Consider the following 55,263-nt stretch of genomic DNA (forward strand, 5'->3'; position numbering starts at 1 on the left):
TGGTATTATCAAGTAAAAAATTTTTTTTTGATTCAAAAGAATAATTTTTAGTAAGGGGAGTTTTTTTTTAACCCTTAAATCATTAAAATTCCTCTACAAAATTAAAAAATCTCAGCTTAAAATAATATCATGTCTTCAGTCATATCAAGTGACTCATTTATCCGAATTGAAACTTCTGTTTCCACACATAACCATCGGATAAAACAACTTCATGTCATTACACTGATAATTTCAACAGTCGTTATAGGGCTATTAACTTCTGGACTGTTTGCAGTTTCTTCCATATCTATGCAATTATTGATTTGGATTGTTAGCTTCTGTTTAATTTTAATAGCATGGGCTTGTGCTTGTTACAGATACTTCCTATTAACTTCTTCTCAAAATATTAAGATGCTCGGAAACAAAAGATGATAACACAACCGACTTTTCAAAAACCTTCCGAATTTACACTAACAACCCTAGCACGTTTGCGACAATCTGTTGATTACTCTCCTCAACCAAAATTGCCTGGACATGTAAGAATTTTTTATAGAGTAATGACCCTATTATTAACACTGATTACAATCCTAATGGCTACGGTTCTTTGTATTGGAATTTCCAATACATCTCATCTGGCTCTTTGCATAGCGTCATTTTTAGCTTGTTGTGCCCTATTGAGCGCCGTGATCTTTTTAATCTCCCATGCTCTATTTCAACTGCCTTCAGGAAAACAGTTAGAAAAAGAGTATGTTATTCGTCACAATGCATTGGTAAAAAATGCCTCTGTTATTGAGTCGAAGGCATCTTAGTTACTAACTTACTTTTTCTGCTTTTAGTTGCTTTCACTTTTTGTACTGTAGACTTCTTTTCTTTTAGAGAAGCAGCTTCTGTTTGCTCATTATCTTCAAAAAATGGTGTTTTTTTAGCAGAAGGCTGTGCAATATCAATTCCTGTAAGGCTCATAAAGGCCATAGCCATAAGTCCTGTTGTAATGAAAGATATTCCTATTCCTTGAAGATTTTTCGGAATATCTGAGTAGGCTAGCTTTTCTTTAATAGTTGCTAGAAGTACTATTGCTAGCCACCAGCCACAGCCTGCTCCTAAAGAGAAAATTACCATAGGAATAAATGGATAATTTCTTGTGATTCCAAACAAGACTCCTCCAAGAATGGCACAATTTACAGCTATTAAAGGAAGAAATATCCCTAAAGAAAGATAGAGCTCTCTAGAAACCTTCTCTAAAAAAAGTTCTAAGATTTGTGTAAATGCGGCAATGACAACAATGAAAATAATGAGTTCTAGGAATCCTAAATTTATAGAAGAAAAAAGTGATGGAGAAATCCAAGTCAGAGCTTGGGGTCGTGTAAGAAATTGATGAATAACCCAGTTTAAACTTCCTGTAACAGTAAGAACTAAGGCTACAGACATTCCTAAGCCATTTGCGGTTGAAACTTTAGAAGAGCAGGCAAGATAGCTACACATTCCAAGAAAGTTTGAAAGAAGAATGTTTTGGATGAAGGCTGCTTGCAATAAAATACCAAAAACATTGAGCCAAGTATACTGTCCTAACCACATGGTGTTACCTCTTTGTTTTCTTGGAACTCAAAATATTTACAATCCAGATCATTATTCCTAATAAGAAAAAAGCTGAGGGAGCTAGGACCATAAGACTTAAATTTTGGTAACCATCAGGATTGGCATTAGAAGCATACAAACACAAAGGGATAATACGGTAGCCCAGAAGGGTCCCAGATCCAAAAAGTTCTCTAATAATGCTTATAAATACCAAAACCCAGCCATAACCTAATCCTGCAGAAAAACCATCTAAAAATGCTGGAATTGGAGGAGAGTGCCTAGCAAGACTTTCTGCTCGTCCCATAACAATACAGTTTGTAATGATTAAACCAACGAAGACTGATAAAGTTTTAGAAATGTTAAATAAAAATGCTTTTAGAAACTGATCTATAACGATAACAAATAAACTAATAATGATAAGTTGGGTAATCATTCTCACGCTATCAGGTGTAGCTTTGCGTAGCAGAGAAACAAAAAATGAAGAGCTTCCTGTTACAATGCTTACAGCTAAACCCATAGTAATTGCAGTGCTAACGGTCGTTGTTACTGCTAATGCTGAGCAAATTCCAAGGATTGCTACAAGAATTTGGTTGCTATGCCATAGAGGATCAAAGAAAAAACTTTTGTAAGACCTTTTTACTGTCATTTTTTACCCGAGGCCTTGAGATTAGAAAAGTAGATCAATAAAGATCGGTAGGGGGCTAAAGATTGAATGTAGGCTTCTGTAACCCCATTACATGTTAAAGTTGCCCCCGAAATCCCATCAATTGTAGAAAGAGACTTGGGAGAATTCCCAAATTCAGATTTTACAGAACCTTTAATTACCTCAAGTCCTAAAGGAACTTGAGAAAGACTTATTGTTTCTGAATTCGTTTGTAAAAATACTTTTTTCCCATAGAACTGTTTTTGCCATTCAGGATTGGCAATATTTGCTCCTAATCCCGGAGTTTCTCCTTGCTCATACCAAGTAGTCCCTAGTACTGTATTACCATCATTAGCTATACCAAGATAACCTTCAATTGGCCCCCAAAGGCCAAATCCTGAAATGGGGATTACCAGAGCTTTAATTTCTTCTGGAGCTTTTGCTATCTCGGAATTCGTTTTTGTTGCAGCTTGTTCTGTATTATTTAAAATAGCGTAAAATAAAAGAAATTTTTGATGATGTGCAGGAGCTTCTTGAAGCTTTTCTAGAAATTTTTCTGAGTTAAAATTCAGATCTTCAAAAGAAAAAATCTCTCCTTTTCGATTTGCTAAAAGAGGACGTACAAAGTACTGAACATAGGATTCTACGGCAATCCCTGAAGCTATTGAGGCCTTGCCCGGGTTTTTTTTAAGAAGATGAGAATCTTTATCATAAATTGCTGTTTCCCAAGTTTCATTTTCGTAAAGCTGAAATCTTCCTTCGAAATCCAAGATGTGAGCTGCAATTAGTAACTGTTTATTACGATCGAAGGTTTTAGCTTGTTCTTGAAGAGGAGAAAGCAGGGTATAAATAATAGATAGTAGAAGACTAGCAAATAGGCTTAAGCCTAAAACAAAGGTAATGACATACCATATTTGATTTTTGCGGTTGTCAAGAAAGTGAGAAGATTCCTCAGACATTTATATTCTCCTTTTTCTGTACTTTCTGACAGAGAAATAATCAAAAAGAGGAGCAAAGACATTTCCTAAAAGAATAGCGAGCATAACTCCTTCAGGATAAGCTGGGTTGATTAATCGAATTACAATAGTCATGAAACCTATAAATAATCCATAAATCCACTTACTAAGCTTCATTGCTGGGGAGGTCACCGGATCTGTTGCCATGAAAGTTAAACCAAATGCTAACCCCCCAAGAAGCAAATGTCGGTATGCTGGAATGAAAAAACGTGCAGGAGCCCAGGCTCCATGACTACCGACTATAAGAATGCTGATAACTTTAAATAACCAAGCAGTAAGGAAAGCTCCAACACCTAAAGCAACCATGGTTCTCCAAGAAGCAATTCCTGTCACAATGAGGAAAATAGCACCTAGTAAACAGGCAAAAGTCGAGGTTTCTCCTAAGGAACCAATGATATTTCCCCAGAAAAGATTCCCTGTAGAAAATTTACCAATACCATAAATTACATCTGAAATCGCATATGCAGAATCAAATTGAGTAGGTAATAATCCTAAACCTCCCTCGCTAATAGGGCTTGTGACAAAGTCTTGAAGTTGGGAGAAAGTAAGATTTGCTAAAATAGTTCCAGGATGTGACTCTGCCCACAAAGAAAATTGAGTTTGAAGAACATCGTGACAAGGAACATCTGGAATTTGTAAAATATTTGCTGCAATAGCGTCTGCATGAACGCGCTTTACTACAGGTAATGTGGAATTAAGAGTTTGTAGACACGTTGATTGCGAAAAACCATCAACAAAAGTTTTTCCCAACATAGAATTCATATTTAGAAGGCTTTCTTTAATCTTTATTGGATTACTTCCGACCCAAGCGTCTCCACTCATTTTTGCTGGGAAAGTGAAGAAAAGAAATACTCGAGCAGATAAGGCTGGATTTAAAATATTCATACCTGTTCCACCGAAAAGCTCTTTACCTATAACTACACCAAAAGCAATGCCTAAAGCAGCCATCCAATAAGGGATTGTTGGTGGTAGTGTTAAAGGATAAAGAATTCCTGTAACGAGTAGTCCTTCTGCAATTTTGTGTTTACGAACAACAGCAAAGATAGTTTCACAGAATCCTCCGACGCCATAGCTAATCATCAAAAGAGGAAGGAAAATTTTACAGCCAGCCCATAAAATAGGAAGGGCTTTCACATTACAAAAAGTAAAGGAAAGATAACTACGAAATCCAGAAATTTGCAAAAATGTTTCCATGAGCTCAGGATTTCCAGAACCATAAACTATGGATTGGAGTCCTGAGTTCCATATGGCAAAAAATATTGCAGGAAGAAGAGAAATAACAACAAGCATCATCCAGCGTTTGACGTCTACAGCATCACGGATAAACGGCGGTGAAGTAATTTCGTGTAAAGGCTCATAACAAAATGTGTCAATAGCATCTACTATAGGAGTAAAACGTTGGAATTTATCTTTTTGACAAGTTTTCCAGAGGGTATTTATGAATCGTTTAAGCATTGCGTAAGAAAAAAAACTAGGCTTTCACACGTTCAACAACGTAACAAATTGCAAAGAATTTTAGGAATAGAAATTTTCTATGGTTTTGGAGTTAAAATCGTTTTTTTCAAACTTACTTTTTCCTAACTTATGTTATGGCTGTCGTTCCCCAGGAGAGCTTATTTGTCAGCAGTGTTTGAGTAAGCTCCATTTTGTAGGGAAAGAGGCGTTGTTTGCGTTGCTTTGGTTTTTTGTCATATCAAGAAGTCCAAGTATGTTCTTCGTGCTCAACATTTTTTAAGATTCGTACGACTTATTTGTTCTCTCCATCAGAAATAGTCCTTTCTTTATATAGACAAGCACTTGAAGGCAAACTTGTTGCTATAAATTTTTTTGTTAAAAGCATAAAACAATATTGGACTTTTTCAGAAAGCCGTTTAGATTACATTGTATATATAGATATGCCAAAGGAAATTATCGTAGAACTATGCAAGGATCGTCTGCAGTACAAAAAAATGTGGCTTTGGAAAAAAAAATATATACTGAAAAACCTACCGAAAGAAAAATCCCTATGTTTTCTTTCTGCGTATCCTCTAACATATCGTATTCGTCAGACTCTAGAAAAACATGTTCCGGGTCCATTCATGCTTATGAGTCTTTTTCTTTCTGAAGACTATCTTTAGTTCCTGATATAGCTAAGTAACCAAGAATACGAACGCCCTCGTCAACAGATAAAGTTGTTGCTTGAATGTCTCCTTTTACCATAGCTTCACCTCGAAGTTCTACTTTTCCTGAAACTGTGACATTTCCTTCAACAACCCCTTCAATAATGGCTTCTTGAAGTTGGATATCGGCTTTAACAACTCCCTTGGGGCCTACGATGATTTTTCCATTAGAGACTAAAATTCCTTCAAAAGTTCCATCAATGCGTAATAGACGATCAAAAGCAAGCTCTCCTTTAAAAGTGACTCCCTCTCCTAAAGTAGTTTCAGGTTCTTCAGAAAAAGGAAGCAAAGTATCCGCTGTTGTTGAGGTTGACCAGGAATCTTGTTGTGGGGAAGCATTTTCTAAATGCGCTAGTGGACGAGCTTCCGATATTTTAGGAGTATCAAAGAGGCTCGGAGGAGTTTCTAATCTCTCAGATCTAGAGTATGCTTGATAGTTAGATCTTGGAGAATTCTCTTCTTCATACAATGTTTGAACATCCTCAAAAGGACTTTTACTTGTTCTTCGGAACATAGAATCTCCTTAGGTTAGCCAACAATATGATTTTTACAGAGATTAATTTGCTGTTTTAAAACTTCATCTTCTTCTAGCTTGTGCTCTATAGTTTTACATGCATAGAGTACTGTAGAGTGAGTCTTACCAAAAGCAGCGCCTATAGCAACTAAAGAATCTGTGATCAAAGTTTTCGCAAGATACATAGCAACTTGACGTGCTAAGACTAGCTCTTTAGCTCTAGAATTTTCTTTGAGATCTTGAGGTTTGACTTGAAATACAATAGCAACACTTTTTAAAATACTCTCTACAGAAACCTTTCGTTTAGTTGGAGAACGAAAGAGCTCCTTTAATGTGTCGTGAATAGTATTTTCTGTAATTTCTTTTCCAAAAAGGCGACAATAAGCTGTTAACTTATTAATGGCTCCTTCTAGTTGACGTACGTTACCATAAATATGATCAGCAATATAAAATGCCATTTCATTAGGAATTATTAAACCTTTTTGTTCAGCTTTATGCTGTAAAATCGCTACACGAGTCTCTAGATCTGGAATGCCTACATGAGCAACAAGTCCCCATTCCATTCTTGCAATAATGCGTTCTGAGAGCCTTAATTGCCCTGGAGGTTTATCACTAGTTATAACGATTTGTTTACTAACATTAATGAGTGTTTCAAAGGTATTACAAAACTCTTCTTCAAAATTTTGACGATTCTGTAAAAATTGAATATCATCAACAAGCAAGAGATCTAAAGAACGATAAAAATTTTTCATTTTATCGACAGATTTAGACTTCAGATGGTGAACAAGATCATTAATAAAGGCTTCTGTTGTAATACAATGTACTTTTAGATTTTTGTGCTGTTCTCGAACACAATGACCTATAGCATGAAGAAGATGAGTTTTTCCTAGACCTACACCTCCATGAATGAATAAAGGATTGTAAGAACGTCCTGGCTTTCCTGCAATTCCCACAGCTGCCGACTTTACAAATTGGTTGGAAGGTCCCTCAATAAAATTATCAAAACGATAAGAAGGATTAAGTTTAAGTTGGAACTCTTTAGATTCTTCTACAGGTTCTACAATGGTATCTTCAATATCTATAGAAATTACAGAAGCAGAAACTTTTTTAGTTTCTATAACAATAAATTCTAAAGCTGGTTCTCCATGAGCATCTAGAGGAACAAAAGAGCATAGATCTTTCTTGTAATTATCGAGAAGATAATTTTGTACAAAAATATTAGGTACTTCTAAACAAATTTTATCTTGAGTTTCTTCTACTACTTGAATAGGGGAAATCCAGTTTTCGAAAGCTGTTTTTGAACAGCGCGTTTTCACATAGTTTACAAACTGTTCCCAAGTGCTACAATCGTTACATGTTAGCATGTTGCTCTCTTTCGTTTGTAAGACCTTTATTACAGCAGACGATCTACTTTTACTAAAGGAGGAAATTGCCAATGTAGCATTGCTGTTGATAAGCAATCAACAATTTTTCTGAAAAGAACAAAAGCATTTTTGGCATTTTCTTATTGTGATATTGCGGTGAGAATGAATTTTTATTAAACGAGAGAGGGAGTTTTTTTTACAGTTTTGCGGGTATAACTCATCAATAAAGCTTCTGCATCATCAGCTATTGTTGCATCAGGACAGGAAGTTAAATAAAGAGCGATTGCTGCAGCTTCATCTATTCTTTTTAGACAAAATAATGCTTTCGTTTTGTTAAGAAGTGTTGCAAGATGATCTCCTTGCATGCGAAGAGCCTGGTCTAAGACTACTAGTGCCTTAGCATTTTCTCCTATTTGTAAATAGAGGCCTCCTAGAGTTTGATGGTCATAGATACTTAAGGGATCTAGGATGACAAGAGCTTCAAAAAAAAGTATCGCTTTATTGTAATGACCTTGTCTTAAGAAAGAATATCCAGAGATTCTGAGTTCTTCTAACTCTTGATCTCCCCATCCTAAGATAGCTTTCCATTCATTATCTAACATAGGTTAGCCTTGAACAAATTGAAAAATACGAGAAATAATATAATCTATCATCATATTTGAAGATTTAATTCCTAGGTCTAGCACTTTGAGCAAAACCTTTCCTTCTAAAATTCGTTTGTCTTCGTCGTCCTCTTCAAATAGATCTTCTTCATCACGGTTATGGTCCTCTTTTTGATCTCTATGAGAAAAGAAGGGAGTCACTTGACTACGATAAGAAAATTTTCCTCGTGTGAGAACCTTCAAGTATGCTGAAATTTTTTCGATATCTGAATCTTGCTGGTCTGGAGATCCAAGAGAAGGAGTCAAATATGGTGTAGAAAATCGTTGCTTATAAAAGTTTGCAGGAGGAGCAAAAAAAGCCCAGTGCGTTTTATGGTTCGTCTGTAATAGAGAAATTAACGCTGAAGGCTTGGGATTCATATCCAGAATTTGGGCATGCTTTGCAACATCCCGAATGGATATGTTTTCCATATGAACTTCCTTTCGGAAGTCATTAACAAGCTTATTATTGGAGGCATGTTTTTCGTATACAGATGAACTATAATTAAAAATTTCTACCATATGAATGCCTATAATTCCCTTATTAGATCATAATAGCGTTAAGGAAAAAGTCAATAGTCTTGATAGGGAAGTTTACTCTAAGAAAGAAGTATCTCATTTTAGTGAAGTCTTTTGTCTTTCTTTGGGATCGTGTATATTTTCTTTGATCTTAATAAAACGAAGATTTTTAGAGATTTTATGACAGAATCTTATCCCCATATCCCAGTCTTAGTGAACGAGTGTTTGGCTTTGTTCTCTGAACATCCTCCAAGAGTTTTTTGCGATGTAACAGTCGGTGCCGGAGGTCATGCTAACGCTTTTCTTTCTTCTTATCCTTCTATAGTTTCTTATGACGCTTCGGATCGAGATCCTTTTGCCTTAACTTTGGCTCGGCAACGTTTAGCACCTTTCGGTGAACGTGTACATTTGAAACATGCTTCTTTTCAAGATCTATCAAACATTCTTGAAAATGGTATTTACGATGGAGTGCTTGCCGATTTAGGGGTCTCTTCTATGCAATTGAATGATTTTTCTCGAGGATTTAGTTTTCAAGCAGACGATCATCCTTTAGACATGCGTATGGATACAACTCAGGGAATTTCAGCAAGTGAAGTTTTAAATACATTGAGAGAAGAGGAATTAGGGAAAATTTTTCGAATTTATGGAGAAGAACCTTTGTGGAAGAAGGCAGCGAAGGCTATAGTTCACTTCCGTAAACGTAAACGTATAGAGTCTGTTCGAGATTTAAAAGAAGCAATGTCCAAGGTTTTCCCTTTTTATCGCTTGCGAAGAAAAATTCATTCTTTAACGTTAATTTTTCAAGCCTTACGAGTTTATGTAAACAATGAAAACACTCAATTGAAAATATTATTAGAGTCTGCTATGCGTTGGCTCGCACCTCAAGGGAAACTGATTATTATTTCTTTTTGTAGTTCAGAAGATCGTCCTGTAAAAAATTTTTTAAGACAAGCAGAAGTTTCTGGTGTTGGAAAAGTCGTGACAAAGAAAGTCATTATGCCAACATTTCAAGAGATTCGGAAAAATCCTCGTTCACGTTCAGCAAAACTACGTTGTTTTGAAAAGTACAAAGTCCCTTTATGAATAAAAGTCGTTTTTTACGATTATTTTGTTGTTTTTTCTGCTTTGGCTGTCTTTTGTACAATTATATTAATAAACAAAATATGATTACGAAACTTCGTTTGGATATTCCAAGTCTTTGGACTAATTTACGAACGTTAGAACAAGAGAATGTTGCTTTGAATTTTTTAATCAATAAAATCGAAAGACCAGATCATCTAATGGAAATCGCAGATCTTCCTGAATATCAATATTTAGAATATCCTAAGGATGAGAGAGTTCATATTATGTTTTATGAATCATCGTAAACGCTTAACATTTATATCTCTTGGCTTACTGGCTATTTATTCCCTTCTTATTTTGCGTTATTATAAAATTCAGATTTGTGAAGGCGATCATTGGTTAGCTGAGGCTATTGGACAACATGAATTTCGTGTGCAGGATCCTTTTCTTCGAGGGACGTTTTTTGGTAATACACAATTGCGAAAAGGAGGTACTGAAGTTCTTCAGCCCTTTGCTATTGATATCACGAAGTTTCATTTGTGTTTAGACGCTGTTGTTATCCCTGAATCTCATCGAGATATCATCGCTCAGAAAATTTGGAGTTTTGTTGGGGAAGGGAGTTATGAAAATCTTCGCTCGCATTTTGATAAAAAATCTCGTTATCGTAAACTCTGTCTTTGGTTGAATCGTCCTCTTCATGATCGGATTCTTATTTGGTGGAAAAGCTACGCAACAAAGTATAAGTTGCCTTCGAATGCTCTATTTTTCATAACAGATTATCAACGTTCTTATCCTTTTGGAAAACTTTTAGGTCAAGTTCTTCATACTCTTAGAGAAGTCAAAGATGAAAAAACTGGACGAGCATTTCCTACAGGAGGGTTGGAAGCATATTTTAATCATTTACTTGAGGGAGAGCCTGGAGAACGTAAATTACTTCGTTCTCCTTTGAATCACTTAGATCTTGATAGGGTTGTAAAGATCCCTAGAGATGGTTCTGATATTTATTTAACTATCGATCCTGCGATTCAAACTATTGCCGAACAAGAACTTGAAAGAGGTGTTGTTGAAGCTAATGCCTGTGGAGGAAGGTTAATTTTAATGAATTCTCAGACAGGAGAAATTCTTGCTTTAGCTCAATATCCTTTTTTTGATCCTGCAGATTATAAAAAGTTTTTCAATAATAAAGAGTACATAGAACATACGAAAGTTTCTTCTGTAAGTGATGCTTTTGAGCCAGGGTCGATTATGAAGCCGATAACTGTTGCTATAGCATTGCAAGCAAATGAAGAGGCAGAACAAAAAGCTTTACCAAAACTTTTTGATCCACAAGATCCAATAGATGTTACTAGAACTTTGTTCCCTGGAAGGCAAAATTCCCCTTTGCGAGATCTTACTTCAAACCGTCGAATGAACATGTATATGGGAATACAAAAGTCTTCTAATGTTTATGTCGCGCAACTTGCTGATCGTATTATGCATTCTTTCGATAGCTTTTGGTATCAAGAGAAACTTCATGCTTTGGGATTTGGTAGGAAAACAGGGATAGAACTTCCTGCAGAAACTTCAGGATTAGTTCCATCTCCTCAGCGTTTTCATATTAATGGAGTTCCAGAATGGTCCTTAGCGACCCCGTATTCTTTGGCTATGGGTTACAATATTTTAGTTTCTGGTTTGCAAATTGTAAGAGCTTATGCCGCTATCGCTAATGGAGGGTTTCTTGTGAGACCTACTCTTGTAAAAAAAATCATTTCTCCTTCTGGAGAAGAGCTTATTCTTCCCAAGTCTTCTAAAGAAAGAGTGTTATCATCTTCTGTAACTCAAGAAGTTATTCGTGCTATAAGGTTTACAACGCTTCCTGGCGGTACAGGATTTCGAGCTGCATTAGAGCACCATTCTAGTGGTGGAAAAACAGGAACTACAGAAAAAATGGTTTTAGGAAAGTATGACAAGCGACGGCACATTTCTTCTTTTATTGGGATAACTCCTGTAAGACAGGTTGGTGAATGTGCTCCTCTTGTAATGCTTGTTTCTATAGATGAGCCTGAGTATGGTTTTCGTTCTGATGGAACTAAGAATTATATGGGAGGTAGGTGTGCTGCTCCTGTTTTTTCTCGTGTAGGAGATCGGGTTTTCAAGTATTTAGGGGTTTCTGCTGATAAAGAAAAAAATGATTATCGAAAGGAAGTTGCAGATTTAAAAGTTTTGTATGAGGAGTGGAATTGCTCGAAATCTCATTGATTCATAGAGTCAATAAAGAGATTTTATTTTGTTGATAGAAGTGTAAGAGATGATTTTTATATAGTTTTAGATGTTGTGAGTAACCTAAGTAGGTTATAGTATGCTAAAACAGATTGTGCTGAAGGCGTATCTGAGTTTTATTTTATTACCATTGTGATGATCATTTTTTAATATCTTCAGTATAGCAAATAAGAGAGTATTTCATTGCTGTGAAGAACTATTTTCGTACAAGGCTGCTAGAGTAAGAATGAATTTAAAAGAACTTCTCAAAGATATTTCTGCGAAAATTTACGGAAAAGTATCCACTCTAGAAGTGCGAAATTTTACTCGAGATTCTCGATACGTTGGTGTCGGAGATATTTTTATTGCTTGTCGAGGTTCTCGGTATGATGGAAATGATTTTGCTGCAGATGCTGTAAATCACGGTGCTATTGCTATCCTTTCTTCTTTGTATAATCCTTTTCTTTCTGTTGTTCAGATTATTACCCCAAATGTCGAACAGTTGGAAGCAGAGCTTGCTTCAAAGTTTTATGGTTACCCCTCAAGAAAGCTACATGTTATTGGTGTTACAGGAACTAATGGAAAAACAACTGTTACTTATCTTTTAAAAGTATTACTTGATTATTGTAAAAAGCCTTCTGGTTTAGTTGGGACTATAGAACATTTTTTGGGTAATGAAAGTTTTCATGATAATTTCACAACTCCCACAGCATGTTTATTACAAAAGTATTTTGCAGAGATGGTGAAAAATCATCGAGAAGCTGTTGCTATAGAAGTTTCTTCTATTGGTCTTGCTTTAGACAGGGTTGCTCAAACTGATTTTAATGTAGGAGTATTTACAAATATCTCGCTAGATCATTTAGATTTCCATAAGTCTTTTAAAAATTATATAGAAGCTAAAGAAAAACTATTTAAGATACTTCCTCAAACTGGAGTGGCAGTAATTAATGCTGATAGTCTTTACGCGACTCGTTTATGTAAGATGTCTTCATCTCGATACGTAACCTACGGGATAAAGGAACATGCGGATTATCAAGCTTGTGAGATTCTTCTTACTTCATCAGGAACTAGGTATTCTCTTCTTCACAAGAGAAAAAAATATTTTTGTAATACAGCTTTTATTGGACGTTACAATGTTTACAATACATTGGCTGCGATTGCTGCTATTCATGAAAGCGGGTTCTGCAATTTGCCCGAACTTTTAGAGGCTATTAAAAATGTACAGCTTCCCAAAGGTCGGTTAGAGCCTATTCTTATGGGGCATTGCCCTGTGTATATAGATTATGCTCATACCCCACATGCTTTAAGCAATGTTTTGAGTGTTCTTCAAGAACTACTTTCTCCTAAAGGAAAATTAATTATCGTATTTGGCTGTGGCGGAGATAGAGACCGTTCTAAGCGGCGGATGATGGCAAAAGTTGCTGAGCGTTTTGGTTTTTCTGTAGTGACGTCTGATAATCCTAGAAATGAGGATCCTGAAGAAATTATTAAAGAGATTTGTCAAGGATTTTTAACAAAAAATTATTGTGTGGAAGTTGATAGAAAGCAGGCGATTTCTAAAGCCATATCTCTTGCTTCAAATGAAGATATTATCCTTATCGCAGGAAAGGGTCACGAAACTTATCAAATTTTTAAACATCAAACAATTAGTTTCAATGATAAGCAAATAGTCTCAGAGGTACTAGCGTCTTATGTTTAAACGTCTTATTTTATTTATCTCTTGTATTTTTTTTTGGGGACCATTGCCTCTTTCGGCTCAAGAACTTAATCCTCCTCAAAGAGTACGTCGTAGTGAAGTAATTTTTATAGATCCTGGGCATGGAGGTAAAGATCAAGGCTCTGCGAGTAAGGAGCTGCATTACGAAGAAAAGTCTTTAGTGTTATCTATATCTCTCTATGTTCAAAGTTATCTTAAGAGAATGGGTTATAAACCAGTTTTAACACGATCTTCAGATGTTTATGTAGATTTAGCAAAAAGAGTAGCTTTAGCAAATCAAGAAAAAGCTGATGTTTTTGTGAGTATTCATTGTAACTATTCTTCTAATTCAGAAGCTTATGGAACAGAAGTGTATTTTTATAATGGAAAAAACAGTTCTATATCCAGGAGTTGTAGGTCAGAAACTTTAGGAAAGGATGTTTTAACTGCTATGAAAAAAAATGGCTCATTAAAATCTCGAGGCACAAGAACTGGAAATTTTGCAGTTATTCGAGAAACAACCATGCCGGCTATTTTAGTGGAAACAGGGTTTTTATCAAATCCACGAGAGCGTACGTCTTTATTAGATGCGCGCTATCGAATGCATTTGGCTAAGGGAATTGCTGAGGGAATACATAATTTTCTTTCTAAGCAAAAAAAAACAGATTCAATAAAGATTCGTAAAACTTCTTCGAAATCTTAATTACAATAAAAGACGTCCTCGATGCGACTTGAACGCATGGCCTGCTGCTTAGGAGGCAACCGCTCTATCCTGCTGAGCTACGAGGACCCAAGAGTGGCAATAGTAACAGCTTAAATTAAAGAAGTCACGTATTGCTGTACTTGATACACTAGGTTTGTGGTTTTCTTTTTTTATTAATTCTTGGCACTAGAGTGAAAAAGCTCTTATTTTTTAATAGGCAGCTTCCCAAATTCCTCCGATAACTTTATTGCGATTGCGTGTTTTTTTAAAAAATATCTTGAATCCAATGGATGAATAGATATGATGAGCTTATACTTCAAAAGTTTATTATTTAGGGCTATTCAAATTCCTTTAGGGCACTTTAATAGGAGGCAACATCTAATGGCTACCATGACAAAAAAGAAACTGATCAGTACGATTTCCCAGGATCATAAGATCCATCCTAATCATGTTCGTACTGTAATCCAAAATTTTTTAGATAAAATGACTGACGCTTTGGTTAAAGGCGATCGGTTAGAATTTAGAGATTTTGGTGTTCTGCAAGTTGTAGAAAGAAAGCCCAAAGTTGGTCGTAATCCTAAGAATGCTGCTGTGCCTATTCATATTCCTGCAAGAAAAGCTGTAAAGTTTACTCCAGGAAAAAGAATGAAACGTTTGATTGAAACTCCTAATAAATAATCCTAATTTAGCGCCACGCCGACCTCTTGTTATAGAGTCTTTAGGGATAGCCTCTAGGTATGCTTGGAGGCTTGACTCTAAAGTTTTTTGTTATTATTGTAGGCATGCTTTCTGGTAAAATGTGAATAGTAATGGGACCACAGCTTAAGTTGCAAGAATACAACAAGGCTCTCCCTAGTCCCAACTTTGACTTGCAGCTAAAGCTTTTTATTTGTGCATGTCAAGATAAAAATATAAGGCAATTCGTCTTAAAGTCTTTCCGTTATCATCCTTTGCTTAAAGCTCATGATATTGCTCGTGCTGTTTACCTTTTGATGGCTCTTGAAGAAGGGGAAGATCTTGGTTTTAGTTTCCTTAAGTTGCGCCAAGAGCTTTCTGGCGCAGTAAAGATTTTTTCTCATGGTGGTTTCCCTTGGGGTGGGCTACCTTATTCGGCAGAGCATTCTGAACTTGGATTACTGCTGTTACAAATTTCAGAATTTTATGATGAAAGTCTTTCTTGTGCTAGAAAAATGGCCGATTTTCAACAAGCTGTTTTTAATCACGAGGGTTCAGTTTTTCCTTCTCTTTGGAGTCAAGAAAATTCCCGCTCATTTCAGGAAAAGACAACTTTAAGTAAGTCTTTCCTCTACCGATTAGATCAACAAGTGCTTTCTGAATGCTCTTTTAAAGATCTTGGTATAGGATTTTGGATGAGTCGAAACTGTTCCTCTTCAGCTTATGTCTCTGCATCTGGATGTAAGAGTAGCATAGGATCGTATCTTTGGGGAGATGTTGGCATTGTAGCTTATGGCCCTTGCTATGGAGATATCAGCGATTGTCAGGGATTTGGCTTGTGTGGTGTAGCTAAAGAATTTTCTTATTTTGAAAGAGAGTCTTCTATAGAGTTTTCTTTTTTAAGCTCAACCGCAGTTCCTTGTTCTCGTTTGACGAGATTTTCTTTTCTGCAAGATGCTTATTTAGGGATTAAAGTTCGTTATCAAATTAATTTTTCAGAAAAACAGTGTCAAATCCGATCTTTTCTTCAAGAGCCTTCTCAAGTAACCACCTTTTCCATATTTTGTAATGGAAAACATTGTCAGGTTGTTAATGGTCCTCGGTTGCGTTCGAGCTCCCTAGATTCTTATAAAGGCCCTACAAATGATATTATTATTATGGGTGATCAAGGATCTATGAGAGTCTTTTCTGCAGCTCCTTGTATGGAAATTTTTTCTTTACAAGGGAAAGATCGGTTTTGGGGTAGTAATTTCCTTATTAATATTCCCTATAGAGACGACGAAATTCTTCTTGTTTTTGAAAAAGAATATTAATTATAGAGATTGATTTCTTTTACACATAAGATCTGTAATTGTTTTTAAGAATTATTTGTATTAAAATAGTCCTTTTTTTAAGAGGAGGGCATTAGCCTATGGAATTGCTTCCCCACGAAAAACAGGTGGTTGAATACGAACGAACCATAGCTGAATTCAAAGAAAAAAATAAAAAAAATTCTTTGTTATCCTCCTCAGAGATTCAGAAATTGGAACGACGATTAGATAAATTAAAAGAAAAAATTTATTCAGATTTGACCCCGTGGGAAAGAGTCCAAATTTGTCGCCATCCTTCTCGTCCTCGAACAGTGAATTATATTGAAGGAATGTGCGAGGAGTTTGTTGAACTTCGAGGTGATAGAACATTTCGTGATGATCCAGCAGTTGTTGGGGGATTAGCAAAGATTCAAGGTCAACGCTTTGTCCTTGTCGGTCAAGAAAAAGGGTGTGATACCTCATCTCGTGTTCATAGAAATTTTGGAATGCTTTGTCCCGAAGGTTTTCGTAAAGCCCTGCGTTTAGGAAAACTTGCTCAAAAATTTGGATTCCCTTTAGTTTTTTTAATAGATACTCCAGGAGCTTATCCTGGGTTGACGGCAGAAGAACGTGGACAGGGATGGGCTATTGCTCAGAATCTTTTTGAGCTTGCAAGGCTAGCAGCACCTATTATAGTTATTATTATTGGTGAAGGTTGCTCCGGAGGTGCTTTAGGAATGGCTATAGGAGATTCCATAGCAATGTTGGAACACTCTTATTATTCTGTGATTTCCCCAGAAGGTTGTGCTTCTATTCTCTGGAAGGATCCTAAGAAAAATTGCGAAGCAGCAGCTATGTTAAAAATGCATGGAGAAGATCTTAAGCAGTTTGCTATTGTAGATACGGTGATTAAAGAACCTATTGGTGGCGCCCACCATGATCCAGCAACGGTATATCTTCATGTTCAAAACTTCATTATTCAGGAATGGTTGCGATTAAAAAATTTATCCGTAGAGGAATTGTTAGAAAAACGCTATCAGAAATTTCGAACTATAGGTCTCTATGAAACTTCTTCTGAAAGCAGTCCTGAGGCATAAAAAGCACTTAACCATTCTGGCATGTTCTTTATTAGCTATTCTAGGATTAGCAATTTCCTCTCAAGCAGAGATTTTTTCTCTAGGATTTATTGCTAAGGCTGGTCCTGATGCCTTTGTCTTATTTGGACGTCGTGAATCTGGGAAACTCGTTAGAGTCTCGGAATTAAGTCAGAAAGATGTTTTAGAAAACTGGTCCGCTATTTCTGATTCTTCAGAGAAAATGACGACAGCTCAAGCAAATGCTTACATTAATAAATATGGAAATAGAGCTGCGTCCCTTACTAGCAAACTTTCCCGATTTGTTTCTCAACATATAGATTTAACAAGCTTTCGAGGGCTTGCCCTTTTTCTTTTTATAGTCGCAATTTTTAAAGCCATAACGTTATTTTTTCAACGTTTCCTTGCTCAAGTTGTATCTATTCGTGTGAGTAGAGATTTACGTCAAGATTACTTCAAGGCATTACAACGCCTTCCTATGACTTTTTTTCATTCTCATGACATGGGAAATTTGAGTAATCGTGTAATTAGCGATTCTATATGCATAGCGCAAGCTGTAAATTCCCTAATGTTGAATTATATTCAAGCTCCAATCACATTGATATTAGCACTTGTAGTTTGTTTATCTATTTCTTGGAAATTTTCTTTACTTATTTGTATTGCTTTTCCGATTTTTATTTTACCGATCGTAATTATTGCCAGAAAAATCAAAATGTTAGCAAAACGTATTCAAAAACGTCAGGATAGTTTCTCTTCGGTTCTTCTAGATTTTCTTTCTGGAATTGTTACAGTTAAGATTTTTAATACTGAAAATTTTTCCTTTAAAAAATATTGCGAGCATAACAATCAAATTTCAGCTCTTGAAGAAAAAAGTGCTGCTTATGGTTTGCTTCCACGTCCTCTTCTTCATTCTATAGCATCGCTATTTTTTGCCTTTGTTATCATTGTTGGAATGTATCAGTTTGCAATTCCTGCTGAGGAGTTAATTGTTTTTTGTGGGCTTCTTTATCTTATTTATGATCCTATAAAGAAATTTGGAGACGAAAACACTAACATCATGAAGGGATGCGCTTCTGCAGAACGGTTTTATGAAGTGTTTGATCATCCAGATCTTCAATCTGAAACTGAAAATACTCAAGATTTTTTTGAACTGAAAACTTCTCTAGAATTTAGAAACGTTTCTTTTGGTTATTACAAAGATCAATGTGTAATAAAAAATTTAAGCTTCACTTTATCACGAGGAGAGGCTATTGGTATTGTTGGTCCTACAGGGTCTGGTAAAACTACATTAACAAAACTGCTTCCTCGTCTTTATGAAACTCAGGGTGGTCAAATCTTAATAGACTCCAAACCCATAACAAGCTATAGCAAGACTTCGTTAAGAGACCAGATGGCTTGTGTTTTACAATCCCCGTTTCTTTTCTATGATACCGTCTGGAATAATTTAACCTGTGGTCGTGATGTTTCTGAAGAAGAGGTATATGAAGCTTTACGCCAAGCTCACGCTTATGAATTTGTTGAAAAGCTTCCCCAAGGTGTGCACAGTTTACTCGAAGAATCTGGAAAAAATCTTTCTGGAGGCCAACAACAACGTCTTACAATAGCTCGAGCTCTATTAAAAAAATCTTCTATATTGATTTTAGATGAAGCAACTTCATCTCTCGATGCTATTAGTGAAAACTACATCAAAGAAATTATAGGAGAACTTAAAGGTCGCTATACGCAGATTATTATTGCTCATAAGTTATCGACTTTAGAATATGTCGACAGAATTCTTTATCTTGAAAACGGAGAAAAAATTGCCGAAGGAACAAGAGAAGAACTCTATCAAACTTGTCCAGCATTTTTTAAAATGTGGGAATTATCAAGAGTTCGTAATTGGGGAAATGATTCTTCTACGGATTCCGAAGAGGTTATATTGCACTCTACAGAGCAGTCTGTTCTAAAATCATAGGGCAATGCGTTACCGCTACTATTTCAAATAGATGAGTCATAAAAGTTTCTGCAAGTTTCGTAGCTAATTGAGGGCTCTGTTTTTTTATGAAATCATCTCGTCTTGGGATGGTATAATCTGAGATTATTTTTAACATGGATAATGGTTGTTGATATTGCTTCGCTAGAGACGCAATCATGTAACCTTCCATGTCTATTAGTTGAAATGTATTATGGAAACCTAAGGTATAAGGAGCCTCTGCGGTAACTAATGTATTACTGGGTAATGTTGTTCCGATTGTATTTAAGATAAGTGCGGGATCTTGTGTTAAACACTTTGGATCTGTTGAAGAAGATTTTCTCAAGCTCTTTATGAGAAAACATTTTTGAAGTGGTATGGAAGGGTTACAGGCTCCAGCAAAACCAATATTTAACCAAAGATCATAACTTGTTAAAGCTTGAGGATAGTTTTGTAAAGCACACATTACAGCAGCCTCTCCCCAAGAATTAAGAATACAAACATCCAAGAGGAATTGTTTTGATTCATATTGGTATAAGTTATTTCCCTCCTGTTTTTTAAAATAGAAATTTTGTAAAAGAGCTTTTGCTTCACAGAAATCTGCTATGAAACAAAACAGTTTAAGTTTCTCTTTGGTAAGAACCGACATTGTACTGCCACAGCATTTTTAAAGCTTTTTTCCCAGTTTTAGAAAGATGAAATGTTTCCTTGTTTACATAAGTTGTGATGAACTGACGGATAACTTGAATATCCTTGTTTTTTGAATATTCTAGTGCTTTTAATGTCGCTGTTGTTGGGTCTTTTAATGAACAGAGAAGAGATTTTCGAAGAGCTGTAGTTAAATTATTTACTAGAGATTCTGGAATTTCTTTTGAAATAGCGATACAGCCTAATGGAAGGGGAAATACAGTTTTTTGTTGCCAAAGTTGTCCAAAATCTGCTCGTAAGAATAATTGGGAATCATAGTTGAAGCGCTCCTCATGAATAAGGACCCCTCCACACACTTCATTAGATATTATAGAAGCTAAGATTTGATCATAAGCCATAGGAATAAGTTTTGCTTTTGGATAGTAAAACTTACAAAGCAAATGGGCTGTTGTTGCTTCTCCAGGAGTTGCTATGGTTAGTAAAGGCGCTTCAGAATCTTTAGCAAGAAGTATGGGACCACAACCATAGCCTAAGGTATTTCCAACATCCATCAAATTGTAATAATCAGCCACAAAAGGAAAGAGAGATGCTGATATTTTAATAAGAGAGAAACGTCGTTCTAAAGCGAGCTGATTCAAAGTTTGTATATCAGTGATTGTAATTTGATGAAGTATCGGAAAATCCTCGAGATTATTTAATAAAAACGATCGAAAAAGAAAAATATCGTTAGGACAGGGAGAAAAAGCGGCAGTAAGTATCATACAGGTTGGTTCAGCAAAGCAATTGCGGCTTTTATATCTTTATTTTCAGGTTTATCGAGAGCTCCTTGATTTTCGAGCCATGCTAAATAAGAGTTAGGGATTTCTGTAAGAGCTTTTCCTTTATATTTTCCAAAAGGCATTCTAAATATCTTAGGGTGACAACTTTCCTCTAAAAGAGATAGGATTTGTTCTGGCTGCAAGTCTCCAACTAATACTGTAAATACTTTGTACAGTATTATCACGTCGTCCAAAGCTCTATGAGCTTGATTTTCTGCAAAACCATAAACTTGGCGTAGATATTGAAGATTATGTTTAGGAAGGTCTGGTCGATATTTTTTTGCCCATTTCAAAGAATCTATAGAACGCAAAGATAGAGGTTCTAAAGAGTGCCTACGGCATTCTTTCCCTAGTAGGGGAAAGTCGAAACCATCATTATTGTGGGCAACGAGAATACTTGAATCACCACAAAATTCTTTAAATTTTCTAAAAGCTTCAGGAAAAGTTGGCGCAGAAGTTACCATTGATGTTGTAATACCGTGAATTTTTGATGCTTCCTCTGGTACAGGTATTTCTGGATTCACATAAGTTACGAAAGATTCTCTTGTAGAGCTATTATAAGCAGCGATTTCTATGACACGGTCTTTGTCTATTTGAGTTCCTGTAGTTTCTGTATCATAAAAAATCAAAGCAGACATAATTAAAACCTTTTTAACTTTCTGCAGCTTTTTCGCGAGCAAGACGTTTCATTTCATCAAGATTCAGATTTCCAGTAGAAATCAGCCCTATAGCGTGAACAAAGCTATCACAAACAATTTTTATTGTATCTATATAGATTCGCAATAGGGGGCCGCTCATTTCCTTGTTTAAGCAGGGAATTACTAATCTATAGAAAATTAACCCCTGCTCCTCATCCATACCAAATCCTGGAATATCAATATCGCGGTTTAAAAGATGAAGGAGTCTTGCAGTTGCTTCTTTATGAGTTTCAGAAAGCTGATAGGGAAAATAGCAAACAAGTTGGAGAACTTCGCCTTCACTTCGGATAACGAAGAAGACAGGGAGTTCGTGATCATTGACCAAGATGTTAATATAAGTCAAACTACTAGACTTTTCAAAAAGTGGCTCTAGATTTGAGTCTCTCAGAAATTTTGTAAGATTATTTTGATTTAGCTCCCATGTTGTCATATTGAAACTCTCCACTTGTCCGTCTTGGATATTGTAAACTTCTAAGGAATAAAGCTAAAAATCTATTACTGTTTTATTTGAGATTTTTTCTGAAGTTTCTGGATAGCTTTATTTAGAAATTCTGAGGTTATAGAAGAAATTTTCTTCTCATCATTTTGAATTAACTCATTAATATTCGTGCCTGGAGGGAATTCTGAAAGTAAAGTGGTTTTTTCAGAATTTTCTGCAATTACAAGAATTTTATTAGCAACTTGAATTAGGTAAATGTTAGTTTTGGGAGTTAAAGACCGCTTATCAAGAATTTTTATGATTGAAGAATAAGAACAGCCCTGACCTCGAGATTTAACAAATTTTTTAAATGTCCATGCACCAATCCCAAAAACTACAAGTAAAAAAGTTAAAGAGAGAAGCATTTTTATAATCTCTATTTTCATGTTTCCTACAGGAAACATTTCCTGAAAAGAAGAATGATCTTGAATCGCATCAGATATTGCAAGATCGTCAGAGAGTTGGATTAGAAGAGTATAGAGTTTGTGAAACATATGCACCTTTTGCCAATCTAAACAGTAGACACTGAGAGAAAATTTTTTTAATGAGAAACATCATTTTAATAGTGTCGTATAGGTTATTGAGTGATGATGCCTAGCCAAATTAAAGCGCAATATCGTATATTCTGCAAGATCATCTTATAGGCTTTTAATAACGAAAAGAATTTGTAGTTTATATGAAATTATCTTTTAGCCATCCCTCAATGTATGTATAATTTGCTGACTTGAGAATTTTCTAAAAAAATTCGCATAACAAAGTTTTTATATAAGCAAGCCAGGAGTGTTATGAAAAAGTTGTTGGTCACAGATATAGATGGTACTATAACAGATAAGGCTCATAGATTAGATCCTGATGTTATCGATACTTTAATTTCTTTGAGCAAGTCGGATTGGTCTCTATTTTTCCTTACAGGAAGATACTTTTCTTACGCAAGTCCACTTTTTAAAAAATTCCCTGTTCCTTATTTGCTGGGATGTCAAAACGGTGCTTCAGTATGGTCTTCGATATCTCAGACGTTTGTTTACTCTCAGAATTTAAATCGAGATCTTCTTGCTGTTCTTCAAGAATCAGTCGCAGACTGTCCGGTGACTCTTTCTATAGAATCCGGAGCAAGTCATAATGATCATTACTACCGTTATTCTCCGACACTGGAATCGAAATTTCTATATAAAATGCTAGATCCTGTGTATTTCCCTACTTCTAATGAGCGTTCTATTTTGGTGGAAACTGAAAATCTTGAAAAGGAGTACCCATTTCCATCTTTTGCTGCAGCCAAAATTATTGGTGAGCGTTGTGTGGTAGAAGAAATTCAAAAAAAGTTAATTCAAAATAAAGATTTTATTTCCAAAGTGAATTTAGCGTTAATGCGATGGCCTTTCGATTTTAATTACAGCATTCTGTTTTTTACAGATAAAAATGTTTCTAAAGGCCATGCGTTAGACCGAGTTATTGAAATATTTTACAATGGTGAAAAACCTTTTGTTATGGCTTCTGGAGATGATAATAATGATATAGGCTTAATCTTACGGGGAGATTTTAGAATTGTTATGAAGTCTGCCCCAGAAGAACTTCATGGAATAGCAGATTTTCTTGCACCTCCAGCAGAAGAGAATGGAATTCTCTCTGCTTGGGAAGCGGGTGTTAACTATTTTAAAGGTTTGATGAATGTTTAGGGAGCATTTCTGGTCCGATTCCCATAATGTTTGCTCCATGGTCGGCATATAAGGTTTCTCCAGTGATAGCTGCAGCAAGAGGAGAAGCTAGAAATGCTGCGATTGAGCCTACTTGTTCTGCACTCATGGCTTCGGGAATAGGAGCCCAGTCTAAGTAATAAGATACCATATTTTCTATAAAGCCGATAGCTTTTCCTGCTCTACTCGCTAGAGGGCCTGCGGAAATTGTGTTTACACGAATACCCCAACGACGACCAGCTTCCCAAGCCAGAATTTTTGTATCGCTCTCTAATGCAGCCTTTGCTGTACTCATACCACCTCCATAACCAGGAACCGCTCGCATTGAAGCCAAATAGGTAAGAGAAATCGTGCAGCCTCTAGAGTTCATAATGGGGCCGAAGTGAGCTAAAAGACTCACAAAAGAATAACTGGAGGTACTAATGGCCGCAAGGTAGCCTTTCCTAGAAGTCTCTAAGAGAGGTTTTGAGATTTCCGGACTATTGGCTAAAGAGTGGACTAAAATGTCAATCTTTCCAAAATCTTTAGCAACGTTTTGTGCAACTTCTGATACAGTGTAACCTGATATATCTTTGTAACGTTTATTTTCAGAGATCTCTTGAGGAACATCTTCAGGGGAGTCAAAACTTGCATCCATAGGATAAATTTTGACTATTTCTAAGAGTTGTCCATTAGAGAGCTTTCGAGATTCATCAAATTTTCCAAGCTCCCAAGAGTGAGAAAAAATTTTATAAATAGGGACCCAAGTCCCAACAATGATTGTTGCTCCAGCCTCTGCTAGCATTTTTGCAATTCCCCAACCATAGCCTTGATCATCTCCAACACCAGCAATAAATGCTATTTTCCCTTTTAGATCTATATTTAGCATGCATTTACCTTCTTATTTTAAGCACAATGAAATGAGGTTAGCAGATTTTTTGATTATTAAGAAAACGTCTTTCTTGATCTCTTTATTAGAAAGAATATTTGATTTTTGTGCATAAAATGTTCTCATTTTTATAGCCTATTTGTTTTAAGTCAGTTGTCTTATTGAGAGAAAAGGAGATTTTTTTAAAATGCTTGAACTCTATATAATCAATCCTATTAGTGAGATAAATCAGTTTTTGAAAATAAGAAATTTTGATAGTAGATTTTCTATAATCAAAATGATTCTAGGCAGTTCGATGTCAATACTTTTTTAACAAACATACTTATTGTCTTGGTAATGAAGTGTACTCTCTTTTAATAAGATGATTCTGCTATGCAAAAGATTCGATTTAAATACAATTTTGCAAGGGTGTGTTAGATCTTTATTATCTCTAATGAAAATGAAACAATATTCCATGGAATATTACAGGTTACAAAGTAATAAGATGTTGGGGGGTTAAGTCGAATAGAAATCTGGTGAAGGATTCGTGTAGAAAGTTTATTAGGATTCTGAAGAATAGCACTTTGGAGAAGATAAAAAAACTAGTGAAATTCTAAGAATTTAAAAGCATGAAATGTTGAAGTTTAGAATCATAAGATTATACTTCCCAAGTTTTTTCTTTGGAATTTTTGAATTGTTCAATAAAAATAAGGGGAGACTCAAACCTAGTCTTTAAGTAAATGAGCTGCGCATATTCTCGGATCGCCAGTAGAAGAGGCCGTAGCATGTACAGTTTGTTTTGAAAAAGGAGAAACAAATTCTAAAGAGTGTGCATGCAAAAGGGGGCGAAAGATTTTTGCTGGTTGTTGTTTGGAGCCATAATCAATATCTCCTACTATAGGAAATCCTAGATGTTGCATGTGGAGTCGGATTTGATGTGTTCTTCCAGTGATTGGTTCACAAAGAATCAAGGTATAGTGTTTATAACGTTGTAGAATAGACCATTTTGTGATGGTAAGTTTTCCTTCAGATTGTGAGGTTATTCCGAAAAGTATAGCACCACATCGTTTATGTCGGGGTGCTGTGAAGGTAGTTATTGTCCCAGATTCCTTTTTGGGACAACCAAAAACTAAAGCTAAGTATTGTTTACGAATTTTGTGTTTCTTGAACATCTCCATGAGTTGTTGTGCTGCAGAATGTGTTTTAGCAAACAAAAGACATCCTGTAGTATCTCGATCGAGTCTATGGACCATTTTCCATCCCAATGTTAGAGTGGTTTCCTCTGTTGTTAGGTATGGTGGTTTATCGTAAATACAACAAAGATCTTCTTCCCAGAGTAGGGTTGGAGGTTGCTGATCTTGAATTATAGAAAATGTAATGCAATCTCCCGATTGTACTTTGTATGATTCAAAACGTTCTATTTTACCGTTGATACGACAGTGCTGATATCGAATGGAATTGAGCACTGTTTGCTTACTATAATTAGGTAATCGAGAGCGAAGAAAAGAAGATAATCTTGCATTGGTTTCTGCGTACCAAGTAAATTCACACATAAATATTGTTGATAAATTTCTTAAAAATGAAAAACTTTTATAAATTTTACAAAAACTCTGTATGGTAAAGATAGCTTTTTTTGAACAAGAGAGGAATTTCCCTTCAGAAATATTAAAAGAATGGTTTAAAAAAAATAAACGGAGTTTTCCTTGGAGAAACAATCCTACACCCTATAGTGTATGGATTTCTGAAGTCATGCTTCAGCAAACTCGAGCCGAAGTTGTTGTACAATATTATCTCCGATGGATGGAAAAATTTCCAACTATTCAATCTTTGGCAGAAGCTTCTGAAGAGGAAGTTATAAAAGCTTGGGAGGGACTTGGATATTACTCAAGAGCGCGTCATCTTTTAGAAGGAGCTCGATATGTCGTTCAAAATTTTAATGGAGAGATGCCAAATGATCCCGTCTCGTTGTCTCAGATTCGAGGAATAGGACCCTACACAACTCATGCGATTCTAGCATTTGCTTTTAAGCAGCGTGCTGCAGCTGTTGATGGAAATGTTTTACGTGTGTTAAGTCGTATATTTGTTATCGAAAATTCTATAGATCTTGAATCTACACGCATATGGATATCTCGAATTGCTCAAGCTATTCTTCCAAGTGAAGATCCCCAAATTGTTGCAGAAGCTTTGATTGAACTAGGAGCGTGTATTTGTAAGCGTTCTCCTCAGTGTTCTAGTTGCCCTATTCGTGAGTTTTGTGGTGCTTGGCAAGAGAATAAGCAAAAACAACTTCCAATCCGGCATGCTCGAAAAAAAATAGTTCCTCTTCGTCGCTTGGTAGCAATAGTCGTGTTTGAAAATAGTGTTGTCATAGAGCAACGACGTCCTAAAGAAATGATGGCGGGGTTATATGAATTTCCCTATATTGAAGTTGAGTCTATGAGCCCACTTTCAGAAATTAAAGAATTAATTGATAAGATGGAAGAGCGTATTGGTGCAAGCTTGACTTTGATCAAAGAGCTTGAAGAACAGCAACAAGCGTTCACTCATTATAAAGCACGTTTAGTTCCAAAAATTTTTTTAGCAGCAACAAAACCTTTATGCGGATCTTTACATTTCTTAGATGATCTTGATTCGTTACCATTTTCTTCAGGGCATAAAAAAATAAAAACTTTGGTATTAGCACACTTATGTGGTGCTACAACTAGATCAATATAAAGAAGGTAATGCTTCATGGAAGATAAAATTTTTTCCTCCCTAATTAGTACTGTTCGTTCTATGGCTTTGGAAGGACGTTGCCCATGGACTCAAGGGCAATCATTGATATCGATAGTTGAGCATATTATAGGAGAATGCCGGGAATTTTCTGAAGCTGTTATGGAAGCTAAGTCTGTTAAAGAAGTTGCTTCAGAAGCTGGAGATGTTCTTACGCTAACATTACTTCTTTGTTTTCTTTTAGAAAGAGAGGGTCTGTGTTCTGTAGAAACATCTGTAGAGGAGGCTCTCGCTAAATTACGTCGTCGCGCTCCCTATATTTTTGAAGAAAATGCCAAACCTATTTCTGCGGAAGAAGCTGATAGATTGTGGATATTAGCAAAGGATCGTGAAAGAGAAAATAAGGAATAAGAAGCTTTATTTTCCTAAATATGGTATCAATGAGGAGTAAGTTGGGGACCTTTTAAGAAAAAAAACCTGCGAATCGGGTCAGGACTGGAAGGTAGCAGCCCTAAGAAGAGTTTTTTTTGCTAAGAGTTTGCTCTCCAACTTGCTTTTTTTATCCAAGAGACATTAATCCTATAGCTGTTAAGTTGTATAATGCATGTAAAATTATCGGTGCTAGGATATGACGCTCCTTTTCATATAAAAAACCTGTAAGTAGAGAAAATACAAAGAGTATAGGAACAAATATAAAGCTTCCTAAAGAGTACTCTACGTGGCTTATAGCAAAAATAATAGATACGCATACTAGAGCCCAGATTCGTCCTATTCTTCCCTTTAAAAATGTTTGTAAAATTCCTCGAAAGAAAATTTCTTCCCCAATAGGAACAAGAATTCCTAAATTCACAATAAGGCCTACGCTTCTCATTGTTAAATTACTTTGTATTTGCTCTACAATTGCTTGAGCATGAAGCTCTTGCAAAGGAAGAAATAGAGAGAATAGCTTATTTAATGTTATTCCAATGAGTTCTGTTAGAGGAATCAGAATAATCCACATACGTATTGTAGAAAATAGCATCCTTCCGAAAGTCGCCATAGGTTTGTTTCCAGAAAAAAGAATCAGACACAAGACACTCGTAGGAAGAAAGAAAAGATACACAAGAAAAGAGAGTGCTGTGGCGATTCCCACAAGAATATTCACAAGTTCTTGAGAATGAATAGTTAAAATATGTGTAAGGAATGATGCAAAGAAAAATAATACAACAGCAATCAAAAGATGACTGAGTTTTAAAAATATTATTTTAGAATCTTTAGGCCAAACAAACAAATTTTTTGAAGCTATGATTGCTAAAATAAGAAGTAAAAGAAACAAAAATAAAGGTGTTTGCATAGAAAACTAGTCTTAAGAGTAGTTTGCACAAACATATCCTTCAACCCTTGCTACGATTTCTCTGAAAAGACGGTGATGCATTAATCCCATAGGAGTTGAGTCAAAGTGTTTAGTCTGCCATCCATAGCGGCTGTAATCACTTATTACAGAAGTCGAAGGTTGGTTTGCTTCAATGATTTCTTGATAGATTAATGCGATTTGATTGTGTCGAATATCGAAAACCCGCACCCGTACTGATACTGTTAAGGAATCATTTCCAAAAGTATCAGCAATGCTTTTCTGTTCCAAGAGTTCTGTTGCAACAATAAACTCTGCAGGAAGAAATTGTCTAGCGATTGTTTGTGGTAAATTAGAAATTCGAGGAGCATAAAACTGCGATATTGCTTGAGGAGAAGCACTGTGTTTTATGAGGAGTATTTTTTCTGAAGAAAGAAACCTTTTGCTTATTTCTTCAGAAAATTCTGTTTGTAGATTCCAAGAAAGCATCTCGGAACTTTTTCCTTCCCGGTAATAAACGGGAAGCATAGCTACAACACCTTTTGCTTTACTCCCTTTTTTATAGAGTTTAGAGTGGTAGCTTCCTGATGCTCCTAAAGAAGCACAACTGGACAAAGTTAGAACACTAAAAGATAGAAGTCCTAAAAAAATTGCTATGCGTATTTTTTGCATGATCAGTCCATAAGTTTTGAGCATTTTTTAGAGATTTCGTGACACAGTCCTTTTAGTTATATATGAACTTCTTGAACGAGATTTCTAACTTCACCATCTATACTCTAGCTAAGTTATACTAAAGAAAAAAATAAAAACAAGTAAAGAAGAGGTGAGCAATTCTGTTTTAGATAAACTCATGGTAGAAGTTTCGATCTGTATTTACAGAAATTTTTTCTTTAGGAATTAGAGTGCAACCAGGAAGAAGAATAAGGGGAGTTACTATGACAGCGAATAATAAACGTTTCACAGAGATTCTCTTTTTAAGCTTTTCTTTCTCGTTTTATAAAATCGAATTGTTTTTATAGCAAAACTTATTTCATTCTTTAGTCTCTTTTGGAATATTGTACGCTATTTTCTGTTTTTAATTGTTTCTATGTTTTTGTTTTACGTGTCTTTGCATGATTAAATTGAAGCAATATTGTAGAACAATTTCTCTAAATAAAAAAGTTTTGCTATACCGTCAAAAGAACTCAGGGGAAAAACAATACGTCTTTTGGAACGTAAATTTAGAACCTGAAAATGCACAAACTTTCGTACGAGTATATTGTGGACTTTGATTATTTTGGATTAAGCGACATTGGTAAAGTTCGTTCTAGAAATGAAGATTTTTGGCAGGTAGACTTATCCTCTCAGCTTGTAGCTATAGCTGATGGTATGGGTGGGTGCTTAGGAGGAGATGTTGCTTCTCAAGAAGCTGTAATTAATCTTGTGGAGCTAGTAAGTCAAAAATTTTCGGAATTAATGGTTTGTAGAGATGATGAATACAAAGAAGACTTAAAAAACATCTTATCCAAGATAAATGGACTTATCTATGAACAGGGACTTATAAAAGCTCATTTACAAGGTATGGGAACAACCCTGAGTTTTATTCAATTTCGACAAGACAAGGCATGGATTGTCCATGTTGGAGATAGCCGCATTTACCGTTTGCGAGGAGGCGAATTGTGTTGTTTAACAGAAGATCATTCTTTAGCAAATCAATTGAAAAATCGTTATGAGCTTTCTAAACAAATGAAAAAAATGTATTCTTATCGCCATATTTTGACCAACGCTCTTGGAAGTCGCCCCAATGTTGAGCCGGATATTCAAGATATCTCTTGTGAACGAGAAGATCTCTTTGTTCTTTGTTCCGATGGTCTGACTAATATGGTTTCTGATACTGATATACGAGATATTCTGTTTCAATCTTCGACTCTTGAAGAACGCGGAAATGCCCTTATCTCTTTAGCAAACAGTCATGGGGGAGCAGATAATGTAACAGTCGTGTTGGTCCAAATACAATAGTGCCTAAAAGGGTAAGGGCTTTACATGATTTATTTGGATAACAATGCTATTACACCTCCAGAACCTGGTCTCATAGATTTTTTGAAGCAAAGTTTTATTCACGAAGAATGCTATGCAAATCCTTCTAGCGTTCATAGCTTAGGTAAAAAATCTCATCAAATGGTGGTCGAAACCACGTCGTTGATTCAAAGTGTTTTAGGTTTTCGTGGACAAGTTGTTTATACATCAGGAGCTACAGAAAGTCTTAATTTAGCAATAGCGAGTTTGCCTCGAGGTAGTCATGTCATCACTTCGAGTCTTGAGCACCCTGCAGTTATAGAACCTCTAAAACGAGCTGATTTGTCAGTCTCTTATTTAGATCCTAAAGAGGGTCTATGTACACTTTCTTTGCAACAATTAGAAGCATCAATAACTCCTTCTACATCTGCTATTGTTTTGGGTTGGGTGAATAGTGAAGTCGGAGCTAAGCAGGATATTCAGGCTATTGCTCAGCTTGCTTTAGATTATAAACTGCAGTTTATCGTTGATGCTACAGCTATTGTTGGAAAAGAGAAAATTCTGATTCCAGAAGGGGTTACGATGTTTGCTTTCAGTGGACAGAAGTTTCATGCTCTATCAGGAATAGGAGCTCTTCTTATTGCTCCGAGAGTGAAGATTTGTCCATTTTTTTGGGGTGGAGGTCAACAAAATGGGTTGCGTTCTGGTACAGAAAATATTTGGGGAATAGCTTCATTATTTTATGTGTTTCAGTATCTTGTCTCGCATCAGATAGAAGTCTCTGAAAAGGTACTCTCTTTTCGAGATTATTTTGAAAAAACTATAAAACAAAAAATTTCAGATATTGTGATTCATTGTGAAGATTTCCTTCGAGTGAACAATGTCTCTGCAATAGCCTTTCCCCCCATAGAAGGAGAAGTATTGCAAATTACTTTAGATTTAGAGGGAATTGCTTGTGGATATGGTTCAGCCTGCTCTTCAGGAGCGACTACAGCTTTTAAATCCCTTGTTGGTTTGGGGGTTTCTCAAGAATTGGCTGCTTCAACTTTAAGATTTTCTTTCAGTCATCTATTATCTATGGATGACGTAGATTCTGCTATTAAAATTATTCATAAAGTTGTTTCTAAATTAAAGTCTCTATGAAAAAAGATTTTTAATAGAAATATTTTTGATTCCAGATAAAGACATCTCCTTAACTTCAAGTAATAAATTTGCAATAATTACAGACGATCCAACCTCTGCGGGTGTATCTAAAAGTTGTAAAACCAGCTGAGCAAGTGTTTCCACATCATAATGGGGAAGATGGATCCCTAATTCTTTTTTGAGATCTTTAAGTTTTGTATTTCCAGGAAAAGTTCTCTCTATTACTGAAATTGTTTTAGGTTTTAGTTGTGCAATATTTGATGTATTAAAAAGAATTTTAAAAACGGCCTGTAAACTTAAAATTCCAATAGGCTCTCCTACTATATTTAAGACTACAGCCACACTACAACGATTTTCTCGAAATTCTTTAAGAATACGAATGAGTTTAGATTTACCTGTGATAAACCACGGTGAATGTAAATTATGAATTAAAGATTCATTAGGGTCTTTATTTACAAAATCTTTAGGGAGAGCTATGCCTATAATGTTTTTGCGGATTTTATGGTAGATTGGAATAAAATCTGTATTAGTGCTTTTGATTGTATGGCTTAGGTCTTTAACTTTTGCAGAAGAAGATAACATAGTTACTTGTTCAAGAGGCTGGTATACTTGATCTGCAGAAGTTGCACTAAGAGAAAAGATATTTGTAGCAATAACATTAAAATTTTGCTCCTCATGATGCGTTTCTAGAGCTTTTTGGAATTCGTCTCTACTAAGAGTAGCATTAAGTTTTTCTTTTTTTATTTTAAGAATGTAATACAAACCTTCAGTGAGACTTCCTATTAATTTAATCAGAGGATAGAAAATATAATGAGAGTAATAAAGAATAGGCGCTCCCCATAGAGCTAGTTTTTCAGGGATTTTCCTAGATATTGTTAAAGGGAGAAGTTCTGCAAGGATAACAACAATGAAAACCTGTGTAAGAGGAGAGTAGTCGGGTGAAAAACCTAGTGTTTTATAGCAATTGCGAGATGACTCAGATCCTATTTGCAAAGCGATATTCACACCTAACAAAACAGTACCGAATAAGCGATAAGGTCGGCGTATTAAAAAGTTGATGTATCGAGCTTTTTTATGATCTTTAGTTAGATAGTATTGAAGTCTTACGCGATTAAAGGAAACGCAGGCCATCTCCATCATAGAATAAAAGCCTTGAAGAGCAATACAAAGAAGATTGATTCCAATCCAGAAAAGAGGAGAATCAGTCATGCAATTTCCTTATATAAACTCTATGTACTCGATTCGGAGCTGCATCTAAAACTTGGAATAGTAACTGATTCCATATAATTTTAGTACCTGTTATAGGAATAGATTCCATTTGTTCTGTTAACCATCCTCCGAGAGTTGCAGTATTGTTGCTAGTAGGTAGATTAATATTAAAGATATCACTCAAATCACTTAATTCTAATGTTCCTGCAGCAATAATTACGTCTTTACCTGAAGTCGTATAGAGAACCTTTTCGTCTCGTTGATCGACAATTTCTCCAGCAACAATTTCAAAAAGATCTTCTTGGGTAATCAAACCTTCAATAGATCCATATTCATCTATAATCATTCCCATGGTTTCATCTCCAGAAGCTAAGTGGCATAACGCTGTTTTAGCAGAAATCGTTTCAGGGATATAATAAGGCTTATTTAATAGAGGAAGCAGTTCATCAGAAGAATGTAAAGGTTTTCCATAGAGCAATAAGGTTTTGGCTGTACAGATCCCTAAAAGATTTTGTAAGTTGTCGTTACAGACAGGTACTCGAGAACAGTGCTTTTTAGAAAATAAGTTATAAAGATTTTCTATAGGAGTTTGAATATCATAAAACAAAATATCTTGACGTGGTTGCATACGTTCTTTAACACTACAGTCGTTTAAAGAAAGATAGCCATAGAGTAGACGGCTTTCTTCTTGGTTCACAACACCAAAATCTTTACAGCTTTGTAAAACTTCCTTGAGTTCTTGTGGTTGAATAATATCCGTTGTTTGAGAAGATAAGATCCATTGTACAGTACGGTTAATCCCTATAATAGCCCAATGAAGAATGGGACGATAAATTTTTGTTAAAAATGTAATCACAGGAATTACAAAATTTGCGATTTGTGTGTTGTAAGGGATAGCAACAGCTTTTGGTAAGATTTCTCCTAAAATTAGAGTTATTACTAAAGGTGTGCCTACAATAAGTAACCACGAGGCTTCATCTCCTACAAGAATTGCTACACAGTTTTGTATAGCTATATTTAGACCGACATCACAGAATACCAAAGTAATCAGCAGATGATGAGGATGGGAAAGCTGAGTTGCTATCATCTGATTTTTCTTCGATTTAGAGCGCTTATAGTGTGAGATAAGACTCGTTGGCAAAGAAAAAAGAGCAATTTGTGATAGTGAAATAAAACCCGAACATAAAGTAAACAAAGCAATAAGAAAGATTAATGTTGTAGAAATCATGGTTCTTTGTTGTTTTTGTTTTCCTGCTGAAGAGCGAAATGTATTTTCATATATCCTTTTGGAATAAGTCCAAGTCGTTGGATAAGAGCAGCTTCTATGACTGCAGGATGATCCCAAAATTGAAGGTGTCGTTGTAACTTCTTTTGATTATTTTGAGCATATATTATCTGTGTTTGTAGTAGAGATTTTCGTTTTCGTAAGCGCTGCTCTTCGTTTCTTAGTTCCAGAATGGCTCGATCATAAATGAATCCACTAATAAGAATACTAAGAATTACCCACCAAGAACTTGTAATAAGTTCCCCTAAAAGTTTTAACCACGATGTTTTTTGCATAGCAAAACTTTAAACAAAAGGAATAGTTATTCCTTGCTGTTTTTGATATTTTCCATTTCTCTCTGCATAAGAAACTTCACAAGGAGCATTAGCTTCTAAGAATAAAACTTGAGCAATCCCTTCATTAGCATAAATTTTTGCTGGTAAAGGAGTTGTGTTAGAGATCTCTATAGTTACATGACCTTCCCATTCTGGTTCAAATGGTGTTACGTTCACAATAATCCCGCAACGAGCATAGGTAGATTTTCCTATACACATCGTTAAGACATTCCTTGGAATTCGAAAATATTCTATACTGCGAGCTAATGCAAAAGAATTCGGAGGAATAATACAGACATCTTTAGTAATAGATACAAATGTATCTTCTGAAAAACACTTTGGATCTACGATAGTGTTGTGTACATTCGTAAAAACTTTAAATTCTCGAGATAGACGTAAATCATATCCATAACTAGACAGACCATAGCTAATAAGTTTTTCTTTAGTATTTTCATCTGTATTGACTAGTCTATCAACGAATGGCTCTATCATTTCATATTTTAAAGCCATTTCACGAATCCACCTATCTTCTTTTATGCTCATCAAAAAAACCTTAATCACTAATGTATGGTACAAGCAGAATTTTTCTTGTTTTATTATATAAAAGTATAAAACCTGCGGGTATTCTAACTCTGCTTTTGTTTGCAAGATCTTAGGGCGATGTTAGATAATGCTATGGGAAAAAGCAAATGTTATTTTTTTAAAGAACAGTTTTAGTTGTTTACAAATTCCAGAGCCTTTAGGAGACTAAAAAGACATGGGGCTAAAATATGACATATCAGGTAGCCGTCTTAAACCAAGACAAAAAGCTAGACCTTTCTCTTAGGCCTAAAGGGCTTCAAGAATTTTATGGACAAACGCAGTTAAAAGAGCGTTTGGATTTATTTTTACAAGCTGCTCTACAGCGTCAAGAAGTGCCCGGGCATTGCTTGTTTTTCGGTCCTCCAGGTTTAGGAAAAACTTCCTTAGCTCATATCGTTGCCTCTACTGTTGGAAAAGGGTTGATTACAACCTCTGGTCCACAATTAGTAAAACCTTCTGATTTATTGGGGCTACTTACAAGTTTGCAAGAAGGCGATGTTTTTTTTATTGATGAGATTCATCGTTTGGGAAAAGTTGCCGAAGAATATCTTTATCCTGCTATTGAAGATTTTAAAGTTGATATCACTATTGATTCCGGTCCTGGAGCACGCTCTGTTCGTATAGATTTAGCCCCTTTTACTTTAGTTGGAGCAACAACTCGATCAGGAATGTTAAGTGAGCCTTTGCGAACACGGTTTGGTTTTAGTGCTCGATTATCTTATTATTCTGATAAGGATCTTGCTGATATCTTAAAAAGATCTGCTCTGCTCCTTGGAATAGAAGCTGAGCATGATGCTTTATATGAGATTGCAAGACGATCTCGAGGAACGCCAAGGCTCGCAAACCATCTTCTTAAATGGGTTCGTGATTTTGCTCAGATGCGTGAGGGAAACTGTATTAATGGCGACGTAGCAGAAAAAGCTTTAGCTATGCTATTAATAGATGATTGGGGATTGAACGAGGTAGACATAAAGCTTCTCGCCACAATGATTGACTATTACCATGGTGGTCCAGTAGGAATAAAAACGCTTTCTATCGCTGTTGGAGAGGATGTTAAAACGTTAGAAGATGTATATGAGCCTTTTTTAATATTGAAAGGGCTAATAAAAAAAACGCCTAGAGGTAGAATGGTTACCCAGTTAGCCTACGATCATTTAAAAAAACGTTTAGAGAATTTATAGGAGAAAGGCAGTGAAAAGATTGAAGTGTGTACTTATAGGTCTTTCCCTTAGTATGAGTGTAGTAGGAATCTCAGAAGTTAAAGTATCAGATACTTTAATTGAGCAGTCTGTTGTTTCTGAACCTAAAGTTCGTGTTCTTCTTCTGAATGAAAGTACTACAGCTCTTATAGAGGCAAAAGGACCTCATCGTGTTTATGGAGACTCTATTCATAAACAAACATCTACTCAAGGTTTGCGCTGTGCTGTTCACGCTTTATATGATGGTATTCGTTGGGGAGAACAATATCCTAATGTTCAATGTCTAAAAATCGAACCATTAGATGATTCTGCATCTTTGTTTTTAAATGGAATTCAGTATCGTGGAGCTTTATATATTCATAGGACCGTAGATCACTGTATAATGGTATCTAATGAAGTTACTATTGAAGATTATCTTAAATCCGTTCTTTCAGTGAAGTACCTTCACGAATTAGATAAAGAAGCTTTATCTGCGTGTGTAATTTTAGAGAGAACCGCTTTATATGAGAAATTATTATCTAGAAATCTTCAAAATTTTTGGCATCTTAAAGCTGATGAAGAGGGATATACAGGTTATGGTGTTACTAAACAGTTTTATGGTGTTGAAGAGGCTGTAGATTGGACTGCTCGTCTTGTTGTTGATAGTCCTCAAGGTTTATTCATGGATGCTGATAGTCTTCTTCGTGCTAACGTTGAACATTTTGCTGTTGAAGGGTATAATGCTCGTCAAATTCTTGAACAATTTTATAAGGAAGCCGAGTTTGTTGTCATTGAATCTTGGAATGAAGAATTTGATAACGAAATTAGTTAGTTTTTTTGGTATGACTAGTTGCAACCATGGCTGTATGAGGTTGCAATATGAATTCTGATTTTAAACAGCAAGAATAAAATCCTTTAGAACTGTCTGTTATTAGTTGATAATCAAAGAAGTCTGATCGTAATCGAGGTAGTTTGATAGAAATCTTGTTTGAAGCAGTGTGAAATGCTGCGTATAAGCTGAATGATGGAGATCTTAGTTCAAATGCTATAAAAGAATTTGGTGCCCAATTTATAGGTTCTCCCGAAGTGTTTAGCCATAAGATATTTTCTTTTGTTAGAAATCCTTTATTGAAAACTTCTTTATATTTTTTGCGAAGTCGTATGGTTTTACAAACAAATTCCATAAGAGAGGAGTTTTTCAAGAGCTTATCCCATAAAAAATGATTGATTTCAGTGTCTAAAGCCCATCGATTATTATTCCCGTAAGCTGTATGCCCATATTCATCTCCTGATTGTATCATTGGAATTCCTTGAGACAACAAGAGTGCTAGAAAAAAATTGCGTATTTGACGCTCTCTAATTTCAAGAATAATTGCGTTCTGAGTCTCACCTTCTTCTCCGAAGTTATAACTGTAGTTCGCATCTGTCCCATCTCGATTAAACTCTTTATTTTCTTCGTTATGTTTTTGGTTATACGTTACTGTGTCTCGGAGAGTAAATCCATCATGACAACTGACATAATTAATAGAGTTAGTGGGAGCGCCGTAAAAATAAATATCTTGAGATCCAGATAGGCGTGAAGCAAAATCTCCTAAAAGATGAGAATTTCCATTAAGAAAAGATTTCACGTTATCTCGATATGGACCGTTCCATTCACTCCAGTTTGAAGAAAGTGTTGGGAAATAACCTACTTGGTATAAGCCTCCAGCATCCCATGGTTCGGCTATAAGTTTCGTATCGGCAAGCAGAGGATCATGAGATATTTCTTCTAGTATAGGGGAATGTGTCAAAATGTCTCCTTTGGGTCCTCGAGAAAACACAGAAGCAAGATCAAAACGAAATCCATCTACATGCATTTCGCTTACCCAATAATGTAGTGCATGAAGAATCCATTGTGTTGTAGGAGCTTTATTTGTATTTAGGGTGTTCCCACATCCGGAAAAATTTGTAAAATTTCCTTCACTGTCAAGAATGTAATATGAAGAGGTATCGATCCACGGCAGAGAACAAACTGTGTTATGTAGACTTGTATGATTGAAAACAACATCAAGAATGATTTCTATACCAGCTTGATGTAAAGCTTTTACTAGAGTTTTAAATTCTCGGGTAGGAGCACATGGATCAGAAGCATAGGCGTAGCGTCGACAGGGTGAAAAGCAGTTTAGGGGAGCATAACCCCAATAATTACATAAGTGAGAGTGTTGAGAAGTTTTAAATGGGTGAAAAGTTTCATCGAACTCAAAGATAGGAAGAAGTTCAATAGCATTTATTCCCAATTGTTGAAGGTGTTCGATTTTTTCTATAATTCCTAGAAAAGTTCCTGGAGCGCAGACTCGAGAAGTTGGAGATTGCGTAAAGGAGCGTACGTGCATCTCATAAATAATAAGGTCTTCCCTAGGGATTTTTAGAGGTAGATCATTGTTCCAATCAAAATGTTCTTCTTTTAGATAACAAAATGCATAATCTCCGAATTTTCTAGGGGCACCAAATTTTTTTGGTGAGTGTAGGTTTTTCGCATAAGGGTCTGCAAGATATTCTTTAAAAGAATATCTTGCAGATTTATGTTTGGGACCGTTTACACGAAATGCATAAGACCATTGATCGGAAATACCTTCGATTTCTATATGCCAAATAAATCCTGTTTTGTGCTCTTTTGGAGATAAAGGAATTTCAAGAATCTCAAAATCTTGATTGGCTAGAACTAAAATAACTTGTGTAGCTTTAGAGGAAAATAGGGCGAAACGATAACACTGATCTGAGAGCTTAGTCGCCCCTAAAGGTTGTGGAGAGCCTCGATGATAAGCGATTTTCTTCATCGTCAATTCGATATCACAATAGCAATGGAAACGCAAGAAGGTTTTTGATTTCAGGTCTTTGAAATCATTTACTAACAAATCAATAATGTGATAACTTGAAACAATAACAATTCATTACAAGGAGATTCCTTCATGTCTAGGCAAAATGCTGAGGAAAATCTAAAAAATTTTGCTAAAGAGCTCAAACTTCCTGATGTGGCTTTTGATCAGAATAACACATGCATTTTGTTCGTCGATGGCGAATTTTCTCTTCACCTTACTTATGAAGAACATTCCGATCGTCTTTATGTATATGCTCCTTTATTGGATGGTCTTCCAGATAACACTCAACGGAAGCTAGCCTTATATGAAAAGCTTTTAGAGGGGTCTATGTTAGGCGGTCAGATGGCTGGTGGTGGCGTTGGAGTTGCCACTAAGGAGCAGCTAGTTTTAATGCATTGCGTGCTTGATATGAAATATGCAGAAGCTAATCTGTTAAAAGCTTTTGCTCAATTGTTCATTGAAACTGTTGTGAAATGGCGTACTGTTTGTGATGATATCTGTGCCGGAAGAGAGCCTTCTGTAGATACAATGCCTCAAATGCCTCAAACTGGTGGTAGTGGAATACAGCCCCCTCCTACGGGAATTCGCGCTTAAAAAACACTTTTGTTAGTTTATTATTATTCTTTTGTATATTGCTAATGCGGTTTTATCACGTTTGGTAGTTTGTTGTATTTTAAGTAAAAAACAAGCAATATAAAAAAATCTCAAAATTAGAAATCCCAGGCTATATTATGATGTTCGGATACTTCGCAGGTTATTTAGGAGCCGATCCTGAAGAGAGAATGACTTCTAAAGGTAAACGCGTTGTTGTTCTTCGATTAGGCGTTAAAACTCGTGTTGGAACTAGAGACGAAACTGTTTGGTGTAAGTGTAATATTTGGCATGATCGTTACGATAAAATGATTCCTTATCTTAAGAAGGGATCTGGTATTATTGTTGCTGGAGATATTGCCGTTGAGAGCTATATGAGCAAAGATGGAACTCCTCAAGCTTCTTTGGTTATTAGTGTAGACTCTATTAAGTTTAGTCCTTTTGGAAAAAGTGATAATAGTCGTTCTTCTCATGCTGAAGAAAAGAGTTCTACAGCTTCTTTTGAATCTGTTTCTGTTGGCTTTGATAGAGAATCTTTGGATGTTGAGTCTATTGGTGATAAGGGCATGTACGCTGGTTATGGTCAAGAACAGCAATATGTCTGCGAGGATGTCCCTTTTTAATCAGTTAAGAAACCAGATATAGTTAACGAGGAGTCGAAAGATGGCTTTGTTTCATGCCCAAGCTTCTTGGAGTAAGCGAGGAAAAGCTGACGCAGTTGTATTACCCTTTTGGAATGTCAAAAATAAAGCAAAAAATGCTTCAGAAAATACTAAAGAATACGAAGCATTATATCTTCCTGCTTTAGAAGATTTTTCTGGGAAAAGTGACCAAATAGAGTTTCTTTATGGAAATCTTAAGGGAAAAGAGAAACGTATAGTGCTTTTGGGCCTTGGATCTCAAGAAGAACTTTCTATGGAAAGTATACAGTGTATTTACGCTAAGCTCTCTAAGGCTTTAAGAAAAGCTAAGTGTTCTACTGTGAATCTATTATTACCTGTAATTTCTGAGTTACGCTTTTCTGTAGAAGAGTTTCTCACAAATCTTTCTTCTGGAATGCTTTCATTAAATTATAATTATCCTTGTTATAGTAAAAAAAATGATAGCGAACCTCTTCTTAAAAAAATCTGTGTATTAGGAGTTGTTCCTAAGATTGCAGATCGTATTTTTCAGAGAGAAGAAGCTATTTTTGAAGGCGTTTTTCTTACTCGAGATTTAGTGAATCGTAATGCGAGTGAGATAACTCCTCAGAAACTAGCAGATGTTGCTCAAGGGTTGTCTCGGGAATTTCCTAGTCTTGATGTTAAGGTTTTGGGGAAAGAAGCTATTCTTAAAGAACAAATGGGATTGCTTGCAGCTGTTGCTCAAGGCTCAGCTGTAGATCCACGTTTTATTGTTTTAAGCTATCAAGGTAAGCCTAAGTCTAAAGATCATACAGTTCTTATTGGTAAAGGAGTCACATTTGATACTGGAGGCTTAGATCTTAAGCCTGGGAAATCTATGCTAACGATGAAAGAAGATATGGCTGGAGCCGCAACTGTTCTAGGGATTTTGTCCGGATTGGCTGCTTTAGAATTGCCTGTGAATGTTACTGGTATAATTCCTGCTACAGAAAATGCGATCGGTAGTGCTGCCTATAAGATGGGAGATGTCTATACTGGTATGACTGGTCTTTCTGTAGAAATCGGTAGTACCGATGCTGAAGGAAGATTGATCCTTGCTGATGCAATCTCTTATGCCTTAAAATATTGCAAGCCTACACGCATTATAGATTTCGCAACATTGACAGGTGCTATGGTAGTCTCTCTGGGAGATGAGATTTCTGGAGTTTTTTCTAATAATGATGTTTTGATGCAAGATTTATTAGAAGCTTCTGTAGAGACTTCCGAACCTATATGGAGAATGCCTTTGGTTCGGAAATATGATAAGGCTTTGAAATCTGATATTGCTGATATGAAGAATCTCGGTAATAACAGAGCAGGAGCCATTACCGCAGCTTTATTTTTACAGCGATTTTTAGAAGAATCTCCTGTTGCTTGGGCTCATTTTGATATTGCAGGAACAGCGTTCCGAGAAAAAGAAGAAGAGCCTTTCCCTAAATATGCTTCAGGATTTGGTGTTCGTTGTATTCTTTTTTATTTAGAAAAACTTTCTGTTTAAATGGCTACTTTTCAATTTCTTGTGTGCTAATAATATTTTATTTTTAAAAAATAAAATAAAATAAACATTTTTTATTAAAGTTTTTCGGATTCCTTGTCGATAGATCAGATAAGTAATTACCTGTCTAATTAGAGGAATGAAAATGTTAGGCACACAAAAAAAACGTTGCAGTAAGAAGTCTCTATCTTCTCGTAAGACTGTAGCGAAAAAAGCTACGGTTAGAAAAGTAGCAGCTAAGCGTACAGTAAGAAAAGCTCCAGTAGCTAAGAAAACTGTTCGTGCTTCTGTTAAAAAAACAGCAACTAAAAAACCTGTACTTCGCGCTTCTGTAAAGAAAGCTTCTTGTGCTTTAGCTTGTAATAAGCATCATAATCATACATCTGCTTGTAAGCGAGTATGTTCTTCTTCAGCAACAAGAAAATCCGGTTCAAAAAACCGAGTTCGTACAGCTCATGGTTGGCGTCAGCAATTAATGAAACTTATGTCTAAGTAATTGATTAGACTTTTTAATCATCTTATTAGAATTAACGGTAAAGGAAAAATTCTTTACCGTTTTTTGTTTTGATGGGTTTTTTGTCTGAGTTCTACTATACAGTTACAGAGATCCTAGGTATAGTTGGGTGCTTATATAAAGTATCTTGAGCTCTAGGTGTATGATGCATAAGTCTTTAACTAATTTTGATGAGTTTGCTCAAGTCTATAAGAAAAAACTACCTTCTATCGCTCTTATAGGTTCATCTTCGGAAGAAAATGAGGGGATATTAGAATTGCTCATTTCTGGTGAGTTTCAAAGTGTTGAAGCTCGAATGTTTTCTATCGAAATGGTGTCTCAGAAGACTGAAAATTATGATATGTTTTCTAAAAGAGAAACTTTTGGAATTTTTCAAGCAGAGAAGTTACCTCAAGTAACTAAGGAATTTTTTATGGAATATATAAAAAATCCTCTTCCTAATCTTAATTTTCTTCTTATGACAACAAATTTTACAAGCTTTCAAGAGCTTAAAGAACTTTATCCTTCAGCTCTTTCTGTGAATCTTTTTGAAGAAAGGGCTTTTGATAGAGAAAAACGTATTGTTGCTTTATTATCTTCAAAAGCTTCTCAGTTTGGGATCTCTTGTACCCCCTCTATTGCTGGAGTTTTTATAAGAAAGCTTAAGGGTGCAACACTATATGATATTCTTGGTGAGTTCGACAAGCTCTTATGCCACATTGGAAATAAGGGTATTTTAGAATTTTCTGATATAGAGTGGTTTGTAGAAAAAAGAGAAAAAATTTCTTTATGGAAATTTCGAGATGCTTTTTTGCAAAGACAACTTGGAGATTGTTTGCAGCAGTTGCACGCCTTGTTACAGGATCGGAGAGAAGATCCTTTGGGAATTATAGCTTTTTTACGAACACAATGTCTTTATGGGTTACGAGGTTTTGAAGAAAATTTAATAGAGGATAGTAAATTTCGTTTATTCGTTTCTTATGGTAAAGAAAAGCTTTATCAAGCATTAAGTTCTTTATTTTATGCTGAAAGCATTATAAAAAATAATCTTCAGGATCCTGTTATTGCAATAGAGACTCTACTTGTAAGGATGACAAAGTTATGACATTATATCTTTTCCCAAATACTCTAGGTAACCGTCGTTTGGAAATGCTTCCCATAGCTCTTGGGGAAATCATTCGTAATCTCAATGGATTAATTGTAGAGAGTGATCGTGGTGGACGAGCATTCCTGAGTTTATGGAAGATCCCTGATGTTCATAAGTTTCCTTTAGCTATTCTCAACAAAAAAGATCGATCTACAAAAGCATGGGATTTCTATTTAGAGCCTATAGTGAAGCATCAAGAAAATTGGGGATTAATATCCGATGCGGGACTTCCTTGTATTGCAGATCCTGGAAGTGGTTTAGTTCATAGAGCTAGGTCTTTAAAAATTCCTATTCAAGCATTTTCCGGTCCTTGTTCAATAACTTTAGCACTAATGTTATCTGGACTTCCTTCTCAAAACTTCACTTTTTTAGGTTATCTTCCTCAAAATCCTCGAGAGCGTTCTAAAAGTATCCAAGATTTTGCAAAAAAAGCTCACACATTTGTATGCATTGAAACTCCTTATCGCAATGCTTATACATTCCAATCTCTTTTAGAATTTTTACCTTTGCATGCTCAAGTTTGTGTTGCTAGAGATTTGTCGGGAGAATTTGAACTTGTTTTAACACGATCTGTAGAAACTTGGATTCATTCTCAAGATCTTGAAGATATAAAAGCTGCAATAACAAAAATTCCTACAATTTTCGTTTTTTTCATTCCTAGATAAAAAGTATAAATTCTTGTTGTAACTCTTAATCTGTTTAGGAAGAACAAGAATTTTTTTCTAATTTACTAGCTAAATTTGCGTAATGATCCTTAACTCTTCTTGCTTTCCAACAGAGAACAAAAGGTTCTATACATGCCCAGATGGTAATCATAGAGTATATTGAAGAAATTGTTGTTTCTGCAGGAGTTGAAAGAGTTTTTTTAGGTTTAAGTGTCCGTGAAAAAATAAAATTTCTTTTTGGGGTCATTGTAGAAACGGAAATCAAAATTGCAAGTAGTGCCATAAGAAATATGCTTACTTGAAAACGACGAAAATGCTTTTTTGGAGCTAAAGATTCTTTTCGAAATAGTAAAGCATAAACAATAAGTGAAGGGAAAATACAAGCTAACGTAACACTAATTGCATAGCTTAAAACAATAATAATAGGTGACATATGATTCTCTAGGAAGTTTTGCCTACTAGCGTAAAGATTTCGACTAAATCCGTCAATTTTATGATTCAAAAAGAAATGCCCATAATTTCTTCTGCTACAGTGTCATGAAATAACCTCCCTCGCTTATTTAGAGCTAGAGAGTGATCTTTGTATTCGAAAAGTTGTTTTAGAGAAGAACATTTCTCTAAAGCTTCCCAAAGTTCTTTAGGGAAATCTTTTTTTTGGGCTCCTTCTATGAGCCTGAGGCGTAGTGATAGAGCTTCTTTTATTTTTTCTTTTTCAGAAAGAGTTTCTGAGAATTCTTGTATAGGAAGGTTTCTGTAAATAGAGCGTAAGTAGGAGGAAATTCTAGAAACATTCTTTGAGCGTTCTCCTTGAAGATATTGGGATGCAGAAACACCTAAACCTAAAAAAGGACGATCTGTCCAATAGCAGAGATTGTGTTTGGATTCATAGCCTGGCTTTGCATACGAACCAAGCTCATAGCGTGCAAAGCCATGGGAAGTAAGTAGTTCTTCAGCTAAAGAACTCATCGTTGCTAAAATTTCATCAGAAGCAAATGTTGAAGCTAATACTTTTCGGTGTTTATAAAAAGAAGTATGAGGATCTATAGTTAGATTATACAAAGAAATATGTGTAAGAGGAAGTTTTAAAGCTTGTTGTAAATCACAAAGGAAACTTTCAAGAGTTTGTGTTGGAAGACCATAGATAAGATCTATAGAAAGATTTATAAAATCAAAAGCTTTACAACATTGTAAAGCTTTTATTGCATGAGAAGAAGTGTGAGTTCTTCCTAAAAGACGTAATAGAGGATCGTCAAAGGTTTGTACCCCAAGGCTAATTCTATTGATTTGAGTTTGTCTCAGAGAATGTAAGAAAATTTCAGAGAGATTTTCAGGATTTGCTTCTAGAGTGATTTCTTTCGCTTGCGGAGCTAATGTAGAGATAATTTCTTCAAGTTTCGATGGAGGAACTAAAGACGGAGTTCCTCCACCGAAAAATAGTGTATTTACATAATAATGATCTCGAATTGAGGCAAGCTTTTTCTTTCCTTCTCGAATGATGGCATTACAATATAACGCTACAGTTTCCGGCTTATGGGGAATTGTATAGAAACTACAGTAATGACATTTTTTTGAACAAAAAGGAATATGAATGTAGAGAGCTAAAGGAGACTTACCATTCATTTGCATCGGGATCCATAATACCTCCACGTCTCCATCGATTGCGGTCACTGAAAGGATCTTCTTCGTCATCTTCGCTAGAATAATCGATTTCTATAGCACCTTCTTCCCTATCTTCATCAGAGAGTTCTAGTTCTACAGTTTCTCCTGGATCAAGATCAATTTCTGTTTCCGTAGGCTCTACGAATTCTATGTCTGACATGCTAGGGCCATCAGGATAGACTGTTTTTGCAGGACTACGTCTTGGAGTAACATACTCTTCAACTTCTCCATTTTCTTTGAGCAACTGAAGTCGCTCCTTTTCCTCATGGATTTTGTTCTCTAAATGACGAATTTCATCTTTGTGCCTGTCGATTTCTTTTTTAGGGACTAGACCAAGTTGCATCCATTGAGTTAGGTCATGCAGCTCAGACTCGAGCTTTTTCAGGCGTTCACTTTTCATCTGGGAATTACCCTCCTGTGTTCGAGAGCAGGTGTACAGTATTCTTTGGTTTTTTTTCAACTACAGAAAAAAAACTAAAATTTGTTATGAAACAAAAATTTATGGTCTAAAGAATAATTTCCTATGGATTCCGAATTTGCTGGACAGATTCACGCCTTAGATGTGGATTGGATAGAATCTGTTTATGAAAAGTTTTTAAATCAAGAGACTTTGGATCCTTCTTGGAAATATTTTTTTGAAGGATATCAATTGGGACAAGCAGACTCTGAGTCTTCTAGGGACGTTTCTATTGAAAGCCAAGCTTACAAAACTTTACAAGAAAGAAAAGCTCAATTTCTTTGTATGATTTATCGGTGTTATGGCTATCTTCAAAGTGATACTTCTCCTCTATCGACCTCTAGAGAATCCCCTTTGATTCGTGAAAAAATCTCTAAAATAGATTTAGAAGAAGAGATTTTTTCTTGCGGTCTTCTTCCAAGGCCTGTGGTAAAAGCAAAAGAGCTAATACAGGAACTAAAGAAGCACTATTGTCGTAGCATTACAGTTGAAACTCTTACATGTTCTCCAGAGGTTCAAGAGTTTGTTTGGGCTCTTATGGAAGGAGAAAAACCTAAAAGAAGTTCTCAACAGCTGATTCGTTGTTACAAGGATCTTTGTAAATCAATATTTTTTGAGGAGTTTTTGCAGGTAAAGTTTACTGGGCAAAAGCGCTTTTCTTTAGAGGGAGGAGAGGCTTTAATAGTGATGTTAGAGCATATGAGTCATTATGGAGTCTCTTTAGGAATAAATCGCTATGTTTTAGGAATGTCCCATCGTGGGAGGTTAAATGTTCTAACAAATGTGTTATCAAAGCCTTATCGCTATGTTTTCATGGAATTTGAAGACAACCCTAATGCTCGTGGCTTGGAATCTGTCGGCGATGTAAAGTATCACAAAGGTTATGTTACAACTGCTCATCGTAAAAATGGTGAAGAAATTACCTTAGCATTGCTTCCAAACCCTAGTCATCTAGAAGCTGTAGATCCTGTTGTTGAGGGAGTTGTTGCTGCTTTGCAACACCAAGGAAAATCTGGAGATGAACGGAAAACTTTAGCTGTACTGATTCATGGAGACGCAGCTTTTTCTGGACAAGGAATTGTTTACGAAACTCTGCAGCTGAGCCAGATTCCAGGGTATTCTACAGAAGGAACTTTACATATTGTTATTAATAATCTTATAGGATTTACAGCCCAACCCAGAGAATCTCGATCAACTCCTTATTGCACAGATATCGCCAAGATGTTGGGAATCCCTGTTTTTAGAGTGTGTGGAGAAGATATTTTAGCGTGCTTAGAAGCAATAGAATATGCTTTGAAAATTCGCGAACGTTTTGGTTGTGATGTTATTATAGATCTGTGCTGTTATCGTAAGTATGGTCATAATGAAAGCGATGACCCTTCAGTAACAGCTCCAAAGTTGTATGATCAAATAAAGAAAAAACCTTCTGTTCATAAAATCTTTAAAAAATTTCTACAAGAACATTATTCTGAGGAGATTTCGGAATCAGAGTTGAGCTCTATAGAACAAGAAATTCATGAAACCTTAAATCATGAGTTTCAAGTATTAAAAGAAGAAAATTTTGAAAGTTTTCCCAAGAAAAAATGTGCCCATTGTGATCGTTTGCAGGGAGGAGAGTTAGTTTTTCATGATTTAGATGTGTCTTTAAGTAAGGATACTTTAAAGCATATCGGATCACGTCTTTGCGGTATTCCTAAACATTTTTCTCCTCATCCTAAATTAAAATCTCTTTTTGATAAGAGACTTAAAATGGTTTCTGGTGAAATTGGCTGTGATTGGGCTATGGCTGAGGAGCTTGCTTTTGCTTCTTTATTGATAGAAGGGTTCTCTCTCAGACTTTCTGGCCAGGATTCTATTCGAGGAACTTTTAGTCAGCGTCATTTACTTTGGAGTGATATTGTTACTGGAAATACATACTCTCCCTTATATCATCTGTCTCCGGATCAGGGTGCTGTAGAGATATATAACTCTCCTTTATCTGAATACGCTGTTCTTGGATTTGAGTACGGTTATGCTCAACAAGCAATGAAAACGCTGGTTTTGTGGGAAGCTCAATTCGGAGATTTCGCTAATGGAGCTCAGATCATTTTCGATCAATATATTTCTTCAGGAGTTCAAAAATGGGATTTTCATTCTGATGTAGTTATGTTGCTTCCTCATGGTTATGAAGGTCAGGGACCAGAGCATTCTTCGGCGCGTATAGAGAGATATTTGCAATTAGCTGCAAATTGGAATTTTGAAGTAGTTATACCCTCGACTCCTCTGCAGTATTTTCGTATTTTACGGGAACATACGAAAAGAGATTTATCATTACCTCTAGTGATCTTTTCTCCTAAGATGTTATTACGACACCATCAATGTGTAAATTTTTTGGATGAGTTCTCTGTTCCTGGAGGTTTTCTTTCTGTTCTTGAGGATGCCAATCCTAACTACAATGCAAAGATTCTCGTGTTATGCTCTGGGAAGGTTTATTATGATTATAGAGAGAATCTTCCTGACTCTCGTCGAGAAGACTTCGCTTGTTTGCGAATAGAGAGTTTATACCCGTTATGTCTTGATGAGCTTGTTAAGCTTTTTGATAGATATTCAAAAGTGCAACATTACGTTTGGCTTCAGGAAGAGCCTAGAAATATGGGAGCGTACGAGTATATGCTTATAGCTTTACAGGATATTCTTTCTACAAAATTGAAATGTGTATCTAGACCTCGTAGTAGCTCTTCCGCATCTGGATCTGCAAAATTGGATCGTCAAGAATTTTTAACATTTATGGAAACATTGTTCTCTTTAAGGTAAGACATGATTACAGAGGTTCGCATTCCTAATATTGCGGAGTCAATTACAGAAGTTACTATAGCATCAATTTTAGTGACATCAGGAAATCTTGTTCAGGAGAATCAAGGTATTGTTGAAATCGAAAGCGATAAATTGAATCAACTAATTTATGCTCCAATTTCTGGAAGGATTACATGGAGTGTTAGAGAGGGGGATGTAGTTGCAATTGGTAGTGTTGTTGCCAATATTGATGATGCCGAGGAATCTTTGAGTGTGAATCCTAAGGAATCTCTAGAAGTTACTACAAGTAATTCTGAGGCAGAAATTATTCGTTTCCCTACTGATCAAAATAAACCTCCTGCTGAAGGAAAGATATTCACCCCTCTTAGAGATAAACTTGCTTTTAATCCTTCAGGACGAGAGGAAGTCAGAGAGCGCATGTCTTCGATTCGAAAGACTATCTCCAAACGTTTGATTTCAGCTTTACATGAAGCTGCTATGTTGACGACTTTTAATGAAATTCATATGACGCCTCTTATAAAGTTAAGAAAAGAAAAACAAGCAAGTTTTACTGAGAAGTTTGGTGTGAAGTTAGGATTGATGTCTTTCTTTGTAAAAGCTGTTTTAGAAGGGTTGAAAGAGTATCCCAGAGTTAATGCTTATATAGATGGAGATGAGATCGTTTCTCGCAAGTACTATGATATTTGTTTGGCAATTGGTACAGATCGAGGCCTTGTTGCTCCAGTGATTCGAGATTGCGATGCTCTTTCTTGTAGTGATATCGAGAAAAAACTTGCAGATTTAGTAGAGCGATCTCGAAATGGACAACTTTCTCTTTCAGAATTAGAAGGAGGAGGGTTTACCATTACTAATGGTGGTGTTTACGGATCTTTGTTTTCTACCCCGATTATCAACCCTCCCCAAGTAGGAATTCTTGGGATGCATAAAATAGAAAAACGTCCTGTTGTTCTTGATAATGAGATTGTAATTGCTGATATGATGTATGTTGCATTAAGTTATGACCACCGTATTATTGATGGAAAAGAAGCTGTGGGTTTTCTCGTGAAGGTTAAGGAATGCATTGAAAGGCCCGAGATACTCTTAAATTTCTAAGTTTTATATAAGACTATTCTCTTGGAAGAAGCATTACTGCAGTAGTATTATTTTTCTGTTTCTTAGTGTGAGTTTGAGAAAATTCTTCAGGGTGTTGCGCAATATAGCGTGCTGAGAAAAATAATTCATGTTTTGTATATGTGCATGTATCAAGAATAGTAATGTTATTATTTGGAATTCCTAGAGAACGCAGTTGTTTGTATGCAATACCTCGGAAATTTATATGCCCGTTGGGTTCCATAAAAGTTTGAAAATTACGAGGGAAAAGTGTGTTGTAATCGGGATACGTGCTATAGTTTGGTCCCAAAGAAGGACCGATAGCAACAATTAGATCGCTTGGTTGTGAATTATAAAATTTTCGTAATTTATGCGCGGTTACAGCGTAAATATTTCCGATAAGTCCTCTCCAACCACAATGTACATTCGCAATTACATGATGTTCTTGATCATAGAAAATTGCTGCTTGACAATCAGAGTGACGGATATGTAGAGAAAGCCAAAGTTCTTTTGTAAACAGGCCGTCTCCAGGTTGTTGGCAGGGGGTTGTCATTTTAGCTTGGCGTACCGTTGTGCTGTGGCGTTGATGAAGATCGCAGTAACTCTGCGCTTTTAGATTCGCCACTATATCTAAGTTTTTAGCTGGAAAAACTTTTCCATGAACGTCATGCTGTTTTGGAAAAATTCCATGTTTTATAGGAAATTTTTCAAGTTCTTTAAGAATAAATTTATCAAGAGGACCTGTATCTAAAACTAAAGACATTGCAATGTTTGATCCTGTTTATTTTGGATCTTCCCATACGCCATACTGTTTTAGAAGTCGAACTAATTCGTCTTCGGCTTCTTCCATTGGGATATGAGCTTTTACACAAGTATGCTTAACATAAAGATCTATCATACCAGCTTTAGATCCTACGAAACCAAAGTCTGCGTCAGCCATTTCTCCAGGTCCGTTAACAATACAGCCCATAACGGCAATTTTCAATCCTGGAAGATGCTTTGTCTTTTCATGAATACGGATAGTGACTTCAGGAAGGTCGAATAAGGTACGTCCACAACCTGGGCAAGAAATATATTCTGTTTTTACAAGGCGTACTCCTGCACTTTGAAGTGTCCCAAAAGCAATTTCTCGACATGCTTCAATTGAGATATTAGGGAGATCTAGAACAATAGCTTCTCCCAGGCCATCGAGAAGGAGAGCCCCAAATTCTGTTGCAATAGAAACTGCTGCAACTTCCTCGTCATCGAAGTCCCTAGAAAAAACAAGTTTTGTAGGTTTTCCTTGATGACCTTCTTGTTCGAAGAAATCCCGACAAGTATAAATGAATGGTTCTGTCGCATGAAAGTGTACAAAAGGTGCATTGTGTACTTCAGGGCTATTCCAGGCTTCTTTATTATAGGAATAAAGACAAGGAACTTGGTAATAGTGAAATACTAAAAAGTACTCACTGAGAGCTTTTACAATAGGACTATCTAGAAATTCCTGGGGGACGATAACACCTTCTGGTGTAGTAAATTCTTTAGTTCCTGTTTTAAGATCAACACCAAGTTTTTTCAAAAGTTCTTCAGAAGAATCAACTAAATGTTTTTCATATAATTTTATAAATACCCCATAAACAGATCCCCAAGGGGTCTTTTTAGATATTTTGTTTGCAGCAGCCACAAAGCTTTCTGAGTTTTCTAAAGCAAAAGAATTGGGTTTCTTCTCAAGATTAAGGTATATTGTAGTTTGATTGAGAAGGCTTTTGCATACGGGAATTTCTGTTGTTGGGCATCCTGTGAGTGAGCAGCGGATAGTATCTCCCAAACCTTCGGTCAGGAGAGTTCCAATTCCTACCGCGGATTTTATAATGCCATCCATTCCCATTCCTGCTTCGGTAACTCCAAGATGAAGGGGATAAAGCCACCCTCGGGAATCTAAATCTTTGGCAAGTTGACGGTAGGCTGCAACCATTACTTTGGGATTGCTGGATTTTATAGAAAAGACAACATCACGATAGTCTAAGAGTTCACAAATAGTGATGTATTCCAGAGCAGAGGCAACCATTCCTTCAATAGTATCACCATACTTTTGCATAACTCTTTCAGAAAGAGATCCATGATTTACTCCAATACGCATAGCTTTCCCTTGTCGCTTACACTTTTCAACTAAAGGAGAAAACTTGTCTTCTAAGCGTGTTAAACTGTGGCGATAGTTAGCTTCTGTGTATGTTTTTTTCCCCGAAAATAGGTTCCGTTTGTCAACATAGTTACCGGGATTAATACGGACTTTATCTACAAAGTCGACAACATGCATCGCCGCTTGAGGAAAGAAGTGGATGTCTGCCACTAGGGGAATATACAGCCCCTTCATAAGAAGTTTTTCTTTAATCTTTTCACAAGCTTGGGCTTCTTTGATTCCTTGAACAGTAACACGAGCTATTTCACAACCACATTCTACTAAAGCGTAAATCTGTTCCACAGTAGCGTCAACATCTGCTGTTGGAGTCGTTGTCATAGATTGGTTTTTTATTGAATGCTCGCTTCCAACATAAAGATGTCCAATTTTTACTGAATGCGTGAGTCGTCGAGAGGTCTTTGTTAGAATTGTCATAGGAATTCTATTTAAACAGAAAATTTATTAAAAACTTATAGAAGGTTAGTGTGTCCTGAATTTAAATTCTAAGAATTAATGAAATATATTTTGAAAAGATCAAAATATTAGTCTTTGTTTAAAGGATTATTTTCAGAGTGAGTTAGATATAGGGTGAATACTATAGGAAGTTCTTCTTTAGTAGGATTATTTTCTTTTTCTCTGAGAATCTCTTTAAAAGCTGCACTGAAGCCCATTAAAAGGGCTTCTTGTAAAGTGAACTTAACTGCTTTATGATAGAGCTTTCTACCTTGCCAATCTTCAGGAAGAAATATTTCAGGAGCCGTAAAATGAACTTTTGATATTCCAGATGATGCAAGCTCTTTAAAGAGTTTAGTGTAATATTTTATACAACTCTCCTTAGTATTTGTCATGAATGGCATTGCATGAGAAGATACTTGGTCGCGGCCTCTAGAACGGATAATATCCAGATCTTTTTGGTAATGCCCCCAAGGGCTCCAAGCTAAGGCTAGCTTTTGAGGATCTTTGGTTGGGTCTGGGTCTTCACTTTCCCAAACGAACTCTTCCCAAGTGGCTGGAACTTGCTTCTCAAGCATAGTTTGCCAACATTTTTCCCAGCAGTCCTTGGAGAGTCTTTCTTTAAGGTTTAATAAGTCCTTATTTTTTAGGGGTGTTCCCTCCTCGTCAGTTGTATACGGGGGAAGGAAGTGCATCATACAAACTCCCTCTTCATTATCCCTAATAACAGGGTGTTTAGGTGTTTGAGCTGTAATGAGGCTTACTGTAGGTATTGCTTTCAAATGGTAAACTTCTATTTTTTCTGCATCAGTTATTTTAATACTTTCAGGGAGTTCTAGAGATAGAAGTGTATATGAATTTAGCAGAATTTCTGTAATCCCGGGATACTTTTTAGGAAGTTCAGGTTCTTTTTCGGGTTCTTTTAATGGTTTGGGAAAGAGAATATCGCTAACTTTTTAATAGAAAAATCGCGTAAAACAATGTAAATGAGAGCTAGGCTTAGTAAGGCTGTGATGATTAACATAGAAGTTATAATTGTAGCATTTAACCACAAAGGGAGTCCTAGGAAAAAGAGAGAAATAAGTACCGCACAAGCTGCGATCAAATTAAAAATAAATATTCCGATTATAATACACTTTTGTAATGTTATAGCGTTTTTCTTAGAAGATTTGTCGAGCTCAGAAATCTCTTGCGATGATTGAGTATTTGTTTGTGTAATAGAATTAACCATAACTCTTTTATATATAATGAGAAAAGCATCTATAATATCCTTTTTAGGACATTGGGGTCAAGTATCTTGTTTTAAATGTTTTTATTGAATATCATCTAAGGGTTGCTTATCTGGGTTTATTAAATAGAGTGTAAAAGAAGCTGGGAGAGAGGAGTTTTTTTCCTGTTCTACGGTAATTTCTTTTGCTGCCCTATGAAAACCTTCCAAACATGCTTTTTGTATCTCTCTATTTTCAGTGAAGAAGTTCTCAGAATAAACGAACTGGTTGCTTCTATCTCTAGGTATAAATACGGTAGAGGTATCAAAACAAATTTTTGATATCCCAGACAACATAAGATCTTTGAAAAATTTCGTGAAGAAATCAAGACTATGCTTAAAAGAGTATTTTAAGAAGGTTGGAACTGGAGATAGTGACTCGGTTTCAAGTGAATCAATATCTTCTTGATAATATCCCCATGGGCTCCAAGCTAAAACTAGTTTTTGAGGGTCCTTGGTTGGGTCCGGAGTTTTACTCTCCCAAATGAACTCTTTCCAATTGCCTGAGATTTGCTTTTCTGACATAGCATCATAGGCTGTTTTCCAACAAGTTTCAGAAAGCCTATTTCGAAGATCTACTAAATCTCTAGTTTTTAAAGGTTCGTCTCGATTTCTTGATGTGTGTGGAGGTAAGAAGTGCACCATACAGACCCCCTCTTCATTATCTCTAATAATGGGATACTCTGGTGCTTGAGCTGTAATAAGACGAAATTGTGGGGCTATCTTTAAAAAATAACTTTCTACGTTATAAGCATTGGGTATTCTAATATCTGCAGGGAGGTCTTTAGAAATCAAAGAGTAGTAGGTATGAAGTATTTGTTTAATTCTTGCTCTTCGGATTGGAATGTCTACAATGGCCGGAGGTTCTATAATAGATGGAGTTTCAATAACTGGGTGTTGTTTTTTTTCTGAAGCAAGCTTTCTTGAGAGTAGCATATAAGATAAAGCAAAGAGAACAGATACAATGGTGACTGTAGCAATTACAACCGTGATGTTTACCCATAGGGGAAGTCCTAAGAAAAAGAGGGAAATGCATACGGCTATACCTACAATTAAAGAAAGACTCGCAACTTTAATTAAAACTTGAAGACATCTTGATATTTTTAATTGAGGTGTTATTGATATCTCAGAGGTCTTCAGAGATTCTTGTGAGATATTATTAACAGACATATTTTATGTGACTTGTATAAAGATCTTTAAGATTTCATTTGTAAATGAGTATTACTTTATTGAAACTTTTATTTTTAAGCATTCGCAATTTCATTTTAAAATAAAATTCTGTTTTCAAATACAGCTCACGTTGGTATGTTCAGGATGAGATTTGCTTCTTACTGTGAAGGCTTTCAGCGTAGGGCACTGAGCCAAAGAGGGACAGCCTTCTTCTAAGGGGAAAGAAAACCAGATTAATCACTGTTGTAATTCCACTGTAG

Annotated in this window: 57 protein-coding genes, 1 tRNA gene, 1 other RNA gene and 1 pseudogene; 28 read left to right on the forward strand and 32 right to left on the reverse strand. The window is 35.9% G+C overall.

Annotation, left to right across the window (positions count from 1 at the left end):
* The first annotated feature begins 129 nt into the window (after positions 1 to 129).
* Together JMS40_RS02995 and JMS40_RS03000 are read left to right on the forward strand one after the other, a co-directional pair.
* Positions 130 to 411 (forward strand): hypothetical protein, encoded by a 282-nt coding sequence (locus JMS40_RS02995; protein ID WP_201456800.1) that lies wholly within the window; start codon positions 130 to 132, stop codon positions 409 to 411.
* Positions 408 to 788 (forward strand): hypothetical protein, encoded by a 381-nt coding sequence (locus tag JMS40_RS03000; RefSeq protein WP_201456801.1) that lies wholly within the window; start codon positions 408 to 410, stop codon positions 786 to 788. Before JMS40_RS02995 ends, JMS40_RS03000 begins: the two co-directional genes overlap by 4 nt.
* Here JMS40_RS03000 and nqrE read toward each other — a convergent pair.
* The 4 genes from nqrE to JMS40_RS03020 are packed head-to-tail and all read right to left on the reverse strand — an operon-like array spanning position 766 to position 4,668.
* Positions 766 to 1,554 carry an NADH:ubiquinone reductase (Na(+)-transporting) subunit E gene (gene nqrE, locus JMS40_RS03005; protein ID WP_201456802.1) on the reverse strand — a complete coding sequence of 263 codons (789 nt, stop codon included), beginning with the start codon at positions 1,552 to 1,554 and terminating at the stop codon, positions 766 to 768. The genes JMS40_RS03000 and nqrE overlap by 23 nt on opposite strands.
* 4 nt (positions 1,555 to 1,558) lie before the next feature.
* Positions 1,559 to 2,200 carry an NADH:ubiquinone reductase (Na(+)-transporting) subunit D gene (nqrD, locus tag JMS40_RS03010; protein ID WP_201456803.1) on the reverse strand — a complete coding sequence of 214 codons (642 nt, stop codon included), beginning with the start codon at positions 2,198 to 2,200 and terminating at the stop codon, positions 1,559 to 1,561.
* Complete coding sequence (gene nqrC / locus JMS40_RS03015; protein ID WP_201456804.1) at positions 2,197 to 3,156, reverse strand: NADH:ubiquinone reductase (Na(+)-transporting) subunit C; 960 nt, start codon at positions 3,154 to 3,156, stop codon at positions 2,197 to 2,199. The genes nqrD and nqrC overlap by 4 nt, the downstream gene beginning before the upstream one ends.
* A complete protein-coding gene (locus JMS40_RS03020; protein ID WP_201456805.1) occupies positions 3,157 to 4,668 on the reverse strand; it encodes a Na(+)-transporting NADH-quinone reductase subunit B in 1,512 nt (503 codons plus the stop codon).
* 212 nt (positions 4,669 to 4,880) lie between these two features.
* Between JMS40_RS03020 and JMS40_RS03025 the strand changes: the two genes are divergently transcribed.
* Entirely contained in the window at positions 4,881 to 5,330 is a 450-nt protein-coding gene (locus JMS40_RS03025) for a hypothetical protein (protein WP_201457120.1), read from the forward strand.
* Here JMS40_RS03025 and JMS40_RS03030 read toward each other — a convergent pair.
* The 4 genes from JMS40_RS03030 to JMS40_RS03045 form a co-directional block, all read right to left on the reverse strand.
* Positions 5,296 to 5,886 (reverse strand): polymer-forming cytoskeletal protein, encoded by a 591-nt coding sequence (locus JMS40_RS03030; RefSeq protein ID WP_201456807.1) that lies wholly within the window; start codon positions 5,884 to 5,886, stop codon positions 5,296 to 5,298. The genes JMS40_RS03025 and JMS40_RS03030 overlap by 35 nt on opposite strands.
* 14 nt (positions 5,887 to 5,900) lie before the next feature.
* Positions 5,901 to 7,250, reverse strand: coding sequence for a chromosomal replication initiator protein DnaA (gene dnaA / locus JMS40_RS03035; RefSeq protein WP_201456808.1), 1,350 nt, complete (start codon positions 7,248 to 7,250; stop codon positions 5,901 to 5,903).
* A gap of 173 nt (positions 7,251 to 7,423) precedes the next feature.
* Positions 7,424 to 7,852: a type III secretion chaperone gene (locus JMS40_RS03040; RefSeq protein ID WP_201456809.1), complete on the reverse strand. Its 429-nt coding sequence runs from the start codon at positions 7,850 to 7,852 to the stop codon at positions 7,424 to 7,426.
* A 3-nt stretch (positions 7,853 to 7,855) separates the two neighbouring features.
* Positions 7,856 to 8,413, reverse strand: coding sequence for a DUF5399 family protein (locus JMS40_RS03045; RefSeq protein ID WP_201456810.1), 558 nt, complete (start codon positions 8,411 to 8,413; stop codon positions 7,856 to 7,858).
* A gap of 177 nt (positions 8,414 to 8,590) precedes the next feature.
* On the opposite strand from JMS40_RS03045, the gene rsmH reads away from it, so the two are divergent.
* The 5 genes from rsmH (at position 8,591) to JMS40_RS03070 (ending at position 14,109) form a co-directional block, all read left to right on the forward strand.
* A complete protein-coding gene (gene rsmH, locus JMS40_RS03050) occupies positions 8,591 to 9,493 on the forward strand; it encodes a 16S rRNA (cytosine(1402)-N(4))-methyltransferase RsmH (RefSeq protein WP_201456811.1) in 903 nt (300 codons plus the stop codon).
* A complete protein-coding gene (locus tag JMS40_RS03055; RefSeq protein WP_201456812.1) occupies positions 9,490 to 9,777 on the forward strand; it encodes a hypothetical protein in 288 nt (95 codons plus the stop codon). The genes rsmH and JMS40_RS03055 overlap by 4 nt, the downstream gene beginning before the upstream one ends.
* Positions 9,764 to 11,710 carry a penicillin-binding protein 2 gene (locus tag JMS40_RS03060; RefSeq protein WP_201456813.1) on the forward strand — a complete coding sequence of 649 codons (1,947 nt, stop codon included), beginning with the start codon at positions 9,764 to 9,766 and terminating at the stop codon, positions 11,708 to 11,710. Before JMS40_RS03055 ends, JMS40_RS03060 begins: the two co-directional genes overlap by 14 nt.
* Positions 11,711 to 11,957: 247 nt before the next feature.
* A complete protein-coding gene (locus JMS40_RS03065) occupies positions 11,958 to 13,409 on the forward strand; it encodes a UDP-N-acetylmuramoyl-L-alanyl-D-glutamate--2,6-diaminopimelate ligase (RefSeq protein WP_201456814.1) in 1,452 nt (483 codons plus the stop codon).
* Positions 13,402 to 14,109: an N-acetylmuramoyl-L-alanine amidase gene (locus tag JMS40_RS03070; protein ID WP_201456815.1), complete on the forward strand. Its 708-nt coding sequence runs from the start codon at positions 13,402 to 13,404 to the stop codon at positions 14,107 to 14,109. Before JMS40_RS03065 ends, JMS40_RS03070 begins: the two co-directional genes overlap by 8 nt.
* A gap of 13 nt (positions 14,110 to 14,122) precedes the next feature.
* On the opposite strand, the gene JMS40_RS03075 is transcribed toward JMS40_RS03070, so the two are convergent.
* Positions 14,123 to 14,196: transfer RNA gene (locus JMS40_RS03075), tRNA-Arg, on the reverse strand.
* A gap of 294 nt (positions 14,197 to 14,490) precedes the next feature.
* Here JMS40_RS03075 and JMS40_RS03080 point away from each other — a divergent pair.
* From JMS40_RS03080 to JMS40_RS03095, 4 genes are all read left to right on the forward strand, one after another.
* The gene (locus JMS40_RS03080) at positions 14,491 to 14,787 is read left to right on the forward strand and encodes an HU family DNA-binding protein (RefSeq protein WP_201456816.1); all 297 of its coding nucleotides are present in this window, start codon (positions 14,491 to 14,493) and stop codon (positions 14,785 to 14,787) included.
* A 131-nt stretch (positions 14,788 to 14,918) separates the two neighbouring features.
* Positions 14,919 to 16,097: a hypothetical protein gene (locus JMS40_RS03085; protein WP_201456817.1), complete on the forward strand. Its 1,179-nt coding sequence runs from the start codon at positions 14,919 to 14,921 to the stop codon at positions 16,095 to 16,097.
* A 98-nt stretch (positions 16,098 to 16,195) separates the two neighbouring features.
* Positions 16,196 to 17,170 carry an acetyl-CoA carboxylase carboxyltransferase subunit alpha gene (locus JMS40_RS03090; protein WP_201456818.1) on the forward strand — a complete coding sequence of 325 codons (975 nt, stop codon included), beginning with the start codon at positions 16,196 to 16,198 and terminating at the stop codon, positions 17,168 to 17,170.
* Complete coding sequence (locus tag JMS40_RS03095) at positions 17,136 to 19,121, forward strand: ABC transporter ATP-binding protein (protein ID WP_201456819.1); 1,986 nt, start codon at positions 17,136 to 17,138, stop codon at positions 19,119 to 19,121. Before JMS40_RS03090 ends, JMS40_RS03095 begins: the two co-directional genes overlap by 35 nt.
* Here JMS40_RS03095 and JMS40_RS03100 read toward each other — a convergent pair.
* The 5 genes from JMS40_RS03100 to JMS40_RS03120 all read right to left on the reverse strand — a co-directional run bounded on the left by JMS40_RS03100 (position 19,093) and on the right by JMS40_RS03120 (position 22,254).
* Positions 19,093 to 19,767, reverse strand: coding sequence for a hypothetical protein (locus JMS40_RS03100; RefSeq protein WP_201456820.1), 675 nt, complete (start codon positions 19,765 to 19,767; stop codon positions 19,093 to 19,095). The genes JMS40_RS03095 and JMS40_RS03100 overlap by 29 nt on opposite strands.
* A complete protein-coding gene (locus JMS40_RS03105; protein WP_201456821.1) occupies positions 19,739 to 20,527 on the reverse strand; it encodes a 1,4-dihydroxy-6-naphthoate synthase in 789 nt (262 codons plus the stop codon). The genes JMS40_RS03100 and JMS40_RS03105 overlap by 29 nt, the downstream gene beginning before the upstream one ends.
* Positions 20,524 to 21,222 (reverse strand): putative quorum-sensing-regulated virulence factor, encoded by a 699-nt coding sequence (locus JMS40_RS03110; protein ID WP_201456822.1) that lies wholly within the window; start codon positions 21,220 to 21,222, stop codon positions 20,524 to 20,526. The genes JMS40_RS03105 and JMS40_RS03110 overlap by 4 nt, the downstream gene beginning before the upstream one ends.
* A gap of 13 nt (positions 21,223 to 21,235) precedes the next feature.
* Positions 21,236 to 21,712, reverse strand: a complete 477-nt coding sequence (locus JMS40_RS03115; protein ID WP_201456823.1) for a YbjN domain-containing protein — start codon at positions 21,710 to 21,712, stop codon at positions 21,236 to 21,238.
* 65 nt (positions 21,713 to 21,777) lie between these two features.
* A complete protein-coding gene (locus JMS40_RS03120; RefSeq protein WP_201456824.1) occupies positions 21,778 to 22,254 on the reverse strand; it encodes a FliO/MopB family protein in 477 nt (158 codons plus the stop codon).
* Positions 22,255 to 22,545: 291 nt separating this feature from the next.
* Between JMS40_RS03120 and JMS40_RS03125 the strand changes: the two genes are divergently transcribed.
* On the forward strand, positions 22,546 to 23,433 hold the full coding sequence (locus JMS40_RS03125) for an HAD-IIB family hydrolase (protein ID WP_201456825.1): 888 nt from the start codon (positions 22,546 to 22,548) through the stop codon (positions 23,431 to 23,433).
* Here JMS40_RS03125 and JMS40_RS03130 read toward each other — a convergent pair.
* Together JMS40_RS03130 and JMS40_RS03135 are read right to left on the reverse strand one after the other, a co-directional pair.
* Positions 23,411 to 24,319 carry an enoyl-[acyl-carrier-protein] reductase gene (locus JMS40_RS03130; protein WP_201456826.1) on the reverse strand — a complete coding sequence of 303 codons (909 nt, stop codon included), beginning with the start codon at positions 24,317 to 24,319 and terminating at the stop codon, positions 23,411 to 23,413. The genes JMS40_RS03125 and JMS40_RS03130 overlap by 23 nt on opposite strands.
* A gap of 704 nt (positions 24,320 to 25,023) precedes the next feature.
* Positions 25,024 to 25,851: an RluA family pseudouridine synthase gene (locus tag JMS40_RS03135; protein WP_201456827.1), complete on the reverse strand. Its 828-nt coding sequence runs from the start codon at positions 25,849 to 25,851 to the stop codon at positions 25,024 to 25,026.
* 61 nt (positions 25,852 to 25,912) lie between these two features.
* On the opposite strand from JMS40_RS03135, the gene mutY reads away from it, so the two are divergent.
* The 3 genes from mutY (at position 25,913) to ffs (ending at position 27,560) form a co-directional block, all read left to right on the forward strand.
* Positions 25,913 to 27,013, forward strand: coding sequence for an A/G-specific adenine glycosylase (gene mutY / locus JMS40_RS03140; protein ID WP_201456828.1), 1,101 nt, complete (start codon positions 25,913 to 25,915; stop codon positions 27,011 to 27,013).
* Positions 27,014 to 27,028: 15 nt separating this feature from the next.
* Entirely contained in the window at positions 27,029 to 27,421 is a 393-nt protein-coding gene (locus tag JMS40_RS03145; protein WP_201456829.1) for a MazG nucleotide pyrophosphohydrolase domain-containing protein, read from the forward strand.
* Between the two features lie 40 nt (positions 27,422 to 27,461).
* Positions 27,462 to 27,560: signal recognition particle sRNA small type (gene ffs / locus JMS40_RS03150), an RNA gene on the forward strand.
* A 9-nt stretch (positions 27,561 to 27,569) separates the two neighbouring features.
* Here ffs and JMS40_RS03155 read toward each other — a convergent pair.
* From JMS40_RS03155 to JMS40_RS04615, 3 genes are all read right to left on the reverse strand, one after another.
* Positions 27,570 to 28,343 (reverse strand): CPBP family intramembrane glutamic endopeptidase, encoded by a 774-nt coding sequence (locus JMS40_RS03155; RefSeq protein ID WP_201456830.1) that lies wholly within the window; start codon positions 28,341 to 28,343, stop codon positions 27,570 to 27,572.
* Positions 28,344 to 28,355: 12 nt separating this feature from the next.
* Positions 28,356 to 29,012 carry a CT253 family lipoprotein gene (locus JMS40_RS03160; protein ID WP_201456831.1) on the reverse strand — a complete coding sequence of 219 codons (657 nt, stop codon included), beginning with the start codon at positions 29,010 to 29,012 and terminating at the stop codon, positions 28,356 to 28,358.
* A 166-nt stretch (positions 29,013 to 29,178) separates the two neighbouring features.
* Entirely contained in the window at positions 29,179 to 29,301 is a 123-nt protein-coding gene (locus tag JMS40_RS04615) for a hypothetical protein (RefSeq protein ID WP_255504515.1), read from the reverse strand.
* 272 nt (positions 29,302 to 29,573) lie between these two features.
* On the opposite strand from JMS40_RS04615, the gene JMS40_RS03165 reads away from it, so the two are divergent.
* Both JMS40_RS03165 and JMS40_RS03170 read left to right on the forward strand, forming a co-directional pair.
* Complete coding sequence (locus JMS40_RS03165) at positions 29,574 to 30,338, forward strand: Stp1/IreP family PP2C-type Ser/Thr phosphatase (RefSeq protein WP_201456832.1); 765 nt, start codon at positions 29,574 to 29,576, stop codon at positions 30,336 to 30,338.
* Between the two features lie 24 nt (positions 30,339 to 30,362).
* The gene (locus tag JMS40_RS03170) at positions 30,363 to 31,478 is read left to right on the forward strand and encodes a cysteine desulfurase family protein (RefSeq protein ID WP_201456833.1); all 1,116 of its coding nucleotides are present in this window, start codon (positions 30,363 to 30,365) and stop codon (positions 31,476 to 31,478) included.
* Here the strand turns inward: JMS40_RS03170 and JMS40_RS03175 are convergent.
* Genes JMS40_RS03175 through dcd form a run of 4 tightly spaced genes read right to left on the reverse strand, consistent with a single transcriptional unit; the run spans position 31,473 to position 34,829 of the window.
* The gene (locus tag JMS40_RS03175; RefSeq protein WP_201456834.1) at positions 31,473 to 32,687 is read right to left on the reverse strand and encodes a CNNM domain-containing protein; all 1,215 of its coding nucleotides are present in this window, start codon (positions 32,685 to 32,687) and stop codon (positions 31,473 to 31,475) included. The two genes, JMS40_RS03170 and JMS40_RS03175, sit on opposite strands and share 6 nt — an antisense overlap.
* Complete coding sequence (locus JMS40_RS03180) at positions 32,680 to 33,915, reverse strand: hemolysin family protein (protein WP_201456835.1); 1,236 nt, start codon at positions 33,913 to 33,915, stop codon at positions 32,680 to 32,682. Before JMS40_RS03180 ends, JMS40_RS03175 begins: the two co-directional genes overlap by 8 nt.
* A complete protein-coding gene (locus JMS40_RS03185; protein ID WP_201456836.1) occupies positions 33,912 to 34,247 on the reverse strand; it encodes a hypothetical protein in 336 nt (111 codons plus the stop codon). The genes JMS40_RS03180 and JMS40_RS03185 overlap by 4 nt, the downstream gene beginning before the upstream one ends.
* 9 nt (positions 34,248 to 34,256) lie before the next feature.
* The gene (gene dcd / locus JMS40_RS03190; RefSeq protein ID WP_201456837.1) at positions 34,257 to 34,829 is read right to left on the reverse strand and encodes a dCTP deaminase; all 573 of its coding nucleotides are present in this window, start codon (positions 34,827 to 34,829) and stop codon (positions 34,257 to 34,259) included.
* A 227-nt stretch (positions 34,830 to 35,056) separates the two neighbouring features.
* On the opposite strand from dcd, the gene ruvB reads away from it, so the two are divergent.
* Both ruvB and JMS40_RS03200 read left to right on the forward strand, forming a co-directional pair.
* Complete coding sequence (ruvB, locus tag JMS40_RS03195) at positions 35,057 to 36,049, forward strand: Holliday junction branch migration DNA helicase RuvB (protein WP_201456838.1); 993 nt, start codon at positions 35,057 to 35,059, stop codon at positions 36,047 to 36,049.
* 10 nt (positions 36,050 to 36,059) lie between these two features.
* Complete coding sequence (locus JMS40_RS03200; RefSeq protein WP_201456839.1) at positions 36,060 to 36,878, forward strand: SpoIID/LytB domain-containing protein; 819 nt, start codon at positions 36,060 to 36,062, stop codon at positions 36,876 to 36,878.
* Here the strand turns inward: JMS40_RS03200 and JMS40_RS03205 are convergent.
* On the reverse strand, positions 36,871 to 38,862 hold the full coding sequence (locus JMS40_RS03205; protein WP_201456840.1) for a glycogen-debranching protein: 1,992 nt from the start codon (positions 38,860 to 38,862) through the stop codon (positions 36,871 to 36,873). The two genes, JMS40_RS03200 and JMS40_RS03205, sit on opposite strands and share 8 nt — an antisense overlap.
* Before the next feature lie 132 nt (positions 38,863 to 38,994).
* Here JMS40_RS03205 and JMS40_RS03210 point away from each other — a divergent pair, with 132 nt between their 5' ends.
* From JMS40_RS03210 to JMS40_RS03235, 6 genes and pseudogenes are all read left to right on the forward strand, one after another.
* The gene (locus JMS40_RS03210; RefSeq protein ID WP_201456841.1) at positions 38,995 to 39,498 is read left to right on the forward strand and encodes a type III secretion chaperone Slc1; all 504 of its coding nucleotides are present in this window, start codon (positions 38,995 to 38,997) and stop codon (positions 39,496 to 39,498) included.
* Positions 39,499 to 39,635: 137 nt separating this feature from the next.
* Positions 39,636 to 40,118: a single-stranded DNA-binding protein gene (locus JMS40_RS03215; protein ID WP_201456842.1), complete on the forward strand. Its 483-nt coding sequence runs from the start codon at positions 39,636 to 39,638 to the stop codon at positions 40,116 to 40,118.
* A 40-nt stretch (positions 40,119 to 40,158) separates the two neighbouring features.
* Complete coding sequence (locus tag JMS40_RS03220; protein WP_201456843.1) at positions 40,159 to 41,655, forward strand: leucyl aminopeptidase; 1,497 nt, start codon at positions 40,159 to 40,161, stop codon at positions 41,653 to 41,655.
* 157 nt (positions 41,656 to 41,812) lie between these two features.
* Positions 41,813 to 42,148: pseudogene (locus JMS40_RS03225) on the forward strand (histone H1-like repetitive region-containing protein); the annotation flags it as partial.
* A gap of 163 nt (positions 42,149 to 42,311) precedes the next feature.
* Complete coding sequence (locus JMS40_RS03230; protein WP_201456855.1) at positions 42,312 to 43,250, forward strand: hypothetical protein; 939 nt, start codon at positions 42,312 to 42,314, stop codon at positions 43,248 to 43,250.
* Complete coding sequence (locus tag JMS40_RS03235) at positions 43,247 to 43,957, forward strand: SAM-dependent methyltransferase (RefSeq protein WP_201456845.1); 711 nt, start codon at positions 43,247 to 43,249, stop codon at positions 43,955 to 43,957. The genes JMS40_RS03230 and JMS40_RS03235 overlap by 4 nt, the downstream gene beginning before the upstream one ends.
* Positions 43,958 to 43,991: 34 nt before the next feature.
* Here JMS40_RS03235 and JMS40_RS03240 read toward each other — a convergent pair whose 3' ends face one another.
* From JMS40_RS03240 to JMS40_RS03250, 3 genes are all read right to left on the reverse strand, one after another.
* The gene (locus JMS40_RS03240; RefSeq protein ID WP_201456846.1) at positions 43,992 to 44,390 is read right to left on the reverse strand and encodes a hypothetical protein; all 399 of its coding nucleotides are present in this window, start codon (positions 44,388 to 44,390) and stop codon (positions 43,992 to 43,994) included.
* 65 nt (positions 44,391 to 44,455) lie between these two features.
* Positions 44,456 to 45,577, reverse strand: a complete 1,122-nt coding sequence (gene hemW / locus JMS40_RS03245) for a radical SAM family heme chaperone HemW (RefSeq protein WP_201456856.1) — start codon at positions 45,575 to 45,577, stop codon at positions 44,456 to 44,458.
* Positions 45,567 to 46,016, reverse strand: a complete 450-nt coding sequence (locus JMS40_RS03250; RefSeq protein WP_201456847.1) for a hypothetical protein — start codon at positions 46,014 to 46,016, stop codon at positions 45,567 to 45,569. The genes hemW and JMS40_RS03250 overlap by 11 nt, the downstream gene beginning before the upstream one ends.
* 123 nt (positions 46,017 to 46,139) lie before the next feature.
* Here JMS40_RS03250 and JMS40_RS03255 point away from each other — a divergent pair, with 123 nt between their 5' ends.
* Together JMS40_RS03255 and JMS40_RS03260 are read left to right on the forward strand one after the other, a co-directional pair.
* On the forward strand, positions 46,140 to 48,866 hold the full coding sequence (locus JMS40_RS03255) for a 2-oxoglutarate dehydrogenase E1 component (RefSeq protein ID WP_201456848.1): 2,727 nt from the start codon (positions 46,140 to 46,142) through the stop codon (positions 48,864 to 48,866).
* 3 nt (positions 48,867 to 48,869) lie between these two features.
* The gene (locus tag JMS40_RS03260) at positions 48,870 to 49,958 is read left to right on the forward strand and encodes a 2-oxo acid dehydrogenase subunit E2 (RefSeq protein WP_201456849.1); all 1,089 of its coding nucleotides are present in this window, start codon (positions 48,870 to 48,872) and stop codon (positions 49,956 to 49,958) included.
* A 13-nt stretch (positions 49,959 to 49,971) separates the two neighbouring features.
* Here the strand turns inward: JMS40_RS03260 and pgeF are convergent, their stop codons facing one another.
* The 5 genes from pgeF to JMS40_RS03285 form a co-directional block, all read right to left on the reverse strand.
* A complete protein-coding gene (gene pgeF, locus JMS40_RS03265) occupies positions 49,972 to 50,724 on the reverse strand; it encodes a peptidoglycan editing factor PgeF (protein ID WP_370545328.1) in 753 nt (250 codons plus the stop codon).
* A gap of 12 nt (positions 50,725 to 50,736) precedes the next feature.
* The gene (locus JMS40_RS03270; RefSeq protein WP_201456851.1) at positions 50,737 to 52,548 is read right to left on the reverse strand and encodes a 4-hydroxy-3-methylbut-2-en-1-yl diphosphate synthase; all 1,812 of its coding nucleotides are present in this window, start codon (positions 52,546 to 52,548) and stop codon (positions 50,737 to 50,739) included.
* A 107-nt stretch (positions 52,549 to 52,655) separates the two neighbouring features.
* Positions 52,656 to 53,348 carry a hypothetical protein gene (locus JMS40_RS03275; RefSeq protein WP_201456852.1) on the reverse strand — a complete coding sequence of 231 codons (693 nt, stop codon included), beginning with the start codon at positions 53,346 to 53,348 and terminating at the stop codon, positions 52,656 to 52,658.
* 140 nt (positions 53,349 to 53,488) lie between these two features.
* Complete coding sequence (locus JMS40_RS03280) at positions 53,489 to 53,797, reverse strand: hypothetical protein (protein WP_201456853.1); 309 nt, start codon at positions 53,795 to 53,797, stop codon at positions 53,489 to 53,491.
* Between the two features lie 81 nt (positions 53,798 to 53,878).
* Positions 53,879 to 55,003, reverse strand: coding sequence for a hypothetical protein (locus JMS40_RS03285; RefSeq protein ID WP_201456854.1), 1,125 nt, complete (start codon positions 55,001 to 55,003; stop codon positions 53,879 to 53,881).
* Positions 55,004 to 55,263: the final 260 nt, after the last annotated feature.

Origin of the sequence: Chlamydia sp. 17-3921 (assembly GCF_902705545.1) — a bacterium.
GTDB lineage: Bacteria > Chlamydiota > Chlamydiia > Chlamydiales > Chlamydiaceae > Chlamydia.

What these genes read in the sequence shown, in the direction of transcription:
- JMS40_RS03180 (WP_201456835.1), bottom strand. Translation starts at nt 33,915, where the DNA reads ATGATTTCTACAACATTAATCTTTCTTATTGCTTTGTTTACTTTATGT.
- JMS40_RS03210 (WP_201456841.1), top strand. Translation starts at nt 38,995, where the DNA reads ATGTCTAGGCAAAATGCTGAGGAAAATCTAAAAAATTTTGCTAAAGAG.
- JMS40_RS03185 (WP_201456836.1), bottom strand. Translation starts at nt 34,247, where the DNA reads ATGCAAAAAACATCGTGGTTAAAACTTTTAGGGGAACTTATTACAAGT.
- hemW (WP_201456856.1), bottom strand. Translation starts at nt 45,577, where the DNA reads ATGAATGGTAAGTCTCCTTTAGCTCTCTACATTCATATTCCTTTTTGT.
- JMS40_RS03230 (WP_201456855.1), top strand. Translation starts at nt 42,312, where the DNA reads ATGCATAAGTCTTTAACTAATTTTGATGAGTTTGCTCAAGTCTATAAG.
- JMS40_RS03155 (WP_201456830.1), bottom strand. Translation starts at nt 28,343, where the DNA reads ATGCAAACACCTTTATTTTTGTTTCTTTTACTTCTTATTTTAGCAATC.
- JMS40_RS03220 (WP_201456843.1), top strand. Translation starts at nt 40,159, where the DNA reads ATGGCTTTGTTTCATGCCCAAGCTTCTTGGAGTAAGCGAGGAAAAGCT.
- nqrC (WP_201456804.1), bottom strand. Translation starts at nt 3,156, where the DNA reads ATGTCTGAGGAATCTTCTCACTTTCTTGACAACCGCAAAAATCAAATA.
- JMS40_RS03090 (WP_201456818.1), top strand. Translation starts at nt 16,196, where the DNA reads ATGGAATTGCTTCCCCACGAAAAACAGGTGGTTGAATACGAACGAACC.
- JMS40_RS03080 (WP_201456816.1), top strand. Translation starts at nt 14,491, where the DNA reads ATGGCTACCATGACAAAAAAGAAACTGATCAGTACGATTTCCCAGGAT.
- JMS40_RS03165 (WP_201456832.1), top strand. Translation starts at nt 29,574, where the DNA reads ATGCACAAACTTTCGTACGAGTATATTGTGGACTTTGATTATTTTGGA.
- JMS40_RS03255 (WP_201456848.1), top strand. Translation starts at nt 46,140, where the DNA reads ATGGATTCCGAATTTGCTGGACAGATTCACGCCTTAGATGTGGATTGG.
- nqrD (WP_201456803.1), bottom strand. Translation starts at nt 2,200, where the DNA reads ATGACAGTAAAAAGGTCTTACAAAAGTTTTTTCTTTGATCCTCTATGG.
- JMS40_RS03095 (WP_201456819.1), top strand. Translation starts at nt 17,136, where the DNA reads ATGAAACTTCTTCTGAAAGCAGTCCTGAGGCATAAAAAGCACTTAACC.
- JMS40_RS03235 (WP_201456845.1), top strand. Translation starts at nt 43,247, where the DNA reads ATGACATTATATCTTTTCCCAAATACTCTAGGTAACCGTCGTTTGGAA.
- JMS40_RS03120 (WP_201456824.1), bottom strand. Translation starts at nt 22,254, where the DNA reads ATGTTTCACAAACTCTATACTCTTCTAATCCAACTCTCTGACGATCTT.
- dcd (WP_201456837.1), bottom strand. Translation starts at nt 34,829, where the DNA reads ATGAGCATAAAAGAAGATAGGTGGATTCGTGAAATGGCTTTAAAATAT.
- JMS40_RS03045 (WP_201456810.1), bottom strand. Translation starts at nt 8,413, where the DNA reads ATGGTAGAAATTTTTAATTATAGTTCATCTGTATACGAAAAACATGCC.
- JMS40_RS03135 (WP_201456827.1), bottom strand. Translation starts at nt 25,851, where the DNA reads ATGTGTGAATTTACTTGGTACGCAGAAACCAATGCAAGATTATCTTCT.
- JMS40_RS02995 (WP_201456800.1), top strand. Translation starts at nt 130, where the DNA reads ATGTCTTCAGTCATATCAAGTGACTCATTTATCCGAATTGAAACTTCT.
- JMS40_RS03020 (WP_201456805.1), bottom strand. Translation starts at nt 4,668, where the DNA reads ATGCTTAAACGATTCATAAATACCCTCTGGAAAACTTGTCAAAAAGAT.
- JMS40_RS03125 (WP_201456825.1), top strand. Translation starts at nt 22,546, where the DNA reads ATGAAAAAGTTGTTGGTCACAGATATAGATGGTACTATAACAGATAAG.
- JMS40_RS03170 (WP_201456833.1), top strand. Translation starts at nt 30,363, where the DNA reads ATGATTTATTTGGATAACAATGCTATTACACCTCCAGAACCTGGTCTC.
- JMS40_RS03055 (WP_201456812.1), top strand. Translation starts at nt 9,490, where the DNA reads ATGAATAAAAGTCGTTTTTTACGATTATTTTGTTGTTTTTTCTGCTTT.
- JMS40_RS03250 (WP_201456847.1), bottom strand. Translation starts at nt 46,016, where the DNA reads ATGAAAAGTGAACGCCTGAAAAAGCTCGAGTCTGAGCTGCATGACCTA.
- ruvB (WP_201456838.1), top strand. Translation starts at nt 35,057, where the DNA reads ATGACATATCAGGTAGCCGTCTTAAACCAAGACAAAAAGCTAGACCTT.
- JMS40_RS03040 (WP_201456809.1), bottom strand. Translation starts at nt 7,852, where the DNA reads ATGTTAGATAATGAATGGAAAGCTATCTTAGGATGGGGAGATCAAGAG.
- JMS40_RS03100 (WP_201456820.1), bottom strand. Translation starts at nt 19,767, where the DNA reads ATGTCGGTTCTTACCAAAGAGAAACTTAAACTGTTTTGTTTCATAGCA.
- nqrE (WP_201456802.1), bottom strand. Translation starts at nt 1,554, where the DNA reads ATGTGGTTAGGACAGTATACTTGGCTCAATGTTTTTGGTATTTTATTG.
- JMS40_RS03105 (WP_201456821.1), bottom strand. Translation starts at nt 20,527, where the DNA reads ATGATACTTACTGCCGCTTTTTCTCCCTGTCCTAACGATATTTTTCTT.
- rsmH (WP_201456811.1), top strand. Translation starts at nt 8,591, where the DNA reads ATGACAGAATCTTATCCCCATATCCCAGTCTTAGTGAACGAGTGTTTG.
- mutY (WP_201456828.1), top strand. Translation starts at nt 25,913, where the DNA reads ATGGTAAAGATAGCTTTTTTTGAACAAGAGAGGAATTTCCCTTCAGAA.
- JMS40_RS03145 (WP_201456829.1), top strand. Translation starts at nt 27,029, where the DNA reads ATGGAAGATAAAATTTTTTCCTCCCTAATTAGTACTGTTCGTTCTATG.
- JMS40_RS03065 (WP_201456814.1), top strand. Translation starts at nt 11,958, where the DNA reads ATGAATTTAAAAGAACTTCTCAAAGATATTTCTGCGAAAATTTACGGA.
- JMS40_RS03070 (WP_201456815.1), top strand. Translation starts at nt 13,402, where the DNA reads ATGTTTAAACGTCTTATTTTATTTATCTCTTGTATTTTTTTTTGGGGA.
- JMS40_RS03205 (WP_201456840.1), bottom strand. Translation starts at nt 38,862, where the DNA reads ATGAAGAAAATCGCTTATCATCGAGGCTCTCCACAACCTTTAGGGGCG.
- JMS40_RS03260 (WP_201456849.1), top strand. Translation starts at nt 48,870, where the DNA reads ATGATTACAGAGGTTCGCATTCCTAATATTGCGGAGTCAATTACAGAA.
- JMS40_RS03270 (WP_201456851.1), bottom strand. Translation starts at nt 52,548, where the DNA reads ATGACAATTCTAACAAAGACCTCTCGACGACTCACGCATTCAGTAAAA.
- dnaA (WP_201456808.1), bottom strand. Translation starts at nt 7,250, where the DNA reads ATGCTAACATGTAACGATTGTAGCACTTGGGAACAGTTTGTAAACTAT.
- JMS40_RS03280 (WP_201456853.1), bottom strand. Translation starts at nt 53,797, where the DNA reads ATGGTTAATTCTATTACACAAACAAATACTCAATCATCGCAAGAGATT.
- JMS40_RS03285 (WP_201456854.1), bottom strand. Translation starts at nt 55,003, where the DNA reads ATGTCTGTTAATAATATCTCACAAGAATCTCTGAAGACCTCTGAGATA.
- JMS40_RS03240 (WP_201456846.1), bottom strand. Translation starts at nt 44,390, where the DNA reads ATGTCACCTATTATTATTGTTTTAAGCTATGCAATTAGTGTTACGTTA.
- JMS40_RS03175 (WP_201456834.1), bottom strand. Translation starts at nt 32,687, where the DNA reads ATGACTGATTCTCCTCTTTTCTGGATTGGAATCAATCTTCTTTGTATT.
- JMS40_RS03160 (WP_201456831.1), bottom strand. Translation starts at nt 29,012, where the DNA reads ATGCAAAAAATACGCATAGCAATTTTTTTAGGACTTCTATCTTTTAGT.
- JMS40_RS03085 (WP_201456817.1), top strand. Translation starts at nt 14,919, where the DNA reads ATGGGACCACAGCTTAAGTTGCAAGAATACAACAAGGCTCTCCCTAGT.
- JMS40_RS03110 (WP_201456822.1), bottom strand. Translation starts at nt 21,222, where the DNA reads ATGTCTGCTTTGATTTTTTATGATACAGAAACTACAGGAACTCAAATA.
- JMS40_RS03215 (WP_201456842.1), top strand. Translation starts at nt 39,636, where the DNA reads ATGATGTTCGGATACTTCGCAGGTTATTTAGGAGCCGATCCTGAAGAG.
- JMS40_RS03000 (WP_201456801.1), top strand. Translation starts at nt 408, where the DNA reads ATGATAACACAACCGACTTTTCAAAAACCTTCCGAATTTACACTAACA.
- JMS40_RS03130 (WP_201456826.1), bottom strand. Translation starts at nt 24,319, where the DNA reads ATGCTAAATATAGATCTAAAAGGGAAAATAGCATTTATTGCTGGTGTT.
- JMS40_RS03030 (WP_201456807.1), bottom strand. Translation starts at nt 5,886, where the DNA reads ATGTTCCGAAGAACAAGTAAAAGTCCTTTTGAGGATGTTCAAACATTG.
- JMS40_RS03115 (WP_201456823.1), bottom strand. Translation starts at nt 21,712, where the DNA reads ATGACAACATGGGAGCTAAATCAAAATAATCTTACAAAATTTCTGAGA.
- JMS40_RS03060 (WP_201456813.1), top strand. Translation starts at nt 9,764, where the DNA reads ATGAATCATCGTAAACGCTTAACATTTATATCTCTTGGCTTACTGGCT.